Raw genomic sequence first — 54,341 nt, forward strand, 5'->3', positions numbered from 1 at the left:
CTTCACGAGAAGCATCTGCTTGGAATGTACGTACTTTCTCATCAGCATCAGCAGCTAATTCAGTTGCATCGTACTCAGCGCTCATTAATTTAGCACGGTCGTAAGCAGATACGTCTTTACCTTCAGCAACCCAACGGTCGTAAGCTTGTTGACGGAAGTTTAACGTCCAGTTGAATGATGGGCTGTTGTTATAAACAAGCTTAGCATTTGGAACTGTTTCACGTACACGGTTAACCATGTGAGCGATTTCTTCTACGTTTGGAGTCGCAGTTTCGATCCAAAGAAGGTCAGCACCATTTTGAAGGCTAGATACACAGTCAAGTACAACACGGTCAATTTGAGTGTCAGCACGGAACTGGTATAAACCAGAAGCTAAACGCTTAGGACGGTGTAATTTACCATCACGCTTGATCAAGATTTCATCTTCTTGAGCATCAGCGATGTCAATTTCAGTTGTGTCTAAGTAGCTGATGTATTGAGAAGCAATGTCACCTGGCTCTTTAACCACTGGGATTTTTTGAGTCAAGTCAGCGCCTTCAGAGTCAGTACGCGCAACGATGATACCATCATCAAGACCCATTTCTAAGAATGCATAACGTAATGCATGGATTTTAGCGATGAAGTCTTCGTGTGGAACTGTTACTTTACCAGCTTGGTGACCACATTGTTTCGCGTCAGATACTTGGTTTTCGATTTGAAGTGCACAAGCACCAGCTTCAATCATTTTACGAGCAAGTAAGTAAGTCGCTTCTTCGTTACCGAAACCAGCGTCGATGTCCGCAATAATTGGCACAACGTGAGTTTGGAAACCGTCGATTTGAGCAGTGATTTCAGCAGCTTTAGCAGTATCACCCGCTTCGTTTGCTTTTTTAAGCGCACGGAATAAATCGTTAAGTTCTTTCGCATCAGCTTGACGTAAGAAAGTGTAGATTTCTTCGATCAAAGCAGGTACTGAAGTTTTTTCGTGCATAGATTGGTCAGGAAGCGGACCAAATTCTGAACGAAGTGCAGCAACCATCCAACCAGAAAGGTAGATATAACGACGTTCAGTTGTACCGAAGTATTTTTTGTTCGCAATCATTTTTTGTTGTGCGATGAAACCGTGCCAGCAACCCAAAGATTGAGTGTATTTGCTAGAATCAGCATCATAAGCAGCCATATCACGACGCATAATCGCAGCTGTGTATTTAGCAATGTCTAAACCAGTTTTAAAACGGTTTTGTAATTGCATACGCGCAGCATCTTCAGGACTGATGTCTGCCCAAGTGCTACCGAATTTTGCTTTTAATTCGCGGATTGCATCAATCGCTGTTTGGTATGTAGTCATGATATTTCCTGTAATAATATTAGGATTTTCTTCAACGAATGGCTAAAATCAGACCCTCGAGCTTTTGCTTAGATTTAGAGCGCTTCGTTGCGATGAATACAGATTAGATTGGCAGAAAAAATTAATCCAATATTCTGCATTAATTTTCGGTATTTATTTAAAAAATGGGTAGATAAAAGTCGAATTATATTTTACTAATTTCAAATCAAGTATATGTTATTTATGATTTTATATAAAATATAAAATGCTTTAAATTTAAACATTAAGTTCAATATTTCTTCATTAGACTTAAGTCTCGGCAGTTCAAAAAAACAGTTTAAACTAGAAATCAATGTTTCATTTAGCTCAAATGACAAAAAACATTTGCTTGGGATAAAGTGTATTTTTCACACATTTATTCCACTAATAATAGTAATTTCAAGCCATTTTTTTTTGCCTAAATTACCATCAACCATCGTGCCTTCCCAATCTAAATATTGACCCAAATTCCAATAGATTTTCAGATTAAAAACATTCTATTTAGCGCACCTTTTAAGAAGAATTCCGAATACACTTTGATGCTTTTTTTTTCATCAGTTTCTCACACAAGCCCGATGGCTTATGGCATAATGCAAACAATTTCATGATTTTATTCTCGGTATTTTTTTTATGAATCTGGAGCGGGTTGATCTAAACCTATTAATTTACTTGGACGTACTCTTACGTGAAAAAAATGTAACCCGAGCTGCTGAACAATTGGGTGTCACCCAACCAGCTATGAGTAATATCCTACGTCGCCTTCGTAACTTATTTAACGACCCTCTCCTGATTCGCTCTTCCGAAGGGATGACTCCCACAGAACGTGCTTTAGAATTACAACCGCGCATTCGCGACGCACTTTCCGATCTTTCCATGATTTTGGAACCTCGTACCGAGTTCCGTCCTTATACCTCAAATCGCGTATTCCGTATTATGACTTCGGACTATGCTGAAGCAACTTTGGTTCCTCGTCTCGTGAAAGCGCTTCGCTCTGAAGCACCCAACGTCGTTTTAGACTTTTTAACCCCAAGTGACGTGTCCTATCGCGACATGGAACAAGGGAAAGTCGATTTAGCCATCAACCGCTTCAATGAAATTCCACAAAGCTTCCACCAAGTTCTTGTTTGGCGTGACAGTTTCTCTTGCCTACTTAACAGTAAACACCCTGCTGCTGGCAATTTGAACTTAAAAAGCTATTTAGATGCTCAACACATTTGGGTCTCTAAAACTGGTATGGGCGTTGGTTTCGGCGTCAACCCTGAAAAACAAGCTGGACTCGGCTGGATTGACCAAGCTTTGGAACGGATTGGGCAAAAGCGTAAAATTTCGGTCTTTACTCGCCACTACCAAATGCCTGCTCTACTGGCATCTAATGTCGACTTAGTTGCAACCTTACCAACACGTATTGCACGCTTACAAGCCAAGAGCCAAAGCCTACTCATCAAAGACCCTCCGTTTTACATTCCAGAGTTTGAGCTCAAGATGGCATGGTGTCCTCTACTCCATCATCATCCTGCGCACCGTTGGCTCAGACAACTCATTTTATATGTGGCACGTCAAATGATTGAGGAAGAAAATCGTGAGTTTCTGGGCAATAACTCACAATTCTCACATTATTAAGCATTCAAGTTCTAAATAATTCATTTTCATACCAATACTCAGGTATGATAGAAGGCAGTAATTTATTACTGCCTTCATTTTTTGTGTTAAAAATATTCATAATAACGATGAATCACAGGTGGATTCCGTGAGCCTTTTTCAAAACATAGTTATCATTCTAGTCCTAATTGCTGGGGCGGGTTTCTTGTCTCTGACAGAAATAGCACTAGCAGGAGCACGTAAAGTCAAGCTAAAAATCTTGGCTGAGTCTGGCGATGATCGAGCACAGAAAGTTTTGAATTTACAAGAAAATTCTGCCGACTTCTTTGCTGCTTCGCAGATTGGCTTAAATGCAGTGGCGATCTTGGGCGGTATTTTAGGTGAGGGGGCTTTTCGTCCTTATTTCATGACCTTTGTTTCTCGCTTTTATACAGGGCCATGGGCGGAAACCATTAGCTTTGCATTGTCATTTACCTTAGTCACCTCCCTGTTCATTTTGTTTGCAGACCTCATGCCAAAACGTTTGGCTATGATTGCACCTGAGAAAATTTCGATTGCGGTGATCAACCCGATTCAAGTTTTTATTAAAGTCTGTAAGCCACTTGCTTGGATTATTAACGCAGTGGCCAATTTGCTGTTCCGCCTGTTTAAGGTCAACACGACACGGGATGACAACATTACCTTTGATGACATTTCTGCGGTGATGGATGCTGGTGCACAAGCAGGAGTCCTACAAAAGCAAGAACACCATTTCATTGAAAACGTATTTGAGCTAGAAGAACGAAATGTTCCATCTAGTATGACCACTCGTGAAAATGTCATTTACTTTACGTTGAATGAACCTGAAGAAAGTATTCGCCAAAAATTAGCTCAATATCCTTATTCTAAATTTCTTGTTTGCAGTGAAAATATTGACGATGTGATTGGCTATGTCGATGCCAAAGACATTCTGGTCCGTATTCTAAATAATCAATCTTTACTGCAACTCAACGAAAGTACCATTCGTAATGTACTCACCATTCCAGACACATTAACCTTATCTGAGTTATTAGACCGTTTCCGCTCCACCAAAGAAAAGTTTGCAGTCGTGATTAACGAATATGCTTTGGTCGTAGGTGTGATTACCCTCTCAGACATTATGATTACCGTGATGGGTGACTGGGTTACACCAATTGAGGCTGAGCAACAAATTATTAAACGCGATAATAATTCATGGTTGATTGATGGCAGTACACCCATTGAAGATATTAAGCACGCACTTGAAATTGATGAAATGCCAGATGAAGAGAATTATGAAACGCTTGCAGGTTTTATGATGTACCGTCTGCGAAAAATTCCACGTCCTGCCGACACTGTTGAATATGCAGGCTTTAAGTTTGAAGTCGTGGATGTCGATCATTTTAAAATTGACCAACTCTTAGTCACACGCCTACTTGAAGAAATCAAAACATCTGAAAGTAAAAGTGATGAAGAATAAGCTACTCTTCTTTTAATAAAAAACCTTGCCTCCAGTGCAAGGTTTTTTTTTGAAATACTCAAAGCATCTTTTGAGTTATACAAATTAAGTATCTCTACCATACTTTATAGATATATATTATTTTTTAGAAAAATAGAATGGAAAACCACATTTGTTTAAGAGCATTTAAAAATTCTGTTGAATTGCATACTATCGCTATCACTTGATTAATAAACAGACTTAACACGTTCAAAGGATTGATTCATGCTGACCATATTAGGTTTAGGCATGATTATGTGCTTCATGTACTTAATCATGTCTAAACGTCTGAGCGCCCTCGTTGCCCTAACTCTAATCCCTATCATTTTCGCTTTACTTACTTATGTTTTAAGTCTTTTTGTTGATAATTTAGCTGGATTTAATATTGCCGAACTTGGCGATATGATGATGGAAGGCATTAAAAAACTTGCACCGACTGGTGTGATGTTACTTTTCGCTATCCTGTATTTTGCCATCATGATCGACACTGGGCTTTTCGATCCTTCAGTAAAATGGATTCTAAAGCAGGTTAAAGGTGATCCTTTAAAAGTGACCCTCGGTACCATTACCCTAACTTTAATTGTGTCTTTAGATGGTGATGGTTCAACCACTTACATGATCTGTGTCGCTGCAATGCTACCGCTTTATAAGCGTATTGGTATGAGCCCTTTAATCATGGCTTGTTTAATGATGCTTGCGAGCGGCATCATGAACTTAACGCCATGGGGTGGACCAACAGCGCGGGCAGCAACCGCATTACATGTCGATCCAAATGATGTCTTTGTTCCTATGATTTTGCCAATGCTCGTTGCTATTGGATGGCTATACTTCCTCGGCTTTATGTATGGTCGTATGGAACGTAAGCGTATTGGTATTGTGGAATTAGACATTAGCCATGGCGACAGTATTCAAATTTCACAAGAACCTGAAGCCAACCGCGCGCACTTAAGATGGTTCAATGCACTATTGACCTTAGTACTTATGGTCTGCCTAGTGATGGGGCTATTGCCTGCAGCAATTCTGTTCATGGTTGCACTGTGTATTGCATTAGTGGTGAACTATCCTGATTTAGACATGCAAAAGCGTTTGGTGGGTAACCACTCTGCCAGTGCCTTAGCTGTAGTCGGGATTATCTTCGCGGCAGGTATTTTTACTGGCATTCTATCTGGTACAGGTATGGTTGAAGCCATGTCTCAAGAACTGGTTGCAATTATTCCTGAAAGTATGGGACCGTATTTAGCGCCAATCACGGCGGTGATTAGTATGCCACTGACTTTCTTTATGTCGAATGATGCCTTCTATTTTGGTGTACTGCCTGTGCTCTCTGAAGCCGCTGGACACTATGGTATCAGTCCTGTGGAAATGGCACGGGCTTCGATTGTTGGTCAACCCGTACACTTACTTTCACCTTTGGTGCCATCGACTTATTTACTCTGCGGATTAGCCGGTATTAACTTTGGTGAACACCAAGAATTTACCATCAAATGGGCAATCATTACGTGTTTAGTGATGCTCGTCACTGCAGTGATCTTTGGTATTTTCCCACTCTATTCAACTCTCGGCTAAATAAACAGCATGCAATGATTCAAAGCACACCATTTTGAATCATCTTCACACATAAATACCCGATGGATCACATCGGGTATTTTTTCATTTATAATACGTTGAAATAACTATACAAATAGAGTCAAACTCATGTCTTTTTCATTGCCTGCTGTGCTGGCATGTACCTTTTTTTATTCTGCACTGTATTTAATTTATTACTATTTTTTCCAGTACAGTCACACCTTACTGATTGTTGCTGCTGTTGTTTTACTGATTTTGGCATGGCGTATCACACCTTATGCTTATGAACGTGGACAACGAAGCTTTAACGATACTCTATCTTTTGGACAATATTTTTGGAATCCACTCATCACATGGTGGCGACTTTTTATTTGGCCTATCAGCCTACTATTGGCGTGGATTTTCAACTCCTAAATACTAGTCGATAAAAAAGCACCCGAAGGTGCTTTTAATCCTGCGATCTTAACGACCATATAATTCAAGTAATTGATCTAAAGTCGCTTGATAATGAATGGTAATATCTTCAGCTAAGATTTTATAGGCACTGTCAAACTGAACCATTGGCCAGCCTTCTTTCCAAAATGGGAAGATGTTGTGTAAATCATGGGTCACGGTTGCATCTTCACGTACAATCGCCTGCGCAACTTGTGACAAGACTTGTGCTGTTTCCGCGCCATCAATTGCCATGTAGTCGATACCACGCACTTTTAAAATGCGAATACGGTCTTTCTTGTAGCGAATTTTTTTGGCTTGGGCATCATTAAGACCCAATGCCAAAGCCACAGCCTCAACAAACTTACTTTCAAAAGATTGGTTCAAAGCCACAATCGCAAGTTTATGTGCTTCTTGACGACCAGCTTTCCCCCCTTTACGGATCTCTTCTTTTGCCTCTGTATCAAGCACATCGTCTTTCATAGACTGCAAAATGTCTAAAATTTCGATATCACTTAAAGATTCAGGAGATTGATCAGTCATGAACTGCCCTTAGACAAAAAAATTGAATCGTCTATTTTCGCATAATTTGGCATGAAAAAATTAAATTCTTCATCATTTCATACTGAATATTCTGATTATCGTATTTTTTTGCACGATAACGACGCAAATCCTCTATAGTAAAGGCTATTTTTTCATACGTTCTTTTTTTGACGATGCAATCTAAACAAGTCCAACTGTTACTGCAACAATTAGAGACCCTTTACCCTGCTGCATTTAAGCGCAATTTTTTATTGTATAGCCAAATCAAAACACGTGGTATTTTGGATGACTGGCGGGAACTCGTTCCTTGGGTCTTGGCGGTGATGATTTTTATTCCGATCAGCCTTATTTTACAAAATTTTTTCTCAAATCATCTGGAAAAGTTGGATGCATTTCAAAGTCTGAGCTATGCCATTATTAGTATTTTATTGGTACTAATGTGGGTGCTACCCTTTGTCATTAAACAAATTAAACACTCATCGCACTCGCTCTATCAACTGTTACGTCACGCACCAATCAAGCTTGCAGTTGTAATTCTCTTGAGTGGGCTGAATTTAATGTTCACTGAAAGCAGTTTGCTGATGTGGATCTTGTTTTATTTTGGCGTTAACTTTGGTTTTGTCCGCTTCTATAAAGAAAATTTATTTCGTGACCATAGCCAGTCGCTTGAGCATTATCAACTACAACAACTTAGACGCATCTGTTTTTGGGCCTACAAGCAAACGGTCAAATCGCGCCTTAAATTACGTCTAATTTCGAGTCAATCTAGCCATTACCAAGCCAGAAAAATACAATTGGGACATGAAGCAGATTTATATGTAAAACTTCTCAAGTATGAACAGGCTTATTGCAAACAGATCAAACATCTCGATCTGGATAGTTATATTGATGAAAAATTATAAAAAAACCGAGCAATGATGCTCGGTTTTTTATGGACAGCATTTATGCCGTTTGCTTTAAACTGCCGACTGGCAATAAGCTTGGATCCAGTATCACTTGATATGATCGTGTTTCATCTACGCTGTATTCTTTTTGCTTAATGGTATCAACAAATATCCAATCTGCCTGTACTTGCTCAGCAGTAAAACTGACTTTCAAATAGCCACGCTGATTTAAATTGCAATAATTCAGCTCATCAATCAAGGTTGTAAAAGCAAACTCAAACTCTTTGAGTTGTTGCATCGGAATAGACAAATACTTTTCCATACCGGGCGAGGAAACTGAGCTTGTCGCCAACTCCACGCCTACAAACTGCCCTGTTAAATCATGTAAGTTCGATGCCCATGCATTATGTGTATCACCAGCCAAGACCACAACCTTTTTATTCAAATACTGCAGTGTGCCGTACAGCGTCTCGCGTTCAACTGCATAACCATCCCACGCATCTAAATTGTAAGGAACCACAGTCTTAATACGAGACAACTGCTCTACCGTTAAAGAAGGGTCATTATTTAAGTAACGCAGTTTTATTTCGACCAATTCTTTAATCAGTTGATTCACCTGCACTAAAACTTCTGGAGTTACCGCACCACTACTGATTGCACTGAGCACTTGTAACATTTCGGCTGGAATGAGCATTTTGCTCATCAACACCTGCTGACCCAAAACTTGCCATGTGGCTTTTGAGCTCGCAAGTTGCTGTGTTAACCATGCGCGTTGATTCAACCCGAGTAACGTTCGATTTGGGTCTTGCATATCTGTAGTAAAGCGTACAGCATCCAAACCCGATGCGGTTAAATAGTCCGCATAATCTAACTGTTTACTCCGCGCCAAGATGCGCGTATCCAACATATTCAACTGCACCAAATTACCAAAGTTAAACTGGCGATAAATATTTAAATGATCTTTTTCAGAAAGCGGACGGATCGGCATCCATTCAAAATACGCAGCCAGTGCGGCAAATTTACGTTCTGCAAAATCACCTTCTGTGTCTGACTGATGGTTCTCAGCACCATCTTTCCATGTATCATTGGCTAACTCATGGTCATCCCATACCACAATAAACGGATGGCGTTGATGTGCAGCTTGTAAGTCTAGATCTAAGCGATATAAGGCATAACGTTTACGATAGTCATCTAAGTGAATAATTTCTAAGTTGTTATCATCCGCCAGCGCACGTCCCATCGCTACTGCTTCTTCTGTTGCGTAGCCCCCCATACCATACTCATAGATGTAATCTCCCAAATGAATGACAACATCCACATCCTGTTTTGACATTTCTTTATAAATATGGAAATAACCCGCTGGATAGTTTGAACATGAACAAACTGCAAATTGAACGGCTTGCACCTCATCTGCTAAAGTCTTGGTTTGTCCGATCATCGAATAATTTGAAGCATATTTAAAACGATAGAAATAACTTTGCCCTGCAACTAAGCCAGTGGCATCGACTTTCACGGTAAAATCCTGCGTGGCAGTGGTCAGTACCTTCCCAGTTGCTACAATTTGTTTAAAGTCCGTGTCCTTTGCTACTTCCCACTGTACTTCTAAACGTGCACTAGTATCGCTAGGCGTCAAACGAGTCCAAATGATGACCTGCGTTTGCAAGGGGTCTCCACTTGCCACCCCATGTAAAAACTGTGCTTGAGTTGTCGGCTGTGTGTCGGAGTCTGAACCATCTCCTCCACATGCAGTCAGTGAAATCGGTAAAGATAACGCTCCAAATCCAGCCAAAGTTTTTTGAATCAGTTCTCGGCGGTTCATTTTTTTTGTCATGTGGATAGCCTAAAGACGATATGGACTTGAAATTTATGCGAAAAAGATGACATGCATATCTCAAGTCGATGACATTTTTATGAAGCCTGAACGAGTGCAGTACAGATGATTGTGCTAGTTTTTAAACATAAACTGCTGAATTGATTGAAAAGAAAGCAAATAAGCACAAATAGACTTGCCAATATTTATTTCCTCCTCTATTATTGCGCTCATGCCCGAGTGGTGAAATCGGTAGACACAGGGGATTTAAAATCCCCCGCCCACAAAGCGTGCCAGTTCGAGTCTGGCCTCGGGCACCATTCTTAAAACAATTAAGATGGTGCAATAAAAGAACCCAGCATAATGCTGGTTTTTTTATACCTATAATTTATAAATCAAAATCACTAAACCACAACAATATGAAAAAAATTCTAAGCTTTATTGCTTTAATCCTGAGCCTTTCAAACATCACTCACGCAGAAACAAAGACCTCAGAGACAAATACTGAAAAATTTTATGATCTGTTCGCAGGGACCATCATTGAAAAAGACCAACAGCTTTACTTACATGCGTGTAAGTCTGTAGATGCAGAGTTTAAATTAAGTTTTAACCATACACGTGATGAACAACACATACGCACACTCATAAAAACTTATCCAAAGTTTTGGCTGAATCTCAGTGCAAATGCTGAAATGATTAAAGATCAATATGTGATGACGGTTGATGCAATTGAAAATGAGCACCTAAATCAAAGCTGTCATCTAAGTGACCTTTTAGATGAACTTTAAACCTTTCGTTCATCCAGTCTATCTCACGAACATAAGAATAGAGAGTGATTCACCACTCTCTATTGACCACCAACTCTTCCATTTCAATATCCATATAACCTGCACCTTGCACCACCATCATCATGGCTTCTGCAATAAAGTCTGCAGCAGTATCATCCAAAGATGAATCCAGATCTTCAAAATGGGGCTTCATTTCATTTATTTCAGCGACAGTTGCATTGGCATATTGATAAATATCATCTTCAGACTTTGCTTTCACAATTTTCTTGGCAAAAGCTTCAACATGTTGTTTCACTTCGGCAACAAGAATATCTGGATAGTATTCATCATCAAACATAGGGAGAAGTAAATCTGCAAACATACAGGCACTCAAAACGAGAAACTTAAAAAACGAGTCTGTATAACATAAACCAAACAAATCACCAAATAAAAAAGCAGAACCCCAAGATCCTGCTTGTTTAAATAAATGCTTCAGGTCAACTACGCTAATAGCTCAAGCTATCATTACTGCATTTTCCGCTAAGCTAAGTTCATTGCATTCCAAACTTTAATCGCATCGCTCATCGCTTTGACATCATGGGCACGTACCATAGACGCACCTTGTTGAATACTCATTAAATGTCCTGCTACAGAACCCACAGCTCGTTGCCTTGCATCAGCCCCACCTAAAGCTTCACCTATAAAGCGTTTTCGTGACAATGCGGACAAAATAGGATAACCCAGTTGGTTCAGTTGATGAAATTCTTTTAAAAGTTTAAGGTTCTGCTTTGCGTTTTTAGCAAAGCCAAAACCGGGATCAATCATAATATTTTCTGGCCGCACCCCTGCTTTTAAGGCATCATCCACACGTAGGGAAAGCTCTGTTATTACATCTTGAGTAACATTATCATAGTGATCTAAGCCATTCATGGTGGTCGGCTCACCACGCATATGCATAATAATTACAGGAATATTCAGTTCAGCAGCAGTCTCTAATGCCTTCGGGCGTGTCAAAGCTCGGACATCGTTCCAAATATGCGCACCAGCGGCAACAGCAGCTCGAATCACCTCAGGTTGAGAAGTATCAATCGAAATAACCACATCAAGTTCAGCCAAGGCTTCCACCACTGGAACAACACGACGAATTTCTTCCTCGACCTCAACCACAGATGCACCTGGACGTGTGGACTCGCCCCCTACATCAATCACCGTTGCTCCATCTGCAATCATTTGCTTCGCATGTGCAATCGCCTGCACTTCACCATTATGTTGTCCACCATCACTAAACGAGTCTGGCGTCACATTCAGAATACCCATCACCTGCGGTACCGACAAATCGAGTGATAGTTCACCACAATGTAGGATTTTCTTTGGTAAAGCCATCAATTGCATCTAATTTACTCCAGTTCAACTAGGATTATCTTAACGCGTGTAGCAGAGCTGTGTGCTTATTTTTCTTTAAAACATAAAAAAATATGCACAATAAAAAACCACCCGAAGGTGGTCCTTTATTTCAAGAGTTAAATCTTAAGTTGCTGATGGCAACGGTGGTGGTGTGCTTGGACCATCTGTTGGTGTTACATCAATCACAGGATTTTCTGCAACATACACTTTCGGTGGTTGTGGCTCACGGCCTTCCATAATGTCACGAATTTGCTCGCGATCAATCGTTTCCCATTCCATCAAGGCTTTCACCATCGCATGCGCGATATCTTTGTTATTTTCCAAGATGTCACGTGCAACACGGTATTGCTCATCAATGATACGGCGGACTTCAGCATCAACCTGCTGTTGAGTTGCTTCAGAAATGGTACGGCTACCAATACTACCCATGAATGATTGCTGAGAATCATCTTCATACACCATTACACCAAGTTTGTCAGACATACCGTACTTAGTGACCATCGCACGTGCCATTTTAGTTGCACGTTCAAAGTCGTTTGAAGCACCTGTCGACATTTGGTTGATAAAGATTTCTTCGGCAATACGACCACCAAACAAAATTGAAAGTTCATTCAACATTTTGTCTTTATAGTGGCTGGTTTGATCATGTTCAGGCAACTGCCATGTTACACCCAACGCCCAACCACGTGGCATAATGGTCACTTTATGCACAGGATCTGTGCCCGGTAGAATTTCAGCTACAATCGCATGACCCGCTTCATGGTACGCTGTTGCACGACGTTCTTCTTCACGAATCACCATCGACTTACGTTCAGGACCCATATACAACTTGTCTTTTGCATCTTCAAAATCATGCATATCGACAGTGTTCTTGTTACGACGTGCAGCAAAAAGTGCAGCTTCGTTCACAAGGTTTGCCAATTGCGCACCTGAGAAGCCCGGTGTACCACGTGCCAGTACTTGTACATCGACACCAGTCACTGAAGGCAATTTCTTCATGTGAACATTTAAGATTTGCTCACGACCCTTAATGTCTGGTAGACCGACCATAACTTGACGGTCAAAACGACCTGGACGAAGTAAAGCTTTATCTAGTACGTCTGCACGGTTTGTTGCAGCAATGACGATAATCCCTTCATTGCCTTCAAAGCCATCCATTTCAACCAACATTTGGTTCAAGGTTTGCTCACGCTCATCGTGACCACCACCTGTACCTGAACCACGGTGACGACCCACAGCATCAATCTCATCAATAAAGATGATACAAGGCGCATGGCGCTTCGCTTGTTCAAACATGTCACGAACACGAGACGCACCCACACCCACGAACATTTCAACAAAGTCAGAACCTGAAATACTAAAGAATGGCACTTTCGCTTCGCCTGCAATTGCTTTTGCAAGTAAAGTTTTACCTGTACCCGGTGGACCCACCATCAATACGCCCTTAGGAATTGTTGCACCTAAACGTTTAAATTTTGATGGATCTTTTAAGAAATCAACAATTTCAACAACTTCTTGTTTTGCTTCGTCACAACCAGCCACATCGGTAAATGTGACTTTAATTTGGTCTTCTGCCAACATTTTAGCTTTCGACTTACCAAAACTCATTGGACCGTTTTTACCACCAGCTCCGCCACCCATGTTGCGCATAAAGAACATGAATAACAAAATGATTAAAAGTACTGGGAAGCTTGCGATCAAAAGTTGCATCAATAAACCTTGGCGTTGTGGTGCTGTACCTTCAACGACAACGTTGTTTTTAATCAGATTAGGCATAAGCTCTGGGTCTTGAACCGCAGGACGAATACTTTCAAACTCTGAACCATTTGATTTTTGGCCATGAATTCGTTCGCCATCAATTGTCACTTGCTTAATTTGACCAGCATTCACCGCAGCAACAAACTCTGAATAATTCATTGCTGTCGGCTTTTCATTGCTACTGACGTTACTGAAAATAAGGATCAGTACACCCAGTATCACTAGCCACAATATGGCATTCTTGAAGAGATCGCTCAAAGCTTTATTCCCATATCAATCTAATTTGATCATGCCCTAGCGGGTGACCTTAAAGTTTCTGCTGAAGATCAGCTTCGCAAAATATAAAAAGGTACAAAATGCACAATTTTTAACGACTTGGCAAGTAAACTTTATTTGAAAGCCTTCTTACGGCCTTGTCCGACTAAGAATACTTCCTTCGATCGGGCACGTGATGCAGCAGGTTTTGCTGTTTTTAACACATCAAAGTTATCGACTACTTGCTTACGGAATTCGTCAAAGCCTGTACCTTGGAATACCTTTACAACAAATTGACCATTTGGACCGAGCACTTTCGTTGCAAAATCGATAGCTAGCTCACATAGGTAAATTTGGCGCGGTTGATCAACAGCCTTATTACCTGATGTATTGGGGGCCATATCTGAAATTACAACGTCTACTTTACGTCCATCTAAAATATTTAACAATTTATCGAATACTTCTTGTTCGCGAAAGTCACCTTGTAAGAAGGTCACATCTGGCAGAGCATCCATTTCCAAAATATCTGATGCAACCACCAATCCTTTATCACCGACCAATCTCCCTGCAATTTGAGACCAACTTCCAGGTGCTGCACCCAAATCAACCACGGTCATGCCCGGACGAATAATGTTATATTTTTCTTGAATTTCAAGTAACTTATAAGCTGCACGCGCACGATAACCTTCCTTTTGCGCTTTTTTCACAAAATGGTCATCGAGATGCTCTCTCATCCACGCACGGCTACTTTTGGATAACTTTTGGTTGGTAATGCGTGTTGCCATATCTCTCTAAAACATTAAAATTTCTTAAAGTTAATTGTACGTTAAATTCTCTAGGCTTGCAGTATACATCTGTATCCAAATCTTGGGTTTTAGATGTTTTTTTCTATTATCTAAATCGATTATTTCCACAGAATATAAAGCGTTTAATTGCGCAGTTTGTTATACTAAGCCGTTTTTAAAATTAGGTTATCTTTATGGCGACTTTATCCATTCAGGAACGCAAGCGTTTGCGTCAAATCGGACATGCTTTAAACCCTGTGGTAATGCTTGGCGGTTCAGGTCTGACTGAAAATGTCGTTGAAGAAATTTTACGCGCTTTAAATGACCACGAATTGATTAAAGTCAAAATCGCGGGCGAAGACCGTGAAGAACGTGCTGCAATCATTGCAGAAATTGCATCTACTACGGGTGCAGAAGTAGTACAAACAATTGGTAAAATTGCATTGCTTTACAAAAAAGCGGCGAAACAAAATGCCAAATTGTCTAACTTAGTTCGTTTCGCACACGCAGCAAAATAGTTGTAATTTTTTTATGGCAAGTTACGAACTCAGTGCATTTGATCGTCGTTTTCAAGCAATTTCGCTTGTCGGTGCGATCGAACAACAAAGCCCGTATACCCTCAATATCGGCTTTTGGCTACGCGACCCTAATGTGTACATGCACTGGCCCGAAGTCGTGAATTCAAATCCTCGTCAAGACTTTTTATGGGAAAACACCTGTTTTGAAGTCTTTATCGGGGTAAAAGGCGAAGACTACTATCGCGAGATTAATCTCTCCCCTTCTCAAGCTTGGCAAGCCTATCAGTTTGAGGAATATCGTTATCCTGAAGATATGCCGCCACAGGTCGCTTACGATATTGAACTCAATCAATTGAAGCGCACACACTATGGTTTAAATGTCAGTATTGATCTGACTGAGTTTATGTTGCAACACAAACTGAAATGGGCTGACCTATATCTAGGCTTATCTGCAGTGTTGAATACCTCACAAGGTGAACAGTTCTATGCCATGCAGCATAGCGGTCAACAAGCCGACTTTCACAACAAACGTGATTGGCTACATCAGTTCTAAGCTATACACAAACTAAGCATATAAAAAAGTGAGGCATTGACCTCACTTTTTTATGGATATATTTCAATTCAAGTCAGCACAAAACCATTATTTACTTGAAACTTTATTCCAAGCCTCAAGCGTATGTTCTTTAGAGCGCTTAAAGGTTTCTGTTAACTGATCTTTATGCTTCACCGAAATTTCACTGACATCACCTTTTAGCTCTTTGCCCAGTTTAGTTAAATCATCTAAAACTGCAGTAAACTCAGTTTTTACAAACTCTTTTAGTTCTGAGATATCTTTTTGAGAATTTGCCAACTGCCCTTTAATGGTTTCTAAACGCTGCAACAAATCTTGTTTAAACTGACGCAATTGTTCTTGCACACTGGCATTCAACTGCTTTGCTTCTGCCTCAAGCTTTTCTTTACTCTCAACTACAGCTTCAGTGACTTGCTCTGATGCTTCTTTTGCCACTTGCTCTAGCTTTTCAGTGCTTTCTGCAACGACTTCTTTCAGCGCAGGCTTTGGTTTAGCTACTCTTTTTGGTTCAGCTTTTGGTTCAGTCATGATTTTATTCCTGTTGTTATATAGACAGTGACAGCTTAGCGTGATTTGATAAAATTTAGATTTTGATTTGTCAGACAATTATTTGTTGTTACATTTTCCTCACAAAACTTTAAAAACAGCTTTCGCCTCAAAATACAAGTCTTTTATATTATTTATTCCTTGTTATTGGCATGGACTTTAATAGTGCGGTTGCGTATAATGCCGTGTTAAGTTCAAGCGAGCAGACATAGGGAGGGTAGGTTTTTAGATAGCCTTCCTTTTTTTTCGTCTACTCGCTTTTTTACAGCCTAAATTTCAGGAGCTTTGGTTTGAGCACCCCAGCAATTTTAGCCCTTGCCGATGGTACGATCTTTAAAGGAACGTCTATTGGTGCATCGGGTAGTACGACTGGTGAAGTCGTTTTCAACACTGCCATGACTGGCTATCAAGAAATTTTGACTGACCCAAGTTATGCACAACAACTTGTGACTCTAACTTACCCACACATCGGTAACACAGGTTGTAATGATGAAGACGCTGAGTCAGGTCGAATTCATAAAGTATGGGCCAATGGATTGATCATTCGTGACCTACCTTTATTGCATAGCAACTTCCGATCAACGCAATCTTTAGGCGAATACTTAAAAGAACATAATGTCGTTGCGATTGCGGATATTGATACACGCAAATTGACTCGTATTCTACGTGACAAAGGCGCACAAAATGGTTGCATCCTTGCTGGTGAAAATATTACTGAAGAACAAGCTTTAGAAAAAGCTCGTGCCTTTGGTGGTTTAAATGGTTTAGACCTAGCGAAAGAATGCTGTGACCCAACAGGCTTCGAATGGACCGAAGGTTCTTGGGTTTTAGGCAAAGGCTTTACACAACCTGAACTTAAATTCCATGTTGTTGCATACGACTACGGTGTCAAAACCAACATCTTACGTATGCTTGCTGACCGCGGTTGTAAACTCACTGTGGTACCTGCACAAACTCCTGCTGCTGACGTACTTGCGTTGAATCCAGATGGCGTGTTCTTATCGAACGGCCCTGGCGATCCAGCTGCATGTGACTACGCAATTGAAGCTGTAAAAACAATTGTAGAAGACGCTCGCAACCTACCAGTCTTTGGTATTTGCTTAGGTCACCAAATTCTTGCACTCGCTTCTGGCGCTAAAACGGTGAAAATGCCGCACGGTCACCACGGTGCTAACCATCCAGTACAAAACATCGAAGATGGTACGGTGATGATTACTTCTCAAAACCACGGCTTCGCAGTGGATGCAGAAACACTTCCTGCAAACTTAAAAGCTACGCACAAGTCTTTGTTCGATCAAACTCTTCAAGGGATTCATCGTACAGACAAGCCAGCGTTCAGCTTCCAAGGTCACCCTGAAGCAAGCCCTGGTCCGCATGACTGCGCACCATTGTTCGATCATTTCATCGAACTTATCGAAGCATCTAAGAAGTAATTAAGGAAGCGATCATGGCTAAACGTACAGACATTAAAAGCATCTTAATTATTGGTGCAGGTCCGATTGTCATCGGACAGGCATGTGAGTTTGACTACTCAGGTGCGCAAGCGTGTAAAGCCCTTCGTGAAGAAGGTTACCGTGTTATTTTGGTGAACTCTAACCCAGCGACCATTATGACTGACCCTACAATGGCAGACGCAACGTATATCGAGCCAATCACTTGGCAGACTGTTGCGCAAATCATTGAAAAAGAGCGTCCAGATGCTGTCCTTCCAACAATGGGTGGTCAAACAGCATTAAACTGTGCGCTTGCACTTGATGCCAACGGTATTTTAGAAAAATACAATGTTGAATTGATTGGCGCGACCAAAGAAGCGATTGAAAAAGCTGAAGACCGTAAACTGTTTGATGAAGCAATGCGTAAAATTGGTCTTGAATGTCCAAAAGCTGCGATTGCTGAAAACATGGAAGAAGCTTTAGAGATTCAAGCGCGCTTCGGCTTCCCTGTCATTATCCGTCCGTCATTCACGATGGGTGGTTCAGGCGGTGGTATCGCATATAACCGTGAAGAATTCCTTGAAATCTGTGAACGCGGTTTCGACCTTTCACCAACTAAACAATTATTGATTGATGAATCTTTAATTGGTTGGAAAGAATACGAGATGGAAGTTGTTCGTGACAAAAACGACAACTGTATCATCGTTTGTTCAATTGAAAACTTTGACCCAATGGGCGTGCATACAGGTGACTCAATCACTGTTGCACCTGCGCAAACATTGACAGATAAAGAATATCAATTGATGCGTAATGCGTCTTTAGCAGTTCTTCGTGAAATTGGTGTGGAAACGGGTGGTTCTAACGTTCAGTTCGGTATTTGCCCGAATACTGGCCGTATGGTGATCATCGAGATGAACCCACGTGTATCACGTTCATCTGCTCTTGCATCAAAAGCAACAGGTTTCCCGATTGCAAAAATCGCTGCGAAGCTGGCTGTTGGTTATACCCTTGATGAATTGAAAAATGACATCACAGGTGGTACTACTCCTGCGTCATTCGAACCTGCCATTGACTACGTGGTAACTAAAGTTCCACGTTTCAACTTTGAAAAATTCCCACAAGCAGACGCGACTTTAACGACACAGATGAAATCTGTGGGTGAAGTCATGGCAATTGGTCGTAACTTCCAAGAGTCTGTAAACAAAGCACTTCGTGGTCTTGAAGTGGGTGTTTCTGGTTTTGACGAAAAAATCGAAGTGGGTGCTGAAGGCGCACGCGAAAAGATTCTTCAAGAGCTTAAAGTTCCGGGTCCTGAGCGTATTTGGTATGTAGCTGATGCTTTCCGTCACGGTTTTAGCTTAGACGATGTTTTTGAAGCAACCAAAATTGACCGTTGGTTCTTAATCCAAATCGAAGACATCATCAAAACTGAAAATGAAATCAAAACCCTAGGTTTTGGTGATTTGAATGCGAATAACATTCGTTCGTTCAAACGTAAAGGTTTATCTGACCTTCGCATCGCGAACTTAATGGGTATTTCACAAAAACAATTCCGTAAGCACCGTTGGAACTTGGGCGTGACTCCAGTTTACAAACGTGTGGATACTTGTGCAGCAGAGTTTGAATCTGACACTGCATACATGTATTCAACTTACGATGAAGAATGTGAATCAAACCCATCTGACAAAGATAAGATCATGGTGATCGGTGGTGGTCCTAACCGTATTGGTCAAGGTATCGAATTCGATTACTGCTGTGTACACGCAGCGCTTGCAATGCGTGAAGATGGCTACGAGACCATCATGGTGAACTGTAACCCTGAAACAGTTTCAACGGATTACGACACATCTGATCGTTTGTACTTCGAACCAATCACTTTGGAAGATGTACTTGAAATCGTACGTACTGAAAAGCCAAAAGGCATTATCGTTCAGTATGGTGGTCAGACTCCGCTTAAATTGGCTCGTGCTTTGGAAGAAGCGGGTGCGCCAATTATTGGTACATCACCAGATGCGATTGACCGTGCAGAAGACCGTGAACGTTTCCAACAAATGATTCAACGTCTTCAACTTCGTCAGCCAAACAACAGCATCGTAAAATCTGCTGAAGAAGGTATGGCTGAAGCATCGAAAGTAGGCTACCCACTTGTGGTACGTCCTTCTTATGTACTCGGTGGTCGTGCGATGGAAATCGTATACAACGACGAAGAGCTTAAACGCTACTTACGTGATGCAGTTCAAGCATCAAATGAAGCGCCTGTTCTTCTTGACCGTTTCTTAGATGATGCGATCGAAGTTGACGTAGACTGTGTATCTGACGGTAAAGACGTTGTGATTGGCGGCATTATGCAGCACATTGAACAAGCAGGGATTCACTCAGGTGACTCAGCATGTTCGATTCCTCCATATTCGCTATCAGTTGAAATCCAAGACGAAATGCGTCGTCAAACTGTTGCTATGGCGAAAGAGCTTGGCGTGGTTGGTCTGATGAACGTACAGTTTGCTGTGAAAGGCGAAGACGTTTACATCCTAGAAGTGAACCCACGTGCGTCGCGTACTGTACCATTCGTTTCTAAATGTATCGGTGAGTCTTTAGCGAAAGTTGCTGCACGTTGTATGGCGGGTCAGTCTTTAGAATCTCAAGGATTCACAAAAGAAATCATCCCGACTCACTTCTCTGTAAAAGAAGCGGTGTTCCCATTCAACAAATTCCCAGGTGTTGACCCTATTCTTGGCCCTGAGATGAAATCTACAGGCGAAGTCATGGGTGTAGGTAAAACATTTGGTGAAGCCTTCTACAAAGCTGTGTTAGGCTCGAATGAACGCGTACCGGGTCTTCCTACAGAAGGCGAAGTAAAGCATGCATTTATCTCTGTGCGTGACTCAGACAAGCCTCGTGCTGTTGGTATTGCGAAAAAATTAGTAGACTTTGGTTTCAAAGTACTTGCAACTGGCGGTACTTACGAGTTTATTAAAGCTGCTGGTATTGAGTGTGAACGTGTAAATAAAGTCACTGAAGGTCGTCCTAATATCGTGGACCGCTTGAAAAATGGCGAAGTTCACCTCATTATCAATACAACTGAAGGCAAACAAGCTCAACAAGATTCGTTCTCGATTCGTCGTTCAGCGCTTCAAGCGAAAGTGTATAACACAACGACCTTGAACGGTGCTGATGCTGTATGCCAAGCTTTTGCGATTCAATTGCCAATGGATGTATACCGTTTGCAAGATTTACAAACTGTAGGTTAATTCGTTTACCGAGAAGTCCCGTCACCTCTCGGTGGCGGGCTTTTTTCATTTATAAACCTATATTTTTTACACTCACAGACTTGAGGGACAACAATGCAACGTTATCCTATGACTCCCCAAGGCAAGTTAGCCTTAGAGAAAGAATTACATCAATTAAAAAGTATTGAACGTCCACGTATTATTGCGGCAATTGCTGAAGCACGTGAGCACGGGGATTTAAAAGAAAATGCGGAATACCATGCTGCCCGTGAGCAACAAGGTTTCTGTGAAGGTCGTGTTCAAGACATCGAAGGCAAATTGGGTGCAGCTCAAGTGATTGATGTCAAAGAACTTGAACAAAACGGTCGTGTAGTTTTTGGGGTGACAGTCACTATCGAAAACTTAGATACCGAAGAACAAAAGACCTATATGATCGTGGGTGATGACGAAGCTGATTTTAAAATCAATAAAATTTCAGTGAACTCTCCTATCGCACGTGGCCTTTTGGGCAAAAGCGAAGGCGACGAAGTAAAAATTCAAACACCTCAAGGTGAAGTTGAATACGAAATTGTAAAAGTTGCATATATCTAAGTTTCTTTGATATTTACGGCTGTAAGAACCCCTCGATTGAGGGGTTTTTTGTTTTTATATTTCCCAAAATACCTCTCCTTTATCCTCTTATTATGGCAAGGGAAATTTCATTACAAAAATGCGATGGGTTTAAGATATACAAACCTGCCTACCAAAACCCAAAATTTAATTCACCATGGATACTCCTTCCATCTAAAGAATACGGTTAGGATGAGGTACATCAAACAAGAGAGTGTTAGATTTAAAGCATTCATTCCCCTCTCTTTTTCAAAGCAAGACTTTTATTTGTTATAATTCCCTACACCCTGCAATGTTATCATTCTATGTCTGAACCTTTGATCAATTCTCCTGTCAAACACTGGTGTGAGTTTGAGTTCATCTCTAAAACGGTGAAGAATCCGAATATTCACATTAAAGGGAATTATTCTTACTACTCAGCGTATTGGGATCAGGGTTTTGAACGTTGTGTCGTGCGTTATTTACATGATAAGCCTTCAACCATAGATAAACCGATTGATCAGCTCTATATCGGCAATTTCGTTTGTTTTGGTGCAGAATGCGTCATTATGATGGGCGGTAACCAACTGCATCGTACTGACTGGATTTCAGCTTTTCCCTTTGATACGCGTAGTTTTGTTCCCGCAGGTAATACCATCATTGGCGATGGATGCTGGATTGGCTCTCGTGCCATGATTATGCAAGGTGTGAAATTAGGTGAAGGTGCTGTAGTAGCAACAGGTGCTGTCGTGACCAAAGATGTTCCACCCTATGCTGTTGTGGGTGGAGTACCTGCCAAGATTATTAAATATCGCTTTCCCGAAGCAGACATCGAAAAACTGCTTGCACTGAAGCTCTATGACCTAGATGAAAAGCAGTTTTTAAAGATGCGTGAGCAGTTACAGACGGATGATATTAACGCTATAACCAATTTTATAGAAAGTTAAAGTCCTCTTTTAATATAATTTTCCCAATTTTTTATAAAATTATTTGAATGATCAAAATCACAGATTGAGACATTTCTTAAAAAAACACTCAGTTGATATTCTGAGTCATTACTGTTTCTAGCAACATTATAAGCATTCAGTAGCTGATCTATAAACGTATTTTCTATATTCAGATCATGATTCAAAATTAACTGCAAACGACCAACATAATTCGTCAGTTGAACACCCAAACGCTTACGATCCCAAAGATCACCCTCCCAAGCAGTTTCAACATTCTCTAAATTTGTCCGTTGCCAATTCAATTGATTTGTATCTGTCATCATATTTATAAATATAGTAAGTTATTCATAAATATAAGCTATTTTTTAGACAAAGCCTATGTTTCCTAAACGCTACATTTACATTCAACTTTAGTGTTAAATTGATTATTATTCACGCGCTTTTATGCTAATTTAGAAGTGAAAAATTAGCATTTCATATACAAATATCCGTATGAAATTACTAGGTTTTATTCTTTAAAAAATACAGCTAATATCAAGGTATGGGCTGTATTTGAACAGTGATACATTAGAACAGCAGTTTGTACATAATCAGAGTGGATAATAAGGAGAAACAACAATGGCTTACCAAAACATTTTAGTCCCAGTAGACGGTTCCGAAACTTCATATGCAGCAGTTGCGCAAGCGGCTGAACTTGCAAAAGCATTTGGCGGTAAAATTACAGTCGTTCAGGTGCTTGCACTTGACCCTTATATTGCGGCTGAATATATTTCTGCAACTCAAACCAATGACTTAATTGAACGTGCGCGTACTTCAGTTTTAAAAACATTAGAGGAAGCAGCAGCTAAATTTAGTGATCTCGATATTCCTGTTGAAGCAAAACTACTTGAAGGTCAGGTGATTCACCGTGAAATTATCAGAGAAGCTGAAACATCTAAGGCAGATTTGATTGTGATCGGCTCTCATGGTCGTACAGGTTTAAAGCGTTTATTCCTAGGTAGCGTTGCGCAAAGTGTTTTAGGTGAAGCGCACATTCCTGTTTTAGTTGTTCGTCAGTAATATATCAAATGCTCTACTTCCACGGAGGTAGAGCATGTCTATTTTAAATATTCCATTGAAACTCTTTCATTTTCACTTTATCCCCAATCACTAAAATACCCTCTGCCATAAGTAACTGTGCTTGAATATTCTGTCCCTGATCATTGAGTTTACTTAGGCTAATTTTCCCTTGTGAGTTAATGACCCGATACCAAGGCAAACTACTGTCTGCATCCATATGTTTCAGCACATAGCCCACCAAACGTGCATGTTTTGGGATGCCCGCTAAGCGTGCAATTTGTCCATAACTCGCTACACGACCATACGGAATTTGGGCAATCACTTGAAAAATCATGGGTGCCAATTCTTTAACTATCGCCTCCGCCATGCAGACCCATCCTTTTTTTGACGACTAAAAATAACTCACCATAAAGTCACGAATAACAATTTTCTAAAAATTCGCGTGCAACTATAATTATTTTAGAAAAAGTTGCATTTTTCTACATAATTTTACACTACGCTACATACAAAATAATTTGATTTTTCTTTGGGGTATTTTAATGGGACATCCGTTCTACTATGGAAAGCTGAGCATACTTAGCTCTACATTACTCAGTATCAGTTCATCCATATTTGCACTTGATACAAGTGTTCCCCCTGATAATGAATCGACCCCAAAAGTTTTACCCACACTCTCTTTTAAAGCGGATGAAGAGCCACAAAAGCAAAAAGATGATGATATTAGTGCTGTAGCCAAAACAGTCATTACCCGAGATGAAATGCTGCAATATGGCGATCAATCGGTCATGGATGCTTTACGCCGCTCTGCAGGTTTTCAGCTTCCAACACCTGGGCAAGATCCTCGCGGTGGTGGTGGTGCTTCTGGAATGCGTTTTCGCGGTGGTGCTGGTCCCACATTTCTAATTAATGGTGAGCCAGTACAAGGGGGGCCTCGTGGTGGGATGTCTATTATTGATACCCTTACCCCTGAAATGATTGAACGCATTGAAGTGGTTAAGCAACCAAGTGTTGCCCAAGCTTCCGTTGCATCATCAGCCGTGATCAATATTATTCTAAAAGAACCTCTGAATAATCGCTTAAGTGGTTCAGTCAAAGTCGGTTATGGCAAGTATGAAAGCTCTGAAAAACAATCTAAGAGTGAGCAGAAAATCAGTGTCCAAGCCGATGGCCGTGACAATGCTTGGTCATATAGTGTTGCTGCAAATCAAATGTGGGTTGATAATACGTCGCTTACTAAAACTGCAACTGCAACTGAAACGCGAGAGCAATTACGTACTCTTAACCGTACCATGCAGATGTTTATGCCACGTTTGGAATATGAGCTTGATGATCAACAAAAATTGATTGCTGAATTATCCTATCGCAACATGAAAATAGAAGGTTCTTCTACCAATCAAACTCAAGATGATAAAAATGATAGCATTCGTTTAAACACACGTTATGAGCGTAAAGACAAAGATCTCAGCGATAAAATCAAATTATCTGCTGAACGCCAAACCGAAACTCAACTCACACGCTCACCTCAAAATACCATTTATACCGATGAAACCATTCATGAATATGGTTTAGCTTATGATGGTATGCGTAAATTAGACCCAGATCGTCAAATTAAATTTGGTACTGACCTACGTAGTAATAATCTAGAGAGCAATGTCAGCGAAAGCTTAGATGAACAACGCTATGCTCTATATGCAGAAGGAAGTTGGCGTTTTACAGATCGTCAAACTGTGACTTTGGGTGCGCGCCAAGAATGGTTAAAACGCTCAGGTTTAGTCAATTATCAAGATCAACATTTGAGTCCTGTACTGGCTTACCGTTTTGACCTGACTGAGCAATGGTCGATCCAAACCAATCTCAGCCAAGCGTTTAACACTCCAAAGACTGAACGCCTTGTTTCGAATGTGACTGTTTCTACAGATAGTGATGCGGGTTCATTAAACAACCCTGATCGCGGTGGCAATCCAAACTTAAAACCAGAAAAAATCCGTGCTGCCGAATCAACACTGGCTTATGACTCAGCAAGTGGTGGTGTTAGCTTAACGGCGTATCACCGTAAAATTAAAGACTATATCGAGAAAGTGATTGCACTTGAAGGCGCTCGCTATGTTGAACGTCCACAAAACAAAAATGAAGCAACAACGTATGGAGTTGAACTTTCTGGGCGTTATGCGTTGAAACAAACGGATGCGGGTCATTCATTTATGCTGAATGGGCAAGTGTCAACCATCCGTGCCAAAGTCGAAGATGAGCAACACAATCAACGTTTAGTGAGTGATGTTGCTCCCTACAATGCAAGCGCAGGTTTATCTTATAACTTTAAGCCTTGGCAACTTTCTACCAGTATCAATGTGAGCTATACACCTGAATTTACGCGTGGTTTAGATGGTCAACCTTATGATCGAACCACCAATGAACGCTTTGGTGTAGATCTGAGTGCAACTAAACGCTTTACTCATGGTTGGGCAGCAAGTTTGAATCTGAACAATGTATTAAGCACGGATTATAAAGAACGATTGACCAATCAGTCTGACGGCAGTTTATATCAAGCAAGAACCAACCAAGGCATGCCTAGTTTCCAATTCTCTCTAGAGAAGAAGTTCTAAATTTCTCTGCTAGGTTTATTCTTGATCAACACAAGCCAGCTATTCTTATAGTTGGCTTTTTAGATTTCAAGCTAGGTATTAAAAATCGAATTATGAAAATTCCTGATATTGGGAATGCTATGATCTGCGTTCTACTTTCATCAGTGCTTAGAGGATAATATGAGAGCCGAACTAAAAGCCAAAATCGTGCAGGTCTGCGATGAAAAAATTGCAAAAAAAGGCAGTAACGTTGGACTTTCTTTCTATGCCTTTTTTGCCAATAAAAATGATGATCCTGAACGCTTAATGGAAGCTGCTCATTGGTGGATCATCGAACATCGACTGAATCATTTTGAGAAAGCTGACAAGATTAAAGCACTAGTCTTAGCCCAACCTGACTAATCGAAAGACTTAATACACATCGCGTTGATAACGCTGTTGCTGCTTAAGCTGTTCTACGTGTTCATGCCCTAGAATCTCTTTGAGGACTTGATCCACTCCGCTCGCCATGCCTTGTAAACTACCACAGACATATATCGCTGCGCCTTGTGCAATCCATGCTTGTAATTGAACCGATTGTGTTCTTAGACAATCTTGAACATAGACTTTTTCAGCTTGATCACGTGAAAAAGCATAATCCACAAGCTCCAGAAAACCATGCTGCTGCCAATAGCGAATTTCTGTTTGATATAAATGATCAAACTGCTGCTGCCTTTCACCAAAAATGAGCCAATTGTTTTTATATCCCCAATGCTCGCGTTGGCGTAAATGTGCAACTAGACCTGCGATTCCCGTACCATTGCCAATTAAAATCAGTGGTCGCTCATCATGAGCTAAGTGGAAACTTGGATTATGACGAATATTGGCTTGCAGTGATTGATCTTGCTCCAACCCCACTGTCAACCAACCTGAACCTAATCCTAAACCTGATTCAGTCTGTTGTTGCCTCACCACCAATTCGATTAAACCATTTTCAGGCAAACTCGCAATCGAATATTCACGCTGAGCTAGAGATTCAAATTGTGTAATCCATTCTGCAAATGGAAGCGAGGCTCTAGGTGGTAGTTTTCTTAAATTTAAGCGGCGTAGTTGAGGAATGAAATCCACTGCATCTTTTTGCTGTTGTGCTACTAAAAAATCGTGAATATCAGTCGTATTATTTTCACATTGAATTTCTAAAATATCACCTGACGACCAAACCAAATCTTGTTCGAAACTCAACTGAATTTTATAAATTGCGTCCCCGATACTGCCTTTATTCAGGCATTGGCGATGAGCAAATTTTAATTCCACACTCTCTTTTTCAATGGATAGCGCTGAAAACTGAGTGGTGGTTAACTGCTCCAAGCCCAGTAACCATTGTTCTAAATCATGACTATTGAGTTGATCCACAAGAACCGTCGGAAATAAAGTCTGTGCTTGTTGCTTCAATAACCATTGTTCCAATGTTTGTCCGAACTGACAAAAATTCGCATAGCGTTTATCGCCCAATGCAAGCACTGCAAATGATAAATGCGATAAATCTAAAGATTGGGACAATATTTTATGGACAAATGACTGAGCTGCATCAGGTGCATCACCTTCTCCATAGGTACTCACCACCCATAGAATTCGTTGATGTTCGGTTAAATCAGCAATGCTCAATTCTTGAATATTTCGAATTGTAGTGTGATGATCAATTAAACGTAATTGCTCAGTCGTATGCTTTGCCCAAGATTCAGCATGTCCCGATTGACTGGCATACACCACTAAATAAGCAGGGTGATCTTGATTCGCTTTTTGCTTAGCATGACGTTGTTGCCATAACAACCAAACGATTATAAAAAGATGTAGGCTCAATAATATTGCCAATATCACAATAATCGTCAGTACAGCTTGAGTCATCCTTTCACCTTAAATAGCAGACCAAATGAGCAAAATAATTGCCGATAAACTACATGCCGTTAAAAGCAGATGCGTCACTAAACGGGTTTTAATGGTCAGGAACAGAATATAGCCTGCCAACGATAATAAAATAATGATGATTGCACTGATATCAATTAACCAATGCCAAGCTGTTCCAACGTTTTTTCCACGATGCAGATCATTCAATAGTGAAACAGTAGTGGCTGGTTTCTGCGTCATCTCAACATCACCATTGTCGAGCAATACCCATAGATCTGTTGAACCTGCTGGGCTTTCGAGACGAATCATCACTTCACCATCCATCACTTCGCTACTTTTATAACGACCAATCAAAGGTTGTTTTGTACGAACATATTCAACAATACTTTGACTTGGGTTCTCTTGTTTTTGCAGAGACTCAACCAGTGTTGGCGGCAAAGTGAATGTGGTGGTCTGCTCTTCATTCTTTGATTTAAACCAATCAGGGTTATTGAGAAATAGACCTGTGGCAGCAAAGAAGATCAAAACGATAAAGGCAAAGGCAGAAAGCCAACCATGCACATAACGTGCATGGCGGTAAAAATCACGGCGTTGATACAAGGGACTAGCCTCATAGATGGAGTGATGCTAAAGCTTAAGCACCACGTTGGAAATTCAGTTTAACTGTACCAATTTCTGCTTGAGCAGGAAGCGTTTGTGTCGCTGATTTTGGTGTGACATTCAACTCAATGGTTTGATAAGAGTGATCACCATGTTCACGCGAGGTTTCAATATGAATGATATATTTACCCGCTTTCACCATTTTACCCACTTCGTCTTTACCATCCCACGCCAACTTATATTGTCCTGGTTGACGTGAAGGTTTTGCAACTGCATCTAGGTTTGGCATTTGACGACCATATCGACGCCACCAAACATAGTTAGAGTTAATCCACTTCTCATCTTTACCCCAAACCGCTAGAGTGCGCACAATCTTTTTATCACTGTCCGTGACCCAAACTGAAACATAAGGTGCACGATAGTTATCGACAGCAATCTTTGGAATATTTACTTCTACTTGAGCTTGATAGCCCTTTGGCCAAGCGGTTGCTGCGCCATTCGCCGCAACATGACGCATTAGAGCAGGTTGATTGGCATCAATTAAGGATGACCAGCCTGAACTTTGATAACGTGTACCATCTGTTGCAACAAGTTGAGCCTCATAACCCACCAATTGTTCAATCAATTGCATGCCTTCATGCGCAGGCATTGCGGTTAATGCCGTTGCCAATGCATCTGAATCAGCAGCACATTGTCCAACGACAACACATTGTTCAACGTTCTGAATCGGTTGCCCTGTGTGTGGGTTTAACAAATGTGATTGATCTGCGAATCCACGATAGCCTTGACCACTGAAAGCCACCGCTTGATCTTTCAGGTTGAGTACCTGAGTTGGTGCGACATTATCAAAACGTTCATTCGGGTCTTGTATACCGACTTTCCAGCCTGCTTGTTGAGGTGATTGCCCCCAAACACGCATATCACCACCAATATCAATCAGAATCCCTTGTAAATGTGGCACAGCTTGTTTTGCAGCCAACAAAGCACGATCAATCACATAACCTTTAGCATAAGCATCAGGTACGATTTTAACTGCTGATGGTGTTTTAATCTGCTTGGTTACAGGATTCAGTTCAATACTCTGAGTTTGTAACTGACGCAATAATGATTCTTGAGTATTGTCATCCAAACGTTGAACTTGATTGCTTTGTTCCCATAGCTGGGTCAATTGCCCCAAACGTGCATCAAAACCACCACACGTTGCACTGCGCCATTGTTCACAAGCTGCGACAACATCATAAAGCTCAGATGAAGCCGAAATTTGGTGTTCACGATTTAATTGGCTAATTTCACTATCATCACGCCAAACCGAGAGAACTTGATCAAGTCGAGCAATTTCTGTCTGAATCGCTTGTAATGCTTTTTCTGCATCTTGTTGCTGAGATGTCGTAACCACAACATCTAAAGAAGTGCCTAGCACATGATCTTGATGGAAACGATAACTTGGGGCTTGAACTGACTCGGATAACTGTTGTATTGCATTCTCACTGAGACTTTGCTCATTGGCTTGAGTCGCTGTGATTGGTGACATGAATACAGCCAACGCTGCCATCAACGGTGATAAACGGAAGATTATCTGTACTGGGCGGAAAAGTTGTTGAGTTGATGACATACTAGGGGTTCCATGCTCCAAGACTTACTTCAAATTTAGTGCTGTATAAATTTTAAAGTAATGTTCTTAACTCTATCTTAATGCTCATCTGGTGTTTAGCGATATCACAGTTTAAATACTGACCATATTTTCAGTAAAATCAATAAGATCAATCAAAATTTAGACGCTACACAAACAAGGGAAATAACTTTTAATTGATCATCTATTTTTTCAGATGGCTGATTAAAAATTTATCGAAATAATATTGAAATTGATACTCGTTATCAAGTAAATTGTCACAAATATTTGCCATTTTTGCTTATTTATCTTTATAAGGAAGTCTCATGCGTCAGTTCATTACGATTGCATTACTGTCTGCGCTACCAACATTAAGTTTTGCTCATACCGCTAGCCCTTTTTTATTGCCAGAAGTATTTGATAGTAAATCTGATAGTGTAAGTTTCCAAAGTAGTATCACTGTAGAAAAATTCTTTGTTCCAAGCCGTAACTTCAAAACCAGTTATCAAGTTACAAATCCCAATGGTAAAACTGAATCAATCAACGCCGCAGCAGAACTGAAAAAATTTAATATCGCTGAGTTCAATTTAAACGATGACGGCACCTATCGGATCCGTACAAAAGAGGCGACGGGGAACCCAACCAAATACGCTTTAGTTGATGGGCATTGGCTACGTGTACGCCCACCACGTCCTGCAAATGCAGCACCAATGCAACAACCGCCAGCAAATGCTGAACAAAAAGCCCCTGCAAATCAGCCGCCTCGTTTTGTTGCTGAAGACCAAGTTCCTGCAAATGCAAAAACCGTACAAACAACCAATATCTATATTGCTGAAAGTTTTGTGACCAAAGGCAAACCAAGCCCAATCCCGAATGTTGAAAACAAAGGTTTTGAGTTTAAGTTTTTAACTCATCCTAATGAGCTATTTACAGGCGAATCATTAAAAGCACAAGTTTTGATGAATGGCAAAGCCGTTCCTAACTTAGAGGTTGATGTATTTAAAGGTGCAAGTAGTTACCAACCAAATGCAAAACGCGACCAACCACCTGTAAAAACCAATGCTAAAGGTGAAGTGGAGGTTAAATTTAATGAAGCTGGTATTTATTTAATTACGACAGCCTATCCAGAAGCAAGCCCAGACAGTACCAAACAACCTGCCGCTCAAACCTACACCTATAGCGTGACTGTAGAAGTAACAGAATAACTCGATTTGGCACTTACACCCCTGTAAGTGCCACTTTATTCGATTGTGTCATTTAGTTCGTTTCACATACCATCTTTTTATTCTCTTACTCATCCTTATATTTACGGCTCACCATCCACAATACGAGCAGATTAATAGCGTTCTTGCATAAGTCGTTTTTTGAGCTGTATTGAAATCATAATGAACGTTCTCTCTCCTTTTTAAAGGGCAAGGTTAGAGATAGTATTTATATGAAGAATATCCCTTCATCCTCACCTTATCACCAAGAGAGAAGTGACTTTCGACACTTATTTTGTTGCCAGTGAATAATCATTTTTTGACTTTTGTAAGAGCTCTAATACAGTCAAATAACCATTACATGCAGACTGCATCTAATCCATTTCTTTCCCAAATCAAAAGTAATCAAACAAAAAAGCATTTTCATTGAAATTTAATATTCTCTGAAAATGCCTGATATAAATGAAACTCAATACGTTTCATCATCTATTAAATGTATAAAAGAACATCTATGTCTCAATTATGGTATTAGTACAGCCAAATAACTAAAAATTATCAGGACTTTCCAAACGTTTCACTTCTTGGACTCGCTCAGGATTATGCACTGCTGCAATACCATCATCAGCTTTAATATCAATCAAGGCCTCTGGCTGATAAACGATAATAGTTTCATTGCCTTGCGTATCTTCACCTATGATGTACTTAAACCCTTTACGGTTCATTCTATTGCATAATCGTTGATACCAGCCCTTAAAACCAGTCTTTTCCTCATTCGGATTGTAGTAAAAAGCATTCATAACTGCTGGTAATCCCAAACCACAAACAACCCCTGAGAGCAACACTGCGATAAAGGTATAGCCTATCAGGATACTGCTGTATTCGCTCAACTCGGGTACGTTGGCAACAGCTAAGATCAGCGCTAGAGAAATTCCCCCACGTACCCCACCCCATGACAGAATAGCCAAACTACCGTTATAGCTTTTCTTACGGAAAGATGGGAAAAAAGCAAAAGATAAATAGTTGGCTGCAAAACGTGAAGCATGCAGAATAATAAAAGCGACGATGCCACCAAAGATCAAACTAAAACTGAGATCTAAAATAAACAGTTCCAAACCAATTAAGGTAAATAAGAACGAGTTGATAATCCCTTCAACCGTATGCCAAAAATGGTTTACTTCACGTATTTCACGTTCTTGTAAAATTTCTTTCCACTTGTTCCCTACGATCAAACCACCTATAACGCATGCAATCGGTGCTGAGGCATGCGCAAACAATGCAACCAAATACGAACCACAAGCCAAGAGTGCTGTGGTTAAAATGAGGGATTCCATTTCGTGCTTACCACGCAGTAAACGTAGAATTCCTAAACCAAATGCCCAACCAATAATAACAGCGACAAAGATTTCATAGAGTAAGGTCTGTAATACACCTATAACAGTAAAGTTTTCACCTTGTAAGACATTTAATAAAGTCATAAACAAGGCAATACACATCGCATCATTAAACAGTGATTCGCCTTCGAGCTTGACCATTAAATGATGTGGTGCACGTATAGAACTGAGCACGCCTTTGATCCCAATCGGATCCGTTGCACCCAATGCGGCACCCAACAGTAAAAGTACCAATAAATCGACATGCTGCCCAATCAGGAACTGATAACCATAGAGCGCCACCCCAAAGAACACGGCACACAATACCAGCGCAATACTGGCTAAAATACTGATCGGTTTCCAATGACTACGTAAATCTGAAACTTTGAACTTCAATGCGGATGAGGTCAAAATGAAGCAGATCACACCATTGATTAGAAAGTCATAAAAATCAATGTGCCGTACAGCATCTTCAATGTTATGAATATTGATGGTTATAAACTGATTGCCACTTAGCAGACTTGCACCCCACTGCAAAATAAAGACAAAAATAGCAGAAACAATCGGCACGCCGATGGCTTGGGGAAAACCTAAAATACGTTTATTAAAAATAGTGGTTGCAATAGATAATGCAAAAATAACGGTAAAAACTTGTAGAAAAAAATAATTTCCCATTGAACTTCCAAATTGGGCGGTGGGGCTGATTACGACTTTAGATCCTTATTTAGACCATAAATAATGATGCCATAAACATGCTTCGTCAAAATATTCTAATCATTTTTCAGTTCAACGCCCGAAAAAAATAATTTTTTTAACATTTCTTTTGATGATGAATTAACATAGTGCCGATGCATGTCTTTTATGCGTGATCTTCCCCATTTTTAAAGTTTGATCTCCTATGCCATTCACCTTTAAAACAGTCTTTCGAATGTTCTTCGCACTGATTATTTTCTTAACAACTTTTGCGTTGTTTTTGACTTGTTTTGCTAAAGGCAAAGATATCTGGCAAGCAGACCAGAATTTTGCCGCAGCACAAACTTTTAAAATGAACTCTAGCCCTGAGCAAACTTTGGTTTTACTTTCAAATAATAAAGCCCCAGATGAGCATATTTATTTGCATGTGGCAAATCAAGGCTATATTGCTAAACTCAGTTGCGATCATTATTTAACTGATATTTGTGTAGATGACTACAACGAACAACATACCCGTCAAATTCAATCCATTGAACTTTTCAAAGCAGGTCCGTTTAATTATATCCAACAAGTCAGTTATCTCGACACTCGTACTCAGCAAATCAAAACGTTGCGTTACACAGCAGAGCAGATTCAACAATTTTACCGTGCCGATGTGAGTAACTTAAAGTATGTGATTTTTGGTGTATTGCTATTTGCACTCATCGCACTTTATGTGAGCGTGCGTATTGCACGAAACTTTAAACAATTCTTAAACCGATAAAAATCCAATATATCGAAATAAAAAAAGGCGTTTAATCGCCTTTTTTTATTACAAATAGCTTAAATTGCCTGATTAAAGGTATCACAACTGTTGAGCTGGCCAGATTTGAATCCTGTCTCAAACCATTTCATACGTTGCTGACTGGTTCCATGGGTAAAGCTATCTGGCACAACCTGACCAGTTGCACGCTTTTGCAAGTAATCATCGCCAATCTTATTTGCAGCATCCATGGCTTCTTCAATATCACCCTGTTCTAAGAACTGAGTACGTTGATTATTATGATGCGCCCAGACACCCGCTAAACAGTCAGCTTGTAACTCTTGGCGTACTGATAAAGCATTAGCTTGAGTTTGTGAACCCTGCGCACGTGCCTGCTGCACCTGTTCAGAAATACCCAAAAGCGTCTGAATATGATGCCCGACTTCATGCGCGACGACATAAGCTTGAGCAAAGTCACCCGCTTGGTCTTGACGGTTCAGTTCGGTTTGGTTTTGTTCACCACCAATCCCCATCTGCGTACGCATATCTTTAAAGAAAGCGGTGTCGATATATACTTTTTGATCTGCAGGGCAGTAAAATGGCCCCATCGCAGATTGAGCAGTACCACAACCTGAATTCACCGCGCCAGAAAACATCACCAACTTCGGTGGGACATATTGCTGCCCTAACTGCTGTTGGAACACTTGGCTCCACGTGTCCTCGGTATCTGCCAGTACTGTCCCAACAAATTCAATAGCCTCTTGCTGGTCAGGTGTCGGATTCTCCAAACCTTGAGTTTCAGATGCTCCCGTTTGAGCCGTCACTTGCTTGGTGGCTTGATACGCCTGCTGTGGGTCGACGCCCAAAAACTTCCATGCCACAAATGCCACAATCAACCCTAAGATGCTGATCCCACCTGCTTTAACACCACCACCACCGCGACGATCTTCTACATTACTACTGACTCGACGTCCCTTCCAACGCATAGCGCGCTTCCTTTTTCTAATTCATGCCTAACTGATTCAGTTTATGCCTTTTTTGACGTCGGCCAAACTTTTTTAATCAAACTTACGATAGCTAAAACAATCAAACCCGCCACAAAACCAATCACCAGATTTATCAGTGTTGGTGTCAATGCACCTACGATGCTACCCACAGTTGGGATATGTTCAGCATAATCCACTGAACCTTCAGTGAAATGATGTAATAAAGGCACACCATGCGAAATGATGCCCCCCCCCACCAAAAACATCGCGATCGTTCCCACAATGGTCAAAGTCTTCATCAACTTCGGTGCAAAAGCCAATAAACCACGACCAATACTTTGCTTCACAGAAGACGCCTGTTCAGTCAAATACAATCCCAAATCATCAATTTTGACAATCATTGCGACAAAACCATATACCCCTACTGTCATAATGATAGCAATTACGGATAGCACCATGACTTTGGTCGAAAAAGTAGCAGCAGCTACAGTTCCTAATGAAATTACCACAATTTCTGCCGACAAAATAAAGTCGGTACGAATCGCCCCTTTGACCTTATCTTTTTCAAAAGTTGCCAAATCCGTTTCAATCGCTGCTATTTCATGACTAGCTTCTTCTTCAGTTTTGGCTTTTTTATGATGCAGGCTGTGTAAAACTTTCTCCACCCCTTCATAGCATAGAAATAAACCACCAATCATAAGTAAAGGCGTGATCAACCACGGGGCAACCACACTAATCAACAGCGCAGCAGGGACTAAAATCAGTTTATTAATAAATGAGCCTTTGGCCACCGCCCAAACTACAGGCAACTCACGGTCAGTACGAACTCCACTCACCTGCTGCGCATTTAGAGCTAAGTCATCACCAAGAACCCCTGCTGTTTTCTTCGCTGCCATTTTACTCATGACAGCAACGTCATCTAATATCGTGGCAATATCGTCTAGTAATATTAATAAGCTACTCGCCATTTATTTTTATCCATCTTAAGAATTTTGACATTTTAATCTGTGATTTAGCCTTTTGAATATTTGTTTTTTGAAATTTGCCTGAATTTTATATTTTTTTCGCTCCCATTTTTTTAACACTGACATTCAAAAAGATTATGCCGTACAATGTCTGCATTCTTTGAAAATAGCATGTCGCTAAGACGACTTTGGAAATAAGTAATGAGTAATCAAGACAACCGTCCTGTGATTTTGACAGGCGACCGTCCAACGGGACAACTTCATTTAGGGCACTTTGTAGGATCTTTACGTTCTCGCGTAGGTTTACAGGATTCTCACCATCAGCATTTACTCTTAGCAGATGCGCAAGCTTTCACAGACAATGCTGATAACTTTGAAAAAGTACGCCGCAATATTATTGAAGTTGCTACTGATTACTTAGCCGTGGGTATTGACCCAACCAAAACCACCATTTGTGTGCAATCCAGCTTACCTGCACTGAACGAACTGACCATGTTGTATCTCAACTTTGTGACCGTATCTCGTTTAGAGCGTAACCCCACGATCAAATCTGAAATTCAGATGCGTGGTTTTGAGCGTGATATCCCAGCGGGTTTCCTATGCTACCCAGTTGCACAAGCAGCAGACATCACCGCATTTAAAGCAACGGTTGTACCTGTGGGTGAAGACCAGATTCCAATGATCGAACAGACCAATGAAATCGTGCGTCGTTTAAACCGCCAAATTGGTCAAGAATTACTTCCAGAGTGTAAAGCGCTACTTTCGAACGTAGGCCGTTTACCAGGCTTTGATGGCAAAGCCAAAATGTCTAAATCGTTGGGTAATACGATTGTGCTTGATGCATCAGATAAAGACATCAAAAAAGCAGTTAATGCAATGTACACTGACCCAAACCACTTACGTATTGAAGATCCAGGTCAAGTCGAAGGCAATATTGTATTTACTTATTTAGATGCTTTTGATCCAAACAAAGAAGAAGTTGAAGAACTCAAAGCACATTATCGTCGTGGTGGCTTAGGTGATGGTACTGTGAAAAAACGCCTTGAAGGCGTGTTGAAGGAACTGATTACCCCAATTCGTGAACGTCGTATGGAACTTGCAAAAGATCCTGATTACATCATGGATATTTTGAAAACAGGCACAGACAAATGTCGCGACATTACGCAACAAACTTTAGATGAAGTGAAATCTGGTTTAGGCGTATTTCACTTCTAAATTGATTCGCAATTAAAATACGTTTCAATGAGCGACTAGAAGCCTTTCTCTTTGAGAAAGGCTTTTTTGAATATAAAATAAGCTATTTTCAACTTAAAAGTGACATTTTACGTCGCTTGTTAACCTAAATTTACAGTACTTAACGTGAATACTCATGAAATAACCGTCCTCAGCGATTATTATAACTTCATAGCTTAGATTAACCTCTGAGATATAACATTTCTCCTTTTTACCGAAACTGTGTAACAACAGATTCGTAGTTCTACGCAATGAAAACCCCAATCATTGCGTATTTTTTTGTCTGAATTTTATAAAACCACATGCAAACTCTTGCCAATTTATGCTGTAACTCGCTTAGACATTCATTAATTTGGGTGCTATGCTAAAGTTCAGTTTTAATACGATTCTGTTTAAAAATTTATACTTAACAGACAACAGCATAAAAATAGAGAATCTTTTAAATGTGGGAATTATTTACTCACCCTTCTAATTTAATTTTTAGCATTTGTTTATGCCTCATGTTTCTATTGGGGCTTCTGGAACTGATTTTATTGGTTTTTGGTGGAGGTTCACAAGGTTTACTCGACCAATTCTTACCCGATGATCTCAGTACGTCTAAAGATGTTGATATTGCTTTAGATGCTGATCAGGGTTGGCTGAATGCTTTATTAGACTGGCTCTTTATCGGCCGTGTTCCTTTATTGGTCTGGCTGATTATCTTTCTGACTTTATATAGTTTAACTGGCTTTATTCTGCAATCCATAATTCAGAGCTTCACTGCCACATATTTCAGTGCATGGATTATCGCACCACTTTGTCTTGTCGTCTCGATGCCTTTCATTCGCTATAGTGCAATGCTGATTGCCAAGATTTTACCTCAAGATGAAACCACAGCCATTTATAGTGAAGAGCTGATTGGTCGCACAGCTTTGATTGTTTTGGGAGAAGCAAAAGTCAACTCGCCTGCGCAGGCACGCGTAAAAGACCAATTTGGACAAACCCACTATATTATGGTTGAACCCGAAGCTGATATTCATTTTTCACAAGGTCAAGAAGTCATTTTGACCCAAAAAACCCATATTGGCTTTAAGGCCATTTCCGTTTAGTCACTTTTTAATTCTTCATTTATAACTTTAAATAAAATCGAGATCATTATGCTCACAAACAATCTCTATAACATTCTTATTCTTGCAGGGATTATCTTTGCTGCCCTCGTCATTATCGGCATTATTATTGCCCGTTTATACCGTCGTTCAAGCAAAGAAATTTCTTTTGTTCGTACTGGTTTTGGTGGTGAAAAAGTCATTTTAGGTGGGGGTGCAATTGTACTACCAGTCCTGCATGAAATTATCCCTGTCAATATGAATACCCTGCGCTTAGAAGTTCGTCGTGCCGATGACCAAGCACTAATTACTCGTGACCGTATGCGCGTCGACGTGATGGCAGAATTCTATGTTCGTGTAAAGCCTATGGCTGAGTCGATTGCAATTGCCGCGCAAACCTTGGGTCAAAAAACCATGTCGCCGAATGAGTTAAAAAACTTAGTCGAAGGTAAATTTGTGGACTCACTGCGTGCCGTTGCCGCAGAAATGGCGATGGAAGAGTTACATGAAAAACGTGTAGATTTCGTGCAAAAAGTACAACAAGTGGTGTCTGAAGACTTGCATAAAAACGGCTTAGAACTTGAAACTGTGTCTTTAACAGGTCTAGACCAAACAGGCTTTAAATATTTTAACCCGCAAAATGCCTTCGATGCTGAGGGTTTAACCAAGCTAACTGAAACCATTGAAGACCGCCGTCGTAAACGAAATCACATCGAGCAAGATGCTGACCTTGCCATTAAAACCAAAAACCTAGAAGCAGAACAAGCACGCTTGCAGATCTTACGCGAAGAAGAATACGCAAAACTACAACAAGAACGTGAAATTGCGGTTCGTCGTGCAGAACAACTGGCCGAGATTGCTTCTCAAGAAGCTGTGAAAAAACGTGAAGCAGAAGAGGCACGTATTGCAGCTGAACGTGAAGTTGAACTAAAACGCATCAGCGCTGCACGAGATGTAGAAAGTCAAAATATTCAAAAATCACAAATTATTGAACAAGCTCAGGTTGAACAGAAGAAAACTATTGAACTTGCAGAACAGTCTCGTGCCATTGCAATTGCTGAAAAATCGCGTGAAGAATCCGAAGCCAAAGCCTCTGCTGACCGTGCTCGTGCTGAAGCGGTTAAAGCTGAAGAAGAAGTGATTACAGTCCGTGAAACACAACGTGCTGAGCGTCAAAAAGCTGTTGAATTGGTCGCTGCAAAACAAGCCGCTGAGAAAGATGCAATTGCGATTACCGTGGCTGCTGAAGCAGGTAAACAAGCCGCTGCAGATGATGCCGAAGCAGTTCGTATTGCAGCAGAAGCTCAAGCCGAGCAAGCTCGCTTAAAAGCTAAAGGTGAATCAGATGCCAAAATTCTTTTAGCGCAGGCGATGGAAAAACAATACCAAGTCGATGCTGATGGTACACGTGCAGTGAATGAAGCCAACAATGTACTGTCCCCTGAACAGGTGGAAATGCAAATTCGTTTGGCGCTATTGAAATACTTACCAGAAATCATTCGTGAAAGCGTTAAACCAATGGAAAACATTGATGACATTAAGATTTTACAAGTCAATGGCTTAGGAAATGTAGGCGCAGTATCATCAACATCCGCAGATGGCACAGAACAATCCTCTGTAGCACTGTCCGATCAGGTGGTAAACAGTGCCCTACGCTATCGCACTCAAGCACCTTTGATTGATAGTTTAATGAATGAACTAGGGATTCAAGGCGGTGACATTAATGGCTTAACCCAAAGTTTAAAACCACAAAATGTAAAAAGTGCATAAATTTTCATATCTAAAAAACGCGACGATGGGTCGCGTTTTTTATTCCGTTATCACAGCTTTATCGCTTAAAAATGGAAAACAGACATTTTAAAAAATCCACTAAACATCTGATTTAAATTCCAAACTGCCCTCATCCCTACTGAAAGTAAAGCACTGTTTAGCCGAAACCTAACATCATATTTTTGATGTTTAAAGTCTCCTATACGGAGCCTATGCAAGCATTCTTATTGAGAATATGCTGAACCTATTTGAGCTACACTCTGTATTCACACGCAATCTTTAAAACAGTCGCACCCAAAAAATCCGTATCAACTGCCCGCGATCATAGGGAAAACTTGAAAGGTACTCATATCCAATTTTATTTCTTTTGTTAACCTTAATTTCAACACCATAACCAAATGAAATGCTAAGCGCATCCAAATCAGAACTGTGAAACTCTCCAGTCCCTAATTTATGGCTCAAACTATCTACATTGTAAGCTGTATAGTTAAATACTCGAATATACTCATTCTCATAAAAATCATTATTCATTAGTGTATAATTTTTTTCTTCTTCTTCATGTTGTTCCGCTAAGTCCTGATAATGATGAAAAATTTCATCGCCCATAAACTCAACCAAATAGACATCTTCATTTTCAGCATAGGCCGTATTAATCGGTAACCATAACAACAATAAAAAACGACTAAAGCACAAATGAATGGAATTCAACATCTATAATATTGTTCTACGAAAAATTAGTATATAAATAAAGAATATAACACAGCTATTCAATAAAATAGCGATCGCAAGCAATACGAAATATCCATGACATTGGCTTTAGCTACAATCCTCACTGTTTTTGTTCAACAGCTTCAGCAGCTTATGGCCATACAATGGATTTCTTGCATCAGTCATTTTTTGAGCTGTATTGAAATCACAATGAAAGTTCCTTCTCCTTTGTAAAGGAGAGGGCTAGGAAGAGGATTTATAAGAAGAATCCGCCTTCATTCTAAGCTTTTCAACAAGAGAGAAGTGACGTTCAACACTTATTTTATTGCCAATGAATGATCATTCTTTGACATTTACAAGACCTCTAATGCCTTGCGGTTTAATCTACCTACAAATTTAAGCTCACACAAGCATACATAAAAACGCCCCTCACACTTGGCTTTTCGATTACAGTATTTATTCATACTCTGTTTTTCATGAAACACCATGGTTTATTTTTTAAAGCATAAAAAACTGAACATATTACTCACCTGTATAACCACACTGCCCCTGTTCGCATGTAATGTTATACATCAACCAACGCCTCCCGTTCTGATCAAAAACCACCCAATAGATACCATTGTTGCAGAGTATCAAGCACAAAATATTCAACTTTCTACCGCAACAAAAATTGATCAGATGCGCATTATGCATATTGATCTAGACTATGTTTTCGACCCCAATAAAAAACAGCAACAGCAAAATATTCAAACCTTGATTTCTCGCATTCAACAGATTCAGCCGAATACCATTTTTCTACAAGCTTTTGCCGACCCAGATGCTAATGGTTCAGCAGACCAAGTTTATTTTGAAAATAGACATATTCCAACGCGTGATAATTTATTCCCGCAAGTTTTGCGCGAAATTCGACAACAAACTCAGGTAAAGCAAGTCTATGCATGGCTTCCTCTCATAGCATGGGAATTTCCTCGACAAGACCAATTACAATATGTGGAAAATAGTCAAAAAGTGTCAAATGCTTATATTCGTATCAGCCCCTTTGACCCTAAGAATATGAAATTGGTTACTGAGATTTTCAATGATTTTATAAGCAGAAATAAAGTCGACGGCATTTTGTACCATGACGACATAACCCTTAATGATCATGAAGATGTATCTATCGTAGCCGAAAAAATGTATGGAGCATGGGGATTTAAAGATCTATCTATGCTCCGTGATCCAAAGCACCCTGAACAGTTTAAATTTGCACAGTATAAAACTGCTTATTTGGACCAGTTTGCAGCAGGATTAAGCCAAGTTTTAAGAAAACAGCAGCCGAATTTACTCACTGCTCGTAACATGTATGCACCAGTTGTGCTCAATCCAAAGAGCGAACAGTGGTTTAGTCAATCCCAAGCCAGTACCCTAGCCTATTATGACTATAATGCAATTATGGCGATGCCTTATATGGAGGATAGTCCGAATCATCGTCAATTTTACTTGGACCTGATTGCTCAGGCCAAAAAATACGACCCAAACTTGGATCGTACTATTTTTGAACTTCAAGCCATCAACTGGAAAAATAATCAGAAAATTTCCAGCTCTGAGCTCGCTGAAACCATGCAGTTACTTAAACAACACGGCGTTAAGCATTTTGGTTATTATCCAGATGATTTTGTACAACAACATCCACACGCAGTGGCTTTGAATCCAGTGTTTTCGCCTGATCATTTAGATCATAAGTAGTCAGTTCACCATCCTCACTGTAGTGTAAGGTAATGTTGTCTGCATATTGCAAACGTTTAATATCTGTCGTGCTGACACGAAAACTATGCGCAAGTTCAGATGGCATGACATTGCTCGGAAATAAGCGCTTTTCATTATTATGAAACCGATACCAATTATAACTCGCCCAAATAAACAGACACAGAATGAAAAACGTAATCAACCCTGTTAAATGAAACAGATTCAAGGGCTTCCGTGGCATTTCTGCCACAATCAATTGCTCATAAACCAAGCTTCCTTCAAATAACCAAAACAGAACTGTGAGTAATGGTAAAAACAACCACATCCACGTGATCCACCCAAGCGCCAACAGACTATAACCTGCTGTTTTATTTCGAACATATTCTGGTCGGTCTATATAGCTAGGGATGTCTAGTAAGTTTTCATCAGTAATTATTTTAAAGTTTTCAGTTTTTTGCATCTTTGGTCTCTCCTCTAAAACCACGGTCTGGACTCACCCATCGAGCACGCTTTTGCGTTTTCAATAAGGTTTTCGGTACAGAAACGACCGTTGTCATCATGGTTAACAGCCAAAAGAACAGTGGATACCAAATCACCCAAAAATAATTTCTCAAAATACGACCACGATCATATCGGTTATCAATCATCAAACTGACAAAGAACTGAATAAGGCAGGTAACCCCTAAAATCACCCCATACCACTGCGGGATAAAGGACTGAATCGCCCACTCGCCAGGTAATGGAAAAAACAAACCGTAGAGATATAAAATAATGATACCGAACATCACGTAGGCCCAGAGGATACTGATCATAGACTCAATCGCGACTGGCCACATACGGCGTAAACGCCAGTTAAACATTTGTTTGCTATAGGCCAATAAGACCTCTATTCCACCTTGCGCCCAACGTAAACGTTGCTTCCATAAGCCGATAAAGGTCTCTGGCATATAAATATAGCCGAGTGCATTTGGCACATAGTGCAGATCCCAATGGTCAAATTGCAAACGCCATGACACATCAATATCTTCAGTAATCATGTCGTCACGCCAGTATCCAATACGATCCAAAGCAGTTTTACGGAATCCGACCAATACCCCAGACACTGTAAAGATCCGACCATAAGTCCGTTGTGAACGTTTAATGAGACCAATAATAGATGAGAACTCACCGACCTGAATTTTGCCTAAAATACTTGAACGGTTGATAATTCGAGGGTTCCCCGTCACAGCCCCCACACGTGGAAATCGTGTTAAATGGTGCATCATCCATAGCACAGCATGTGGGTGCAATAAAGCGTCACCATCTATACAAATCAGATATTCATACTGACTGACCATAGCTCCCGCTTTTAGTGCATAAGCTTTTCCTTGGTTTTCAGCCAGATGCACCACACGTAAACGTGAGTAGGTTTGCTGTAACTCATCTAGAATTTCAGCGGTTTTATCGCCACTGCCATCATTAATCGCAATCACTTCAAAGTCAGGATATTGCGTTTGCATAGCGTATTTAATGGTTTCTCGAACTTGATCTTCTTCATTGAAACAAGGAATCAAAATACTACAGGCATGCTCACTTGGTTGTGGAACATCATTCTCCCGATATTCACGTTTTAAATAGAACCATATTCCGCCTGCAATCCATAGCCAAGCCATAAAGAGTGGATATAAAAATGCAAAACCAAAATAGTAGTCGCTAAATCTTAAATTAAATAACCATTGCATTATTTTTTCTCCAAAACTTTTTGAGTAAATGGATCGCGGTAATTCAATGGGCTGCTATTTAAACTCAGCTCAGGATAAAAATTTTGATGAATCACCTCCGCAAGATTAAAGCTGTAATTATTTACACCTACTTTTTGAATCGCTAAACTTCTCAGTTGTTGATAACTCTTTTTGAGCTGTTTTACCTGTTGGGTGCTAAGCGGAGTTGGGACATTAAAGCTCGCAATCAAATACTGCTGCTCTTTTTCATTCAAAGTTTTAAGTTGTTTAACAAAGGCATTAAATACCTCTGGTTGTTGGATAGGATCTAGCTCAACATAAAGAAAATCTGCATACTCTAAGGTATAGTCTAATAAAGGCTTTAAACCGTCTAACTGGGTTTGTTCTAAATTAACTTTCAGTGCTGTTTGGTAATTATTACTGATATTGGCATAGTACTTTGCCTGCTCCTTGGTTCGCTCTTTGATTTTAAAGACGCGATTTACTTGAGCTTCGCAATTAGGAGTCCATTTTTGCTGACCGATCGCGCAGTCTAGCATCGAACCCGTATCCAACATTAACCCTTCAATCGAACTATTATTCTTTACCAAGTCAGCCGTCAACATCGCAAGGTCTACATTCTGTTCAGTTTCCAAGCTGATTGGGAGCTCGGCATAAACACGGTTAGCAATACGTGTCCGTGACTGCCATACCACACGATTCAGCATATCTTGCTGCATTTTCAACTGCCGATTGGGGAAATATGCAGCATCAATTTTTCCATCACCGTTGCTATCTGACACGGCTTTAAGAATCAAGGTATTGGTTTTTAAACCATCGACACGATCCAATAACTGTCCGAGTTTCTGATTAAACTGCTCATTATCGGCCGATTGCATTTCTGCTAAATCAAAACGTAAAAAACTCTTCCGCTGTTTATAAGGTGCTCGGACATAATTCAAAAACTCCAACATTTCCTGATTAATCATTTCAGGTGTTGGGTTATCCATAATCAAAGCACGTTGATATGTTTTTACCGAGTCTGCCAGAGGAGCAAGACTACCTAAACTAAAAGACATCGGTAAGCCTGCTTTAGCTGCCAATTCTTCACTTTCCGCAGTGACTGCACCATAAGGCCAGAAAATAGCGCGACTATTTATAGCCAGCTCACGATCTAATACCTGTTTTGATTTTTTTAAGTCGGCAACCACCCGACTGCGATATTCAGCCTCTGTTTCATAAGTTTTTTGTTTTTCAAAATATTGACGAGTAATGGCTGCTGGTTCCATATTTTGCTGTGGGTTCGCCAAAATGCCACGGTGTAAATTATCAGAGTGAGATACAAATTCAGCATAACCTGATGCAGCCATTTCACGCATTTGTGGCCATGTCATTAAGTTGCCTACACCGTATGCCTCATAGGCATCTTTGGTATTACCATTAATCCAGCTGGTTGGTATTGCAAATACTGCTGGCATTTTATACTGCTTTAACAGTGGAAAAACCCGGTTATAACTACTCAATGCCCCATCATCAAAAGTTAATAGTAAAGCCTTGTTAGGTAATATTTTTTTTCCCTGTCTTGCCAGCCAAATATCTTCTAGACGAATCGGCTGCCATCCTTCACGCTGTATCCATTCTAGATACTGCGCCAGATTTTTGGTGCTAATCGCGTACACATCACGATCACCACTTTTTGCAACATCATCCCGTACATCATGAAAAGTTAAAGTCACAAACTGATTATCTTGTAATTTAATTTGTTTAGGTTTTTGCAATTCTGCATATGAAAGGTTTGGAACAACAAGTGTTCCCGTTAAACTCATTGCGATTAATATATTGATGAATTTTTTCATTAGAAGCGCCCCTCAAAGCCAATCACCCCATAAGTACGTTTCTCAGAATCACCATCATAAGGATGGATTCCCCAACCTATGCCGTAATTGAGCTTCCATGTTCTCGACAGTTGCCAATCATGTTGGTAATAAATGTTATAAATTGCTTCTGCCGAATAGTCTTTTTGCTTATACGTCCCTACACTTGCTTCAAAGTGCTGACTAAAATGGCGATCATAATGACGCCATGTCATCCACTCATGCTCTAAGCCGACTTCTAAACTGTAATTCGACTCAGGATTAAAATAATCCACGCGGACATCATCATTTTGACCGTAATAGCCCCGTAAAATGGCTTGCGTAATATGATGTGGTGCTTGATAAATCTGTTGCCTAAAATAGGCAGCCACTTCTTGGCGCGTATTGTTATCATCAATATCCGTCAGTTGATAAGTTGCCCCTGCCTTACGAGACTCATTCTGCTGCCAGTCAAAACCCAAGCTGTAAGACTGTCCTTCATCACCATTGCGTATAGCTTGTAAGGGAATATCGGCTTGGCTGTTATAAGCCAAATGATAGTTCCAATGATCATTCAACCACTGTGACCATTGTAGTTCAGCACCTAGACGATCTCCGTTTGTAGTCTGCGATAATGCAATACTTGCTGATTTTCGTTTTGATGCCCATTCAAGTCCAAGTCCAATCCGATTATCTTTCACCTTGCCGTCATCAAACTCAGACCAACGATAGTCCTGCATAGCATAAGCACGATAGTTATCATAAAACCAAGGGCTATTCAGACGCGTTTGATGCTCGCGCTCACGCGAACCTTTTAACTGCCCAAGTAAGTCACGACTGTCAGATTTGCTTTTTGAAAGCATACTTTGGTGCTGAATAGTTGGTCGATTACGGTCATTCAACTCTTTCTGGCTAAGTCGAACCCCTGTATCTAAAGGTGAGCGTTGCATTAAATCTGCATTCTGAGCACGCCAAGCCTGAATATTTCCAAGAGCTTGATTATTTTGCATATGGTTAATACGCGTTGCCTGATCAATCGGCTCTACCCCTTGTAGTTGGGATAAGTTACTTTCAGATAGTTTTGGTTTTTCTCGCCAACGCTGAATTAAAGCAAGATTGTTTTGATAACTCACATTATTAGGTGCTTGTGCCACCAACTGCTCAAAATAATGTTCAGCTTTGGCATGTTCATTACGATAGGCATAGTTCAGACCTTTTAAACCCAAATATTCAAAACGGTCATCGTGTGTTGTTCTATTTACACCTTTTGCATTGCTGTATTTAAAAGTCGGTAATAAATGATCCATCTGAACAATCAACTGATCAGCTTGCTTAAACTTTTCTTGTTCAATCAGAGAATAATACAAACCTGCATAGACGTCGTAATTAGGATAATTTTTTTCTAATAGTAAACTGCGATAATACACTTCCGCTTGCTTAGGCTGACGCAATCTCAAATAACTGTCTGCCGCAGCATGACGTACATAAGCAGGCATATCCGCAATTGGCAAATTCACTTTTTTTAATTCAGCTAAAACCTCATGAGATGCTTGTCGTGCATTTAAAGCATAGCTGTAGTCATAATAAAACTTGCGATGAAGCGCCTGATCTTCGGGTAACTCAGTTTCATAACGCTGCATTGCCGCAATCAATTGATCAAGCTTGTTATAGGCTTGCATACCTTGATCACGATAGGTCAACATACGCTGGGACTGAATTGCATTTTGGATACGTTGAGAAAACTCATTAAGCTTTACACTATGACGCAAGTTTGGACGTAATTCATTTAAACCATGACTTTGAATATATTCCTCAGCTTCAACATAAGCACTATTCACCATCAGGGCTAAAACATATTGCTCTTGTAGATCAGGATTGACCTGTTGGTTCAGTGCTGCCTCTGAGCTTCCCAATGCTTCAATCGGCATACTCAGAACGCGGTAGGCATATGACATTTGTGCTAAATAGTCAGGGCTGAGTTGTTCTGTTTTGACTTGTGCCAGTAATTTTTTTGCTTGAACCGTTTGTCCAGCCTCTGCATTTAATACAACTTGCCACACTAACCATTGCTGTTGTTTACTCTGTTGGTAAAACATTTCAGCCCAGTTTGCAGCGGTATTGAACTGTCTTAAATCGCGCTGAGCCTTCACAACACTTAACCATGCATATTCAGGAAAACGTTGAACACTAATATCTTGTAAATGGGCTAGATCTGATGCAGTTACTTTCTGATGCGCATAGGCACTGACCATATAGTCTGCAATGAGCTTTTGATTTTGTGGTTGTTGTGCCAATAAAGCCCTTAACCGTTCGAGACCTTGATCAACTTGACCTGATCGAATCAAAACAACACTCTCTTCTCGGAGTTGATCAATGTTATCTGCTGCTTGCAAAAGTGTTACAGGGCAAGTGCTAGCTAAAATACAAATCATCCATATTGGCTTTTTATAATTCATATACTTTTCACACTATGTAAATAAATATCACCACATAATTAAATTATGTGACTTCAATCACATTGTATTTTCGTAGTAAGTGAAATCCAACCAATTTTCGTCATGAAAAATGTAAGAAAAACGGAGATTTTTTACGGGACTCTATTAGATATGTCTATGAAATAATAGAAAAATCCCCAATTTTGGGGATTCTCTAAAGCTTTAAGTCTGTGCTTAAGCCAAACCTTTCTCTTTAAGTACTTGTAACATTGTAGAGCCTAATTCTGCGGGACTACGCGTGTAAGCCATTCCTGCTTTTTCAAATGCCACGAATTTTTCTTCAGCAGTCCCTTTACCACCCGAAATAATTGCTCCAGCATGTCCCATACGTTTGCCCTTCGGCGCTGTTACACCTGCGATATAACCAACGACAGGTTTAGTCACATGAGACTGAATATATTCAGCTGCTTCTTCTTCAGCAGTACCACCAATCTCACCAATCATAATGATTGCTTCAGTTTGCGGATCGTCTTGGAACAGTTTCAAACAATCAATTTGGTTCATGCCTGGAATTGGATCACCACCAATACCGATACAAGTTGATTGCCCTAAACCCAGTTTCGTCGTTTGTGCAACCGCTTCATAGGTCAAGGTACCAGAACGTGAGATAATTCCGATCTTACCAGATTGGTGAATATGACCTGGCATAATCCCGATTTTACATTCACCTGGTGTGATAATGCCTGGACAGTTTGGACCAATCAAACGCGTACCATTACCATTGGTTTCAAGATAACGCTTAGCTTTGAGCATATCTAAAGTCGGCACACCTTCGGTAATCACCACAATCAGTCCAACACCTGAGTCCACTGCTTCAATAATTGAATCCAAGACAAACGGTGCTGGGACATAAATCACAGTTGCATCTGCACCTGTACCAGCAACTGCATCTTTCATCGTGTTAAATACAGGTAAATCAAGGTGCGTTGTGCCACCTTTACCAGGTGTTACGCCACCAACAACTTTTGTTCCATAATCCAGCGCTTGTGCTGAGTGAAAAGTACCATTTTTACCTGTAAAACCTTGTACCAATACTTTGGTGTCTTTATTAATTAATACGCTCATATTGATACTCCTTACGCTTTTACTGCAGCAACGATTTTTTCTGCGGCATCTGACAAACCATTTGCAGAAATAAGTTTTAAACCTGATTCATCAAGTAATTTGGCACCCAATTCAGCATTGTTCCCTTCTAAACGAACAACCACAGGCACAGTTACATTTACTTCTTGAACCGCTGCAATAATCGCTTCAGCAATCATGTCACAACGTACAATTCCACCGAAGATATTAATCAACACCCCTTGCACAGAGGTATCAGCCAAAATAATTTTAAACGCTTCAATTACACGGTCTTTGGTTGCGCCACCACCCACATCAAGGAAGTTCGCAGGTTGCCCCCCGTAAAGTTTAATAATGTCCATAGTGGCCATCGCAAGGCCTGCACCATTGACCATACACCCAATGTTGCCTTCAAGTGCAACGTAGTTCAGGTCAAATTCAGATGCTTTTAACTCGCGTTCATTTTCCTGCGATTTATCTCGTAGCGCCGCAATTTCAGGCAAACGATATAAAGCATTTGAGTCAATCCCAACTTTGGCATCTACACATAAAATATCGCCATTTTCACGTACTGAAAGTGGGTTAATTTCAAAAAGAGCAAAGTCATTTTCAATGAAGGCTTGATATGCCGCAGACATCACTTTGACGAATTGATTTACTTGTCCATCCTTCAAATTCAACTTAAATGCAACTTCACGTGCTTGGAAAGGCTGTAAGCCAACCAAAGGATCAACTTCTACTTTGATAATTTTTTCTGGGGTTTCTTCTGCAACTTTTTCAATTTCAACACCACCTTCAGTCGATGCCATGAAAGTCACACGACGGCTTGAGCGGTCAACCACAGCGCCTAAATACAGTTCACGCTCTACAGGATAAACATCTTCCGCGACAAGCACACTGTTGACAGGTTGACCATGGCTATCTGTTTGATAGGTAACGAGGTTGGTCCCGATGATGCTCTTTGCATATTCTGCAGCTTCTGTTGCTGACTTAACAACTTTTACACCACCTGCCTTACCACGGCCGCCTGCATGCACTTGTGCCTTCATTACAGCAAACTTGCCGCCCATTTGTTCAAAGGCTTGAACTGCTTCTTGTGGAGTGGTTGCAAGTACGCCTTCTTGGACTGGCATACCATACTTTTTCAATAGCGCTTTAGCTTGATATTCATGTAAATTCATCGACTAACCTTTTTATTACTACTTATTTACTTTTTGTTGCACCGAAGCTGTTTACTATCACAGTAAACATTTTGGATTTTTAAAAAAACTTCTTCTCTTTATTTTTAGATGATTCTGCAAAATAAGACAACCACCTGAAACAAAAAAGAGCGACCGTAGTCGCTCTTTTTTTTATCTTATTTGCGTTTACGCTGAATTGCGTGAATCGCTCGACCATCCACTGCTAGTGCGGCTTCATGAACCACTTCTGAATAAGTAGGATGACCAAAAGTCATCAATTGTAAATCTTCAACAGAAGATACAAACTCAAGTGCAATCATACCTTGGTGAACAATATCAGAAGCACCTGGGCCAATGATATGCATACCTAATAGACGGTCAGTTTTTGCATCTGCAACAAACTTCACAAAACCTGCAGATTCATTCGCAGCTAAAGCACGACCATTTACAGCAAATGGGAATTGTCCAGTTTTAACTTCATGACCTTTTTCTTTGGCTTGTTCTTCAGTCAAACCAACCCACGCCGCTTCAGGGTGAGTATAAATCACAGAAATGATGGTGTCATAGTTTACTTGAGCAGCATGACCATGCATACGCTCAACCGCCATTACACCCTCTTCCATTGCTTTATGCGCAAGCATTGGACCACGGACTAAGTCACCAATTGCATATACGCCGTCAACAGACGTTGCACACCAATCGTTTACTTCAACTAGACCGCGCTCAGTCAACTTAATACCTGAGTCTTCAGCCAATAAACCTTCAGCATAAGCTTTACGACCTACACAAACGATTAACTTATCGAAAGTTTCAGTTTTGTCTTCACCCGCTTGGTTGTATTGAACAGTCACTTCACGACCGTTGATTTCAGTACCAGCAACTTTTGCACCGATACGGATATCTAAACCTTGTTTAGTCAAAAGCTTTTGGTAATCTTTTGCCAACGCTTTATCAGCCATTGGTAAGAATGCATCCATTGCTTCAAATACAACAACTTCAGAACCTAGGCGACGCCACACTGAACCAAGTTCAAGGCCAATAACACCTGCCCCAATGACACCAAGACGTTTAGGAACTTCTTGGAATTCTAATGCGCCCGTTGAATCTACGATAAGATCTTCATCAACTTTAGCCACTGGAATATTTACAGGAACTGAACCCGTTGCCAAAATGACAAATTTAGGTTCCAAAACTTGTACTTCACCGCCATCTAATGGTGCAAATTCAACTTTTTTACCTGCAAGTAATTTACCAGTACCTTGTAACCATTCAATACCATTACCTTTCAGTAATTGAGCAACGCCACCTGTCAAGTTATCTACAACTTTATCTTTACGCGCTAAAAGTTTAGCAAGGTCAAGTTGTACATTCTCAACTGTGATGCCATGAACGTCTAAGCCATGGAGTGTATCTTCATAATGATGTGAAGAATCAAGCAATGCTTTAGAAGGAATACAACCCACATTTAAGCAAGTACCACCTAAAGATGGTTTACCTTTGTGTACACGTTTTTCGATACACGCAACTTTGAAACCAAGCTGCGCAGCACGAATCGCTGCTTCATAACCGCCAGGGCCGCCGCCAATTACAACAAGATCAAATTGTTGAGACATGTTTATCTCCAAAAATGGGCTTAGAGGATCGCCCTAAGCCCATGTTTTATTCTTTAGATTAAAGGTCAAGGATCAATTTAGCTGGTTCTTCTAACAATTCTTTAATTGTTACAAGGAAGCCTACCGCTTCTTTACCATCAATTAGACGGTGGTCATAAGAAAGTGCTAAATACATCATCGGTAAGATTTCTACTTGACCATTGACAGCCATTGGACGCTCTTGGATTTTATGCATACCCAAAATCGCTGTTTGAGGCGTATTTAAGATCGGAGTAGATAATAATGAACCAAATGTACCACCATTGGTAATCGTGAACGTACCGCCAGTCATGTCTTCGATACCCAATTTGCCATCACGTGCTTTATAAGCGTAATCACGGATACCATTTTCAACTTCAGCATAGTTCATACGGTCTGTATCACGAAGCACAGGTACAACTAGACCACGCTCAGAAGATACTGCTACACCGATGTCATAGTAACCATGGTAAACAATGTCATCACCATCAATTGAAGCATTAACCGCTGGATAACGTTTAAGTGCTTCAGTTGCTGCTTTAACAAAGAAAGACATAAAGCCAAGACGAGCACCATGACGCTTTTCAAACGCATCTTTATATTGTGCACGCATTTCCATGATTGGCTTCATGTTCACTTCGTTAAACGTAGTCAACATTGCAGTTTCTTGAGTTGCAGCAAGCAGACGCTCAGCAACACGCTTACGAAGACGTGTCATCGGAACACGCTTCTCAACACGCTCACCCACAGCAACACTTAAAGGCGCTGCAGCTGGAGCTGCTGGTTTAGTTTGATGATTTGCTACATCTTCTTTCGTGATACGACCACCACGGCCTGTACCTGCAACATCTGCTGCTAGAATACCAGACTCAGTCAATGCTTTACGTACTGCTGGTGCTTGATCAGCAACTTGAGCACGTTCAACAACAGGCGCAGCACCTGCTTGAGTTTGTGCAGCAGCAACTTCTACTTTCGCTTCAGACTGAACAGCTTCAGTTTGTGCCGCGCCAGATACAGCACCTTCTTCAAACTCTGCAATCACTTCGTTTGAAAGAACAGTGTCACCTTCAGCTTTAATGATGGATGCAATTGTACCGTCAGCAGGAGCAACAACTTCTAAAACAACTTTGTCAGTTTCAATATCACAAATCACTTCGTCACGTGATACTGCTTCACCTGGTTGTTTGTGCCAAGTTGCAATTGTTCCGTCAGCAACTGACTCTGGGAATACCGGTGCTTTAATTTCGGTTGCCATTACTAAGAATCTCCTGTTATTCAGCTACGATCGCTAAAGCGTCATTTACGAGCTGAGCTTGTTGTTTTGCATGCAAATATGGTGAACCACAAGCCGGTGCAGCAGAAGCTTCACGACCTGCATAACTGATACGTACTGGTTTCGCAGATTTCATTACATCATCATATAGACGCGGTGCAATGAATAACCAAGCGCCCTGGTTCTTCGGCTCTTCTTGGGTCCAAACAATATCTTTCACATTTGGATATTGAGCAAGAACTTCAGCAATACGTTGTTCAGGGTATGGATACAATTGTTCAATACGAACGATTGCAGTGTTATTCAACTCTTGCTCACGACGTTTCTCAAGCAAGTCGTAGTAAACCTTACCACCACAAAGCACTAAACGTGTTACGTCTGCTTTGTTTATGTTGTCGATTTCATCAATCACAGTTTGGAATGTACCATTTGCAAGTTCACTTAAAGTAGACGTTGCAAG

Annotated in this window: 46 protein-coding genes, 1 tRNA gene and 1 pseudogene; 22 read left to right on the forward strand and 26 right to left on the reverse strand. The window is 40.5% G+C overall.

The features are described from left to right. Positions 1 to 1,327, reverse strand: a 1,327-nt coding sequence (locus B4F08_RS04950) for an isocitrate lyase (protein WP_291373549.1), incomplete at its 3' end; no start/stop codon positions are given. A gap of 648 nt (positions 1,328 to 1,975) precedes the next feature. Here B4F08_RS04950 and B4F08_RS04955 point away from each other — a divergent pair. The 4 genes from B4F08_RS04955 to B4F08_RS04970 all read left to right on the forward strand — a co-directional run bounded on the left by B4F08_RS04955 (position 1,976) and on the right by B4F08_RS04970 (position 6,419). After that, positions 1,976 to 2,965 (forward strand): LysR family transcriptional regulator, encoded by a 990-nt coding sequence (locus B4F08_RS04955; RefSeq protein ID WP_086208039.1) that lies wholly within the window; start codon positions 1,976 to 1,978, stop codon positions 2,963 to 2,965. 127 nt (positions 2,966 to 3,092) lie between these two features. Then, complete coding sequence (locus B4F08_RS04960) at positions 3,093 to 4,421, forward strand: hemolysin family protein (protein WP_086208040.1); 1,329 nt, start codon at positions 3,093 to 3,095, stop codon at positions 4,419 to 4,421. 243 nt (positions 4,422 to 4,664) lie between these two features. Further along, positions 4,665 to 6,005, forward strand: a complete 1,341-nt coding sequence (locus B4F08_RS04965) for a CitMHS family transporter (protein WP_086208041.1) — start codon at positions 4,665 to 4,667, stop codon at positions 6,003 to 6,005. Positions 6,006 to 6,134: 129 nt separating this feature from the next. Beyond that, a complete protein-coding gene (locus B4F08_RS04970) occupies positions 6,135 to 6,419 on the forward strand; it encodes a hypothetical protein (RefSeq protein WP_086208042.1) in 285 nt (94 codons plus the stop codon). 48 nt (positions 6,420 to 6,467) lie between these two features. Here B4F08_RS04970 and B4F08_RS04975 read toward each other — a convergent pair whose 3' ends face one another. Further along, a complete protein-coding gene (locus B4F08_RS04975) occupies positions 6,468 to 6,980 on the reverse strand; it encodes a hypothetical protein (protein WP_086208043.1) in 513 nt (170 codons plus the stop codon). 173 nt (positions 6,981 to 7,153) lie between these two features. Between B4F08_RS04975 and B4F08_RS04980 the strand changes: the two genes are divergently transcribed. Next, positions 7,154 to 7,882: a hypothetical protein gene (locus tag B4F08_RS04980; RefSeq protein ID WP_291373551.1), complete on the forward strand. Its 729-nt coding sequence runs from the start codon at positions 7,154 to 7,156 to the stop codon at positions 7,880 to 7,882. A 40-nt stretch (positions 7,883 to 7,922) separates the two neighbouring features. Here B4F08_RS04980 and B4F08_RS04985 read toward each other — a convergent pair whose 3' ends face one another. Continuing rightward, positions 7,923 to 9,695, reverse strand: coding sequence for an alkaline phosphatase D family protein (locus B4F08_RS04985; protein WP_291373552.1), 1,773 nt, complete (start codon positions 9,693 to 9,695; stop codon positions 7,923 to 7,925). A 213-nt stretch (positions 9,696 to 9,908) separates the two neighbouring features. Here B4F08_RS04985 and B4F08_RS04990 point away from each other — a divergent pair. Both B4F08_RS04990 and B4F08_RS04995 read left to right on the forward strand, forming a co-directional pair. Further along, positions 9,909 to 9,994, forward strand: a tRNA-Leu gene (locus B4F08_RS04990). A 99-nt stretch (positions 9,995 to 10,093) separates the two neighbouring features. Continuing rightward, complete coding sequence (locus tag B4F08_RS04995; RefSeq protein WP_291373553.1) at positions 10,094 to 10,462, forward strand: hypothetical protein; 369 nt, start codon at positions 10,094 to 10,096, stop codon at positions 10,460 to 10,462. Positions 10,463 to 10,511: 49 nt separating this feature from the next. Here B4F08_RS04995 and B4F08_RS05000 read toward each other — a convergent pair whose 3' ends face one another. From B4F08_RS05000 to rlmE, 4 genes are all read right to left on the reverse strand, one after another. Beyond that, positions 10,512 to 10,823, reverse strand: a complete 312-nt coding sequence (locus B4F08_RS05000) for a DUF5713 family protein (RefSeq protein WP_086208047.1) — start codon at positions 10,821 to 10,823, stop codon at positions 10,512 to 10,514. Positions 10,824 to 10,981: 158 nt separating this feature from the next. After that, on the reverse strand, positions 10,982 to 11,833 hold the full coding sequence (folP, locus tag B4F08_RS05005; RefSeq protein WP_291373555.1) for a dihydropteroate synthase: 852 nt from the start codon (positions 11,831 to 11,833) through the stop codon (positions 10,982 to 10,984). 135 nt (positions 11,834 to 11,968) lie between these two features. Further along, on the reverse strand, positions 11,969 to 13,861 hold the full coding sequence (gene ftsH, locus B4F08_RS05010; protein WP_086208049.1) for an ATP-dependent zinc metalloprotease FtsH: 1,893 nt from the start codon (positions 13,859 to 13,861) through the stop codon (positions 11,969 to 11,971). 131 nt (positions 13,862 to 13,992) lie between these two features. Continuing rightward, positions 13,993 to 14,643 carry a 23S rRNA (uridine(2552)-2'-O)-methyltransferase RlmE gene (gene rlmE / locus B4F08_RS05015; protein WP_086208050.1) on the reverse strand — a complete coding sequence of 217 codons (651 nt, stop codon included), beginning with the start codon at positions 14,641 to 14,643 and terminating at the stop codon, positions 13,993 to 13,995. 194 nt (positions 14,644 to 14,837) lie between these two features. Between rlmE and yhbY the strand changes: the two genes are divergently transcribed. Then, entirely contained in the window at positions 14,838 to 15,161 is a 324-nt protein-coding gene (yhbY, locus tag B4F08_RS05020; protein WP_086208051.1) for a ribosome assembly RNA-binding protein YhbY, read from the forward strand. A 13-nt stretch (positions 15,162 to 15,174) separates the two neighbouring features. Then, positions 15,175 to 15,714 (forward strand): DOMON-like domain-containing protein, encoded by a 540-nt coding sequence (locus tag B4F08_RS05025; protein ID WP_086208052.1) that lies wholly within the window; start codon positions 15,175 to 15,177, stop codon positions 15,712 to 15,714. Positions 15,715 to 15,801: 87 nt separating this feature from the next. Here B4F08_RS05025 and B4F08_RS05030 read toward each other — a convergent pair whose 3' ends face one another. Continuing rightward, on the reverse strand, positions 15,802 to 16,260 hold the full coding sequence (locus tag B4F08_RS05030) for a hypothetical protein (protein ID WP_119063137.1): 459 nt from the start codon (positions 16,258 to 16,260) through the stop codon (positions 15,802 to 15,804). A gap of 308 nt (positions 16,261 to 16,568) precedes the next feature. Here B4F08_RS05030 and carA point away from each other — a divergent pair, with 308 nt between their 5' ends. The 4 genes from carA to B4F08_RS05050 all read left to right on the forward strand — a co-directional run bounded on the left by carA (position 16,569) and on the right by B4F08_RS05050 (position 22,473). Further along, positions 16,569 to 17,711: a glutamine-hydrolyzing carbamoyl-phosphate synthase small subunit gene (gene carA / locus B4F08_RS05035; protein ID WP_087526323.1), complete on the forward strand. Its 1,143-nt coding sequence runs from the start codon at positions 16,569 to 16,571 to the stop codon at positions 17,709 to 17,711. A 14-nt stretch (positions 17,712 to 17,725) separates the two neighbouring features. Further along, a complete protein-coding gene (gene carB / locus B4F08_RS05040) occupies positions 17,726 to 20,959 on the forward strand; it encodes a carbamoyl-phosphate synthase large subunit (protein WP_291373561.1) in 3,234 nt (1,077 codons plus the stop codon). 93 nt (positions 20,960 to 21,052) lie between these two features. Next, entirely contained in the window at positions 21,053 to 21,529 is a 477-nt protein-coding gene (greA, locus tag B4F08_RS05045) for a transcription elongation factor GreA (RefSeq protein WP_004695598.1), read from the forward strand. A gap of 323 nt (positions 21,530 to 21,852) precedes the next feature. Further along, on the forward strand, positions 21,853 to 22,473 hold the full coding sequence (locus tag B4F08_RS05050; protein ID WP_291373563.1) for a CatB-related O-acetyltransferase: 621 nt from the start codon (positions 21,853 to 21,855) through the stop codon (positions 22,471 to 22,473). Here B4F08_RS05050 and B4F08_RS05055 read toward each other — a convergent pair. Then, entirely contained in the window at positions 22,470 to 22,796 is a 327-nt protein-coding gene (locus B4F08_RS05055; protein ID WP_291373593.1) for a hypothetical protein, read from the reverse strand. The genes B4F08_RS05050 and B4F08_RS05055 overlap by 4 nt on opposite strands. 295 nt (positions 22,797 to 23,091) lie before the next feature. Here B4F08_RS05055 and B4F08_RS05060 point away from each other — a divergent pair, with 295 nt between their 5' ends. Beyond that, complete coding sequence (locus tag B4F08_RS05060; protein ID WP_086208058.1) at positions 23,092 to 23,532, forward strand: universal stress protein; 441 nt, start codon at positions 23,092 to 23,094, stop codon at positions 23,530 to 23,532. A 43-nt stretch (positions 23,533 to 23,575) separates the two neighbouring features. Here the strand turns inward: B4F08_RS05060 and B4F08_RS05065 are convergent, their stop codons facing one another. Then, the gene (locus B4F08_RS05065; RefSeq protein WP_119063140.1) at positions 23,576 to 23,899 is read right to left on the reverse strand and encodes an MGMT family protein; all 324 of its coding nucleotides are present in this window, start codon (positions 23,897 to 23,899) and stop codon (positions 23,576 to 23,578) included. 172 nt (positions 23,900 to 24,071) lie between these two features. Here B4F08_RS05065 and B4F08_RS05070 point away from each other — a divergent pair, with 172 nt between their 5' ends. Further along, complete coding sequence (locus tag B4F08_RS05070) at positions 24,072 to 26,135, forward strand: TonB-dependent receptor plug domain-containing protein (protein ID WP_291373565.1); 2,064 nt, start codon at positions 24,072 to 24,074, stop codon at positions 26,133 to 26,135. 159 nt (positions 26,136 to 26,294) lie between these two features. Beyond that, a complete protein-coding gene (locus B4F08_RS05075; RefSeq protein ID WP_086208061.1) occupies positions 26,295 to 26,516 on the forward strand; it encodes a DUF6500 family protein in 222 nt (73 codons plus the stop codon). A gap of 9 nt (positions 26,517 to 26,525) precedes the next feature. Here the strand turns inward: B4F08_RS05075 and B4F08_RS05080 are convergent, their stop codons facing one another. The 3 genes from B4F08_RS05080 to B4F08_RS05090 are packed head-to-tail and all read right to left on the reverse strand — an operon-like array spanning position 26,526 to position 30,210. Then, the gene (locus B4F08_RS05080) at positions 26,526 to 27,998 is read right to left on the reverse strand and encodes a sulfite reductase subunit alpha (protein ID WP_291373566.1); all 1,473 of its coding nucleotides are present in this window, start codon (positions 27,996 to 27,998) and stop codon (positions 26,526 to 26,528) included. Positions 27,999 to 28,007: 9 nt separating this feature from the next. Beyond that, on the reverse strand, positions 28,008 to 28,598 hold the full coding sequence (locus tag B4F08_RS05085; RefSeq protein WP_086208063.1) for a PepSY-associated TM helix domain-containing protein: 591 nt from the start codon (positions 28,596 to 28,598) through the stop codon (positions 28,008 to 28,010). A 34-nt stretch (positions 28,599 to 28,632) separates the two neighbouring features. After that, entirely contained in the window at positions 28,633 to 30,210 is a 1,578-nt protein-coding gene (locus B4F08_RS05090) for a DUF2271 domain-containing protein (RefSeq protein ID WP_291373569.1), read from the reverse strand. 323 nt (positions 30,211 to 30,533) lie between these two features. Between B4F08_RS05090 and B4F08_RS05095 the strand changes: the two genes are divergently transcribed. Further along, the gene (locus tag B4F08_RS05095) at positions 30,534 to 31,412 is read left to right on the forward strand and encodes a DUF4198 domain-containing protein (protein WP_291373571.1); all 879 of its coding nucleotides are present in this window, start codon (positions 30,534 to 30,536) and stop codon (positions 31,410 to 31,412) included. Positions 31,413 to 31,954: 542 nt separating this feature from the next. On the opposite strand, the gene B4F08_RS05100 is transcribed toward B4F08_RS05095, so the two are convergent. Next, positions 31,955 to 33,454 carry a cation:proton antiporter gene (locus B4F08_RS05100; protein WP_086208066.1) on the reverse strand — a complete coding sequence of 500 codons (1,500 nt, stop codon included), beginning with the start codon at positions 33,452 to 33,454 and terminating at the stop codon, positions 31,955 to 31,957. Positions 33,455 to 33,677: 223 nt separating this feature from the next. On the opposite strand from B4F08_RS05100, the gene B4F08_RS05105 reads away from it, so the two are divergent. Further along, entirely contained in the window at positions 33,678 to 34,235 is a 558-nt protein-coding gene (locus tag B4F08_RS05105) for a hypothetical protein (RefSeq protein WP_151707415.1), read from the forward strand. A gap of 59 nt (positions 34,236 to 34,294) precedes the next feature. On the opposite strand, the gene ypfJ is transcribed toward B4F08_RS05105, so the two are convergent. Then, entirely contained in the window at positions 34,295 to 35,200 is a 906-nt protein-coding gene (ypfJ, locus tag B4F08_RS05110) for a KPN_02809 family neutral zinc metallopeptidase (RefSeq protein ID WP_291373574.1), read from the reverse strand. A 41-nt stretch (positions 35,201 to 35,241) separates the two neighbouring features. Then, a complete protein-coding gene (locus B4F08_RS05115; RefSeq protein ID WP_110974360.1) occupies positions 35,242 to 36,168 on the reverse strand; it encodes a DUF808 domain-containing protein in 927 nt (308 codons plus the stop codon). A 198-nt stretch (positions 36,169 to 36,366) separates the two neighbouring features. Between B4F08_RS05115 and trpS the strand changes: the two genes are divergently transcribed. The 3 genes from trpS (at position 36,367) to B4F08_RS05130 (ending at position 40,253) form a co-directional block, all read left to right on the forward strand. Next, positions 36,367 to 37,380, forward strand: coding sequence for a tryptophan--tRNA ligase (gene trpS, locus B4F08_RS05120; RefSeq protein ID WP_086208070.1), 1,014 nt, complete (start codon positions 36,367 to 36,369; stop codon positions 37,378 to 37,380). Between the two features lie 461 nt (positions 37,381 to 37,841). After that, positions 37,842 to 38,486, forward strand: a complete 645-nt coding sequence (locus B4F08_RS05125; RefSeq protein ID WP_086208071.1) for a YqiJ family protein — start codon at positions 37,842 to 37,844, stop codon at positions 38,484 to 38,486. Positions 38,487 to 38,534: 48 nt separating this feature from the next. Next, entirely contained in the window at positions 38,535 to 40,253 is a 1,719-nt protein-coding gene (locus tag B4F08_RS05130) for a flotillin family protein (RefSeq protein WP_086208072.1), read from the forward strand. 279 nt (positions 40,254 to 40,532) lie between these two features. On the opposite strand, the gene B4F08_RS05135 is transcribed toward B4F08_RS05130, so the two are convergent. Beyond that, positions 40,533 to 40,964: a hypothetical protein gene (locus B4F08_RS05135; RefSeq protein WP_291373579.1), complete on the reverse strand. Its 432-nt coding sequence runs from the start codon at positions 40,962 to 40,964 to the stop codon at positions 40,533 to 40,535. A 483-nt stretch (positions 40,965 to 41,447) separates the two neighbouring features. On the opposite strand from B4F08_RS05135, the gene pgaB (B4F08_RS05140) reads away from it, so the two are divergent. Further along, positions 41,448 to 42,686, forward strand: coding sequence for a poly-beta-1,6-N-acetyl-D-glucosamine N-deacetylase PgaB (gene pgaB / locus B4F08_RS05140; RefSeq protein ID WP_291373580.1), 1,239 nt, complete (start codon positions 41,448 to 41,450; stop codon positions 42,684 to 42,686). Here pgaB (B4F08_RS05140) and pgaD read toward each other — a convergent pair. The 9 genes and pseudogenes from pgaD to B4F08_RS05185 all read right to left on the reverse strand — a co-directional run. Further along, a complete protein-coding gene (pgaD, locus tag B4F08_RS05145; RefSeq protein ID WP_086208074.1) occupies positions 42,586 to 43,146 on the reverse strand; it encodes a poly-beta-1,6-N-acetyl-D-glucosamine biosynthesis protein PgaD in 561 nt (186 codons plus the stop codon). The genes pgaB (B4F08_RS05140) and pgaD overlap by 101 nt on opposite strands. After that, complete coding sequence (gene pgaC / locus B4F08_RS05150; protein WP_291373582.1) at positions 43,133 to 44,407, reverse strand: poly-beta-1,6-N-acetyl-D-glucosamine synthase; 1,275 nt, start codon at positions 44,405 to 44,407, stop codon at positions 43,133 to 43,135. Before pgaC ends, pgaD begins: the two co-directional genes overlap by 14 nt. After that, complete coding sequence (pgaB, locus tag B4F08_RS05155; RefSeq protein ID WP_291373584.1) at positions 44,407 to 46,242, reverse strand: poly-beta-1,6-N-acetyl-D-glucosamine N-deacetylase PgaB; 1,836 nt, start codon at positions 46,240 to 46,242, stop codon at positions 44,407 to 44,409. The genes pgaC and pgaB (B4F08_RS05155) overlap by 1 nt, the downstream gene beginning before the upstream one ends. Continuing rightward, positions 46,242 to 48,695, reverse strand: coding sequence for a poly-beta-1,6 N-acetyl-D-glucosamine export porin PgaA (gene pgaA, locus B4F08_RS05160; RefSeq protein ID WP_291373586.1), 2,454 nt, complete (start codon positions 48,693 to 48,695; stop codon positions 46,242 to 46,244). The genes pgaB (B4F08_RS05155) and pgaA overlap by 1 nt, the downstream gene beginning before the upstream one ends. Before the next feature lie 213 nt (positions 48,696 to 48,908). After that, positions 48,909 to 49,799: a succinate--CoA ligase subunit alpha gene (sucD, locus tag B4F08_RS05165; RefSeq protein WP_291373587.1), complete on the reverse strand. Its 891-nt coding sequence runs from the start codon at positions 49,797 to 49,799 to the stop codon at positions 48,909 to 48,911. Positions 49,800 to 49,810: 11 nt separating this feature from the next. Then, complete coding sequence (sucC, locus tag B4F08_RS05170; protein WP_110974368.1) at positions 49,811 to 50,977, reverse strand: ADP-forming succinate--CoA ligase subunit beta; 1,167 nt, start codon at positions 50,975 to 50,977, stop codon at positions 49,811 to 49,813. Between the two features lie 176 nt (positions 50,978 to 51,153). Next, positions 51,154 to 52,590 carry a dihydrolipoyl dehydrogenase gene (gene lpdA / locus B4F08_RS05175; protein ID WP_086208080.1) on the reverse strand — a complete coding sequence of 479 codons (1,437 nt, stop codon included), beginning with the start codon at positions 52,588 to 52,590 and terminating at the stop codon, positions 51,154 to 51,156. Between the two features lie 58 nt (positions 52,591 to 52,648). Further along, positions 52,649 to 53,863 (reverse strand): 2-oxoglutarate dehydrogenase complex dihydrolipoyllysine-residue succinyltransferase, encoded by a 1,215-nt coding sequence (gene odhB / locus B4F08_RS05180; RefSeq protein WP_291373591.1) that lies wholly within the window; start codon positions 53,861 to 53,863, stop codon positions 52,649 to 52,651. A 16-nt stretch (positions 53,864 to 53,879) separates the two neighbouring features. Beyond that, positions 53,880 to 54,341: pseudogene (locus B4F08_RS05185) on the reverse strand (2-oxoglutarate dehydrogenase E1 component); the annotation flags it as partial.

The sequence above is a fragment of the Acinetobacter sp. UBA6720 genome, assembly GCF_002454215.1.
In the GTDB taxonomy this organism is placed as follows: domain Bacteria; phylum Pseudomonadota; class Gammaproteobacteria; order Pseudomonadales; family Moraxellaceae; genus Acinetobacter.

What these genes read in the sequence shown, in the direction of transcription:
- folP (WP_291373555.1), bottom strand. Translation starts at nt 11,833, where the DNA reads ATGCAATTGATGGCTTTACCAAAGAAAATCCTACATTGTGGTGAACTA.
- ypfJ (WP_291373574.1), bottom strand. Translation starts at nt 35,200, where the DNA reads ATGCGTTGGAAGGGACGTCGAGTCAGTAGTAATGTAGAAGATCGTCGC.
- B4F08_RS04995 (WP_291373553.1), top strand. Translation starts at nt 10,094, where the DNA reads ATGAAAAAAATTCTAAGCTTTATTGCTTTAATCCTGAGCCTTTCAAAC.
- B4F08_RS05025 (WP_086208052.1), top strand. Translation starts at nt 15,175, where the DNA reads ATGGCAAGTTACGAACTCAGTGCATTTGATCGTCGTTTTCAAGCAATT.
- trpS (WP_086208070.1), top strand. Translation starts at nt 36,367, where the DNA reads ATGAGTAATCAAGACAACCGTCCTGTGATTTTGACAGGCGACCGTCCA.
- B4F08_RS05100 (WP_086208066.1), bottom strand. Translation starts at nt 33,454, where the DNA reads ATGGGAAATTATTTTTTTCTACAAGTTTTTACCGTTATTTTTGCATTA.
- B4F08_RS05055 (WP_291373593.1), bottom strand. Translation starts at nt 22,796, where the DNA reads ATGATGACAGATACAAATCAATTGAATTGGCAACGGACAAATTTAGAG.
- B4F08_RS04975 (WP_086208043.1), bottom strand. Translation starts at nt 6,980, where the DNA reads ATGACTGATCAATCTCCTGAATCTTTAAGTGATATCGAAATTTTAGAC.
- B4F08_RS05080 (WP_291373566.1), bottom strand. Translation starts at nt 27,998, where the DNA reads ATGACTCAAGCTGTACTGACGATTATTGTGATATTGGCAATATTATTG.
- B4F08_RS05065 (WP_119063140.1), bottom strand. Translation starts at nt 23,899, where the DNA reads ATGGCGGAGGCGATAGTTAAAGAATTGGCACCCATGATTTTTCAAGTG.
- B4F08_RS04985 (WP_291373552.1), bottom strand. Translation starts at nt 9,695, where the DNA reads ATGACAAAAAAAATGAACCGCCGAGAACTGATTCAAAAAACTTTGGCT.
- pgaC (WP_291373582.1), bottom strand. Translation starts at nt 44,407, where the DNA reads ATGCAATGGTTATTTAATTTAAGATTTAGCGACTACTATTTTGGTTTT.
- B4F08_RS05060 (WP_086208058.1), top strand. Translation starts at nt 23,092, where the DNA reads ATGGCTTACCAAAACATTTTAGTCCCAGTAGACGGTTCCGAAACTTCA.
- B4F08_RS05000 (WP_086208047.1), bottom strand. Translation starts at nt 10,823, where the DNA reads ATGTTTGCAGATTTACTTCTCCCTATGTTTGATGATGAATACTATCCA.
- B4F08_RS05090 (WP_291373569.1), bottom strand. Translation starts at nt 30,210, where the DNA reads ATGTCATCAACTCAACAACTTTTCCGCCCAGTACAGATAATCTTCCGT.
- B4F08_RS04955 (WP_086208039.1), top strand. Translation starts at nt 1,976, where the DNA reads ATGAATCTGGAGCGGGTTGATCTAAACCTATTAATTTACTTGGACGTA.
- sucD (WP_291373587.1), bottom strand. Translation starts at nt 49,799, where the DNA reads ATGAGCGTATTAATTAATAAAGACACCAAAGTATTGGTACAAGGTTTT.
- B4F08_RS05050 (WP_291373563.1), top strand. Translation starts at nt 21,853, where the DNA reads ATGTCTGAACCTTTGATCAATTCTCCTGTCAAACACTGGTGTGAGTTT.
- pgaD (WP_086208074.1), bottom strand. Translation starts at nt 43,146, where the DNA reads ATGCAAAAAACTGAAAACTTTAAAATAATTACTGATGAAAACTTACTA.
- pgaB (WP_291373584.1), bottom strand. Translation starts at nt 46,242, where the DNA reads ATGAAAAAATTCATCAATATATTAATCGCAATGAGTTTAACGGGAACA.
- B4F08_RS05135 (WP_291373579.1), bottom strand. Translation starts at nt 40,964, where the DNA reads ATGTTGAATTCCATTCATTTGTGCTTTAGTCGTTTTTTATTGTTGTTA.
- B4F08_RS05070 (WP_291373565.1), top strand. Translation starts at nt 24,072, where the DNA reads ATGGGACATCCGTTCTACTATGGAAAGCTGAGCATACTTAGCTCTACA.
- yhbY (WP_086208051.1), top strand. Translation starts at nt 14,838, where the DNA reads ATGGCGACTTTATCCATTCAGGAACGCAAGCGTTTGCGTCAAATCGGA.
- pgaA (WP_291373586.1), bottom strand. Translation starts at nt 48,695, where the DNA reads ATGAATTATAAAAAGCCAATATGGATGATTTGTATTTTAGCTAGCACT.
- sucC (WP_110974368.1), bottom strand. Translation starts at nt 50,977, where the DNA reads ATGAATTTACATGAATATCAAGCTAAAGCGCTATTGAAAAAGTATGGT.
- rlmE (WP_086208050.1), bottom strand. Translation starts at nt 14,643, where the DNA reads ATGGCAACACGCATTACCAACCAAAAGTTATCCAAAAGTAGCCGTGCG.
- B4F08_RS05030 (WP_119063137.1), bottom strand. Translation starts at nt 16,260, where the DNA reads ATGACTGAACCAAAAGCTGAACCAAAAAGAGTAGCTAAACCAAAGCCT.
- B4F08_RS04970 (WP_086208042.1), top strand. Translation starts at nt 6,135, where the DNA reads ATGTCTTTTTCATTGCCTGCTGTGCTGGCATGTACCTTTTTTTATTCT.
- B4F08_RS05115 (WP_110974360.1), bottom strand. Translation starts at nt 36,168, where the DNA reads ATGGCGAGTAGCTTATTAATATTACTAGACGATATTGCCACGATATTA.
- greA (WP_004695598.1), top strand. Translation starts at nt 21,053, where the DNA reads ATGCAACGTTATCCTATGACTCCCCAAGGCAAGTTAGCCTTAGAGAAA.
- B4F08_RS04980 (WP_291373551.1), top strand. Translation starts at nt 7,154, where the DNA reads ATGCAATCTAAACAAGTCCAACTGTTACTGCAACAATTAGAGACCCTT.
- B4F08_RS05075 (WP_086208061.1), top strand. Translation starts at nt 26,295, where the DNA reads ATGAGAGCCGAACTAAAAGCCAAAATCGTGCAGGTCTGCGATGAAAAA.
- B4F08_RS05095 (WP_291373571.1), top strand. Translation starts at nt 30,534, where the DNA reads ATGCGTCAGTTCATTACGATTGCATTACTGTCTGCGCTACCAACATTA.
- pgaB (WP_291373580.1), top strand. Translation starts at nt 41,448, where the DNA reads ATGGTTTATTTTTTAAAGCATAAAAAACTGAACATATTACTCACCTGT.
- B4F08_RS05125 (WP_086208071.1), top strand. Translation starts at nt 37,842, where the DNA reads ATGTGGGAATTATTTACTCACCCTTCTAATTTAATTTTTAGCATTTGT.
- B4F08_RS05105 (WP_151707415.1), top strand. Translation starts at nt 33,678, where the DNA reads ATGCCATTCACCTTTAAAACAGTCTTTCGAATGTTCTTCGCACTGATT.
- odhB (WP_291373591.1), bottom strand. Translation starts at nt 53,863, where the DNA reads ATGGCAACCGAAATTAAAGCACCGGTATTCCCAGAGTCAGTTGCTGAC.
- carB (WP_291373561.1), top strand. Translation starts at nt 17,726, where the DNA reads ATGGCTAAACGTACAGACATTAAAAGCATCTTAATTATTGGTGCAGGT.
- lpdA (WP_086208080.1), bottom strand. Translation starts at nt 52,590, where the DNA reads ATGTCTCAACAATTTGATCTTGTTGTAATTGGCGGCGGCCCTGGCGGT.
- B4F08_RS05130 (WP_086208072.1), top strand. Translation starts at nt 38,535, where the DNA reads ATGCTCACAAACAATCTCTATAACATTCTTATTCTTGCAGGGATTATC.
- B4F08_RS04965 (WP_086208041.1), top strand. Translation starts at nt 4,665, where the DNA reads ATGCTGACCATATTAGGTTTAGGCATGATTATGTGCTTCATGTACTTA.